Annotated in this window: 30 protein-coding genes and 1 pseudogene; 17 read left to right on the plus strand and 14 right to left on the minus strand. The window is 62.5% G+C overall.

All coding sequences use genetic code 11. The annotated features are described in order from the left end of the window. Nucleotides 1–321 precede the first annotated feature (321 nt). From B7Y49_RS12275 to B7Y49_RS12285, 3 genes are all read right to left on the minus strand, one after another. Nucleotides 322–1272, minus strand: coding sequence for an SEL1-like repeat protein (locus B7Y49_RS12275; RefSeq protein ID WP_374127886.1), 951 nt, complete (start codon nt 1270–1272; stop codon nt 322–324). A 119-nt stretch (nt 1273–1391) separates the two neighbouring features. Next, nucleotides 1392–3317, minus strand: a complete 1926-nt coding sequence (locus tag B7Y49_RS12280) for a beta-galactosidase (RefSeq protein WP_374127887.1) — start codon at nt 3315–3317, stop codon at nt 1392–1394. Next, a complete protein-coding gene (locus B7Y49_RS12285) occupies nt 3314–5389 on the minus strand; it encodes an alpha-galactosidase (RefSeq protein ID WP_374127888.1) in 2076 nt (691 codons plus the stop codon). Before B7Y49_RS12285 ends, B7Y49_RS12280 begins: the two co-directional genes overlap by 4 nt. 83 nt (nt 5390–5472) lie before the next feature. On the opposite strand from B7Y49_RS12285, the gene B7Y49_RS12290 reads away from it, so the two are divergent. The 5 genes from B7Y49_RS12290 to B7Y49_RS12310 all read left to right on the plus strand — a co-directional run bounded on the left by B7Y49_RS12290 (nt 5473) and on the right by B7Y49_RS12310 (nt 10791). Then, nucleotides 5473–6930 carry an SLC5 family protein gene (locus tag B7Y49_RS12290; protein WP_374127889.1) on the plus strand — a complete coding sequence of 486 codons (1458 nt, stop codon included), beginning with the start codon at nt 5473–5475 and terminating at the stop codon, nt 6928–6930. Beyond that, on the plus strand, nt 6927–7943 hold the full coding sequence (locus B7Y49_RS12295) for a galactose-1-phosphate uridylyltransferase (RefSeq protein WP_374127890.1): 1017 nt from the start codon (nt 6927–6929) through the stop codon (nt 7941–7943). The genes B7Y49_RS12290 and B7Y49_RS12295 overlap by 4 nt, the downstream gene beginning before the upstream one ends. Beyond that, nucleotides 7940–9082 (plus strand): galactokinase, encoded by a 1143-nt coding sequence (galK, locus tag B7Y49_RS12300; protein ID WP_374127891.1) that lies wholly within the window; start codon nt 7940–7942, stop codon nt 9080–9082. The genes B7Y49_RS12295 and galK overlap by 4 nt, the downstream gene beginning before the upstream one ends. Before the next feature lie 85 nt (nt 9083–9167). Beyond that, nucleotides 9168–9992, plus strand: coding sequence for a sterol desaturase family protein (locus B7Y49_RS12305; RefSeq protein WP_374127892.1), 825 nt, complete (start codon nt 9168–9170; stop codon nt 9990–9992). Beyond that, on the plus strand, nt 9985–10791 hold the full coding sequence (locus B7Y49_RS12310; protein WP_374127893.1) for a DUF1499 domain-containing protein: 807 nt from the start codon (nt 9985–9987) through the stop codon (nt 10789–10791). Before B7Y49_RS12305 ends, B7Y49_RS12310 begins: the two co-directional genes overlap by 8 nt. A 1-nt stretch (nt 10792) precedes the next feature. On the opposite strand, the gene B7Y49_RS12315 is transcribed toward B7Y49_RS12310, so the two are convergent. The 6 genes from B7Y49_RS12315 to B7Y49_RS12340 are packed head-to-tail and all read right to left on the minus strand — an operon-like array spanning nt 10793 to nt 20015. Beyond that, a complete protein-coding gene (locus tag B7Y49_RS12315; protein WP_374127894.1) occupies nt 10793–11404 on the minus strand; it encodes a CDP-alcohol phosphatidyltransferase family protein in 612 nt (203 codons plus the stop codon). 4 nt (nt 11405–11408) lie between these two features. Continuing rightward, nucleotides 11409–12677 carry a NupC/NupG family nucleoside CNT transporter gene (locus B7Y49_RS12320; protein WP_374127895.1) on the minus strand — a complete coding sequence of 423 codons (1269 nt, stop codon included), beginning with the start codon at nt 12675–12677 and terminating at the stop codon, nt 11409–11411. A 12-nt stretch (nt 12678–12689) separates the two neighbouring features. Beyond that, the gene (locus B7Y49_RS12325) at nt 12690–15698 is read right to left on the minus strand and encodes a TonB-dependent receptor domain-containing protein (RefSeq protein WP_374127896.1); all 3009 of its coding nucleotides are present in this window, start codon (nt 15696–15698) and stop codon (nt 12690–12692) included. Between the two features lie 36 nt (nt 15699–15734). Beyond that, nucleotides 15735–17030 (minus strand): DUF3047 domain-containing protein, encoded by a 1296-nt coding sequence (locus B7Y49_RS12330; protein WP_374127897.1) that lies wholly within the window; start codon nt 17028–17030, stop codon nt 15735–15737. A 36-nt stretch (nt 17031–17066) separates the two neighbouring features. Further along, on the minus strand, nt 17067–17858 hold the full coding sequence (locus B7Y49_RS12335; protein WP_374127898.1) for a DUF547 domain-containing protein: 792 nt from the start codon (nt 17856–17858) through the stop codon (nt 17067–17069). Between the two features lie 6 nt (nt 17859–17864). Then, nucleotides 17865–20015 carry an FAD-dependent oxidoreductase gene (locus B7Y49_RS12340; RefSeq protein WP_374127899.1) on the minus strand — a complete coding sequence of 717 codons (2151 nt, stop codon included), beginning with the start codon at nt 20013–20015 and terminating at the stop codon, nt 17865–17867. Between the two features lie 260 nt (nt 20016–20275). Here B7Y49_RS12340 and B7Y49_RS12345 point away from each other — a divergent pair. From B7Y49_RS12345 to leuA, 8 genes and pseudogenes are all read left to right on the plus strand, one after another. Further along, a pseudogene (locus B7Y49_RS12345) lies at nt 20276–20746 on the plus strand (TetR/AcrR family transcriptional regulator C-terminal domain-containing protein); the annotation flags it as partial. Between the two features lie 202 nt (nt 20747–20948). After that, complete coding sequence (locus B7Y49_RS12350) at nt 20949–22445, plus strand: CoA-acylating methylmalonate-semialdehyde dehydrogenase (protein WP_374127900.1); 1497 nt, start codon at nt 20949–20951, stop codon at nt 22443–22445. Nucleotides 22446–22624: 179 nt separating this feature from the next. Continuing rightward, nucleotides 22625–24385, plus strand: a complete 1761-nt coding sequence (locus B7Y49_RS12355) for an acetolactate synthase 3 large subunit (protein ID WP_374127901.1) — start codon at nt 22625–22627, stop codon at nt 24383–24385. Continuing rightward, on the plus strand, nt 24385–24900 hold the full coding sequence (gene ilvN / locus B7Y49_RS12360) for an acetolactate synthase small subunit (RefSeq protein ID WP_374127902.1): 516 nt from the start codon (nt 24385–24387) through the stop codon (nt 24898–24900). The genes B7Y49_RS12355 and ilvN overlap by 1 nt, the downstream gene beginning before the upstream one ends. Further along, on the plus strand, nt 24897–25265 hold the full coding sequence (locus B7Y49_RS12365) for a hypothetical protein (RefSeq protein ID WP_374127903.1): 369 nt from the start codon (nt 24897–24899) through the stop codon (nt 25263–25265). The genes ilvN and B7Y49_RS12365 overlap by 4 nt, the downstream gene beginning before the upstream one ends. Nucleotides 25266–25286: 21 nt before the next feature. Then, entirely contained in the window at nt 25287–26321 is a 1035-nt protein-coding gene (gene ilvC / locus B7Y49_RS12370; protein ID WP_374127904.1) for an NADP-dependent ketol-acid reductoisomerase, read from the plus strand. 97 nt (nt 26322–26418) lie between these two features. Continuing rightward, entirely contained in the window at nt 26419–27048 is a 630-nt protein-coding gene (locus B7Y49_RS12375; RefSeq protein WP_374127905.1) for a YceI family protein, read from the plus strand. 177 nt (nt 27049–27225) lie between these two features. Further along, nucleotides 27226–28884: a 2-isopropylmalate synthase gene (gene leuA, locus B7Y49_RS12380; RefSeq protein WP_374127906.1), complete on the plus strand. Its 1659-nt coding sequence runs from the start codon at nt 27226–27228 to the stop codon at nt 28882–28884. Between the two features lie 195 nt (nt 28885–29079). On the opposite strand, the gene maiA is transcribed toward leuA, so the two are convergent. The 3 genes from maiA to B7Y49_RS12395 are packed head-to-tail and all read right to left on the minus strand — an operon-like array spanning nt 29080 to nt 33250. Then, nucleotides 29080–29694, minus strand: a complete 615-nt coding sequence (gene maiA, locus B7Y49_RS12385) for a maleylacetoacetate isomerase (RefSeq protein WP_374127907.1) — start codon at nt 29692–29694, stop codon at nt 29080–29082. A 55-nt stretch (nt 29695–29749) separates the two neighbouring features. Further along, nucleotides 29750–30859, minus strand: a complete 1110-nt coding sequence (locus B7Y49_RS12390) for an S-(hydroxymethyl)glutathione dehydrogenase/class III alcohol dehydrogenase (RefSeq protein ID WP_374127908.1) — start codon at nt 30857–30859, stop codon at nt 29750–29752. A gap of 39 nt (nt 30860–30898) precedes the next feature. Continuing rightward, on the minus strand, nt 30899–33250 hold the full coding sequence (locus B7Y49_RS12395) for a transketolase (RefSeq protein ID WP_374127909.1): 2352 nt from the start codon (nt 33248–33250) through the stop codon (nt 30899–30901). 248 nt (nt 33251–33498) lie between these two features. Between B7Y49_RS12395 and B7Y49_RS12400 the strand changes: the two genes are divergently transcribed. Beyond that, entirely contained in the window at nt 33499–34764 is a 1266-nt protein-coding gene (locus B7Y49_RS12400) for a hypothetical protein (RefSeq protein WP_374127910.1), read from the plus strand. 11 nt (nt 34765–34775) lie between these two features. Then, on the plus strand, nt 34776–35609 hold the full coding sequence (locus B7Y49_RS12405) for a FecR domain-containing protein (protein WP_374127911.1): 834 nt from the start codon (nt 34776–34778) through the stop codon (nt 35607–35609). Between the two features lie 235 nt (nt 35610–35844). Here B7Y49_RS12405 and B7Y49_RS12410 read toward each other — a convergent pair whose 3' ends face one another. Together B7Y49_RS12410 and B7Y49_RS12415 are read right to left on the minus strand one after the other, a co-directional pair. Further along, nucleotides 35845–38091 (minus strand): CHASE2 domain-containing protein, encoded by a 2247-nt coding sequence (locus B7Y49_RS12410; RefSeq protein WP_374127912.1) that lies wholly within the window; start codon nt 38089–38091, stop codon nt 35845–35847. Between the two features lie 109 nt (nt 38092–38200). Continuing rightward, nucleotides 38201–40303, minus strand: coding sequence for an acylase (locus tag B7Y49_RS12415; protein WP_374127913.1), 2103 nt, complete (start codon nt 40301–40303; stop codon nt 38201–38203). A 125-nt stretch (nt 40304–40428) separates the two neighbouring features. Here B7Y49_RS12415 and B7Y49_RS12420 point away from each other — a divergent pair, with 125 nt between their 5' ends. After that, complete coding sequence (locus B7Y49_RS12420) at nt 40429–42063, plus strand: alpha-glucosidase (protein ID WP_374127914.1); 1635 nt, start codon at nt 40429–40431, stop codon at nt 42061–42063. A gap of 11 nt (nt 42064–42074) precedes the next feature. Further along, the coding region (locus B7Y49_RS12425) for an alpha/beta hydrolase (protein ID WP_374127915.1) at nt 42075–42754 on the plus strand (680 nt) is incomplete at its 3' end.

Here is a 42754-nt window from a genome sequence, read left to right on the forward strand (position 1 = left end):
GATTGTCAGGGATTTGCCGTTCGAGCGCGGCATCGACCTATGTCATGAAACCGTGCGGATGTGGTGGAACAGGTTTGGGCGAATGTTCGCTGGCGACATTCGGTGGCAGCGTGTCAGCCGAATGCGGGGGCGTCGCCATTGGCACCTGGATGAGATGAACGTGACCCGACGGGCGGCGGAGCCAACCTGAACGGAGAGATGGTTTACCTCTGGCGGACCAACGATCAGAAAGGTGAGGTCCTCGAGAGCTACGTTACGAAAAAGCAATGCGAATCAGCAGCGCTCGGCTTCAAATTGCTTGGCCTGACAGGATCATTGGCTTCACTTTTTGCGCCACAAGCTGGCCCGCCGCTGTGCCTCGGCGATTTGCATGCGCGACATTTTGGATGCCACAAAATCGCGTGCCTTGGTCGCTTCACTTTTCAGCGTAGCATCCGTCGCCCGCGCCTGACTTAAAGTGAACCAAGTATAGGCCTGAGTATAATCTTTGGTCAGGCCTTTGCCATTCAACAACATGATACCCAAATTATATTGTGCATTGGCGTTGCCGCCATCCGACGCCTTAAGGTACCAAGCTGCAGCAGCGGCATCATCATTCGGCAGACCTTTACCTTCGGCATATAAAACGCCGAGATTATACTGAGCGTCGCCATCTCCTTGACCTGCCGCTTTGCGGAACCACTCTGCTGCAATCGAATAATCTTGGTTGACGCCTTTGCCGTTGGTGTAGATTAAGCCGAGGTTATATTGGGCGTTAACATAACCCTGTTCTGCAGCCTTGCCAAACCACATGGCTGCCGCAACATCATCCTTCGCCACACCCTGACCACCAACATACATCACGCCGAGGCTATACTGGGCAGCCGCGCTTCCTTGCTCGGCTGCCTTTCGAAACCAGCCCGCCGCTGCGGTTTGATCGCTGCGAACGCCGATGCCGTTGCTGTACGCAACGCCAAGATTATACTGTGCCGTAGCGTGCCCTTGATCGGCAGCCTGGCGGTACCAGCGAAGCGCTGCCGGGTAATCCTGTGCGACGCCCTGGCCTTTGGCGTACATCCTGCCGAGCTGATATTGCGCCTCAGCGTCACCTTGAGTTGCCATCAGCGTTAGCCGTGCGACGTCCTTTCGGGCGAAGGCGCTGGCCGGGTCCTCGGATGACGTCCCGGCTAGCGTCGGGCGCTTCTGCTGAACCGGCAAAGCCATTGCCAAGCCCGGATCAAAGCTTGTTACCAGAAGCGTACACGCCACCATGGATCGGTAAATCATGCGCATGATTTATGGCCTTTGCAGAAGCGAAGATCGCGGTCGATATTGATGGCGCTGGAGGGAGCGTGGCCTTGAACCGGCAGTGCCATCTTGATCGGGTGATCGCCCATAGGCTTTTGTTCTGCTCATCGCCACGCCACTACGCCGGCTGGTGGCAGATGCCGTTCGCCGATCAACACTTCGCCAACCGCGATGTCCGCCAGATCGATCGTATCGAGCCCATAGTTGAACGCAAAAGTCGCGCGCGCCGTGCGTCGCAGCCGAAGATCGTCGGGTAAATCGATCGTTTCCAGCCCGGCCTCTTTAGTCATTCGGCGGAACACCCGCGCAAGCAACGCCGCATCGGGCCAGGCCGCCAGATAGCGCAGCATGTCGCTGGCATAAACCACGCCACGCCCGTCGAGCAGCCTTTCCTCCGGCACCAACGCCGTTTCCACATGCTCGAACCAGCGGGCAATTTCGAAACCATCGCCCCGCTCGATCAGCCCCTCTCGCAGCGATTCGACGCGCGGGATGGTGACGGGGATCGCAGCGCGTAAATTGCCCGGCGGCAACCCCTCGGGAATCTGGAAATCCTCGGTGCGGCTGCCGCTGCGGGGGCCGAACAGGACGGGCATGCCGAGCGCCGCGAGCCGTGCGACAAAATCAGGCTCGAGGATCGGTAGCGACGGCGCGACGACCATTTTGTAGCCATCGAGCGGGGCATCGACGGGCAGGATATCGACGTCGAGCCCCAACCGCCGGAGCGCCGAGTACATCGCGAAGACGAGCTCCATGTAGCGAAAACTTCGGCCTTGCGGTTGCGCCTCGAACAGCCACGCCGCCTCATAGGAAAACAGCAACGCAACCGATTTGGGCGGTCGACCTAGCCCACCGATCACCGTCAGATCGCTTGCCGCCGCTCGCGCTTCATGCGCGCCCGCATCACCGACACTATCGGGGCGGAGCAGCCCGGCATGGTGCATTTCTTGCCCGAACGGTGCCTGCCGCCAGCGGAAATAGCTGACCAGTTCGGCCCCGTGCGCGGCCGCCTCCAGCGTCCAGAGCCGAACCATGCCGGGCAGCGGCGCGGGGTTGTGGGCGGCCCAATTTACCGGGCCGGGCTGCTGTTCCATCACCCACCAGCGCCCTTTCGCGCAGCCGCGATAGAGATCATGGTGGAAGGCGGCGATGTCAGGGTGGCCCTGCCGCGCGTAACGCAGCTTTTCCTCGCGGCTGAACCAGAATTGCTCGAGAAAGCCGATCGGATAGCTATCCCATGTCGCCACATCGAGATCGCGCGAGACGGCGTGGTGATCGAACTCGGTGAAGAAACCCATGTAATTGTGCACCACATCGCGCCCCGGCGATCCTGCGCGAATGATGTCGACCTGCGCGCGGTTGAAGCTGACGACCTCGTCCGAGGCGAAACGGCGGTAATCGAGGACGTGTGCCGGGTTAGGTTCGGTCACCGTCAGGTGCGGCGGATCGATTTCGGCGAAGGAGCGATATTCCTGACTCCAGAACACATTGCCCCAGGCAATGTTAAGCGCGGTTACATCAGGGTAGCGTCGCTCGAGCCAGCGGCGGAACCCTTGCGCCGCGCTGTTCGAATAGCTGACGATGGTATCGTGACAGCCATATTCGTTATCGGTCTGCCAAGCGACGATGCCGGGGTGGTCGCCATAGCGTTCGGCCAGCGCAGCCACGATGCGGCTGCACTCGCCGCGATAGCCGGGGTGCGAAAAGCAATAATGCCGCCGCGATCCGAAGCACCGCTCACGTCCCTGCGCATCGATCGCCAGCATGTCGGGCATCTTGTCGACCAGCCATTTCGGCGGGGTGGCGGTGGGGGTGCCAAGGATGATGCCGAGCCCGGCCCCGTGCAGCGTCTCGATCGCGCGGTCGAGCCAAGCCCAGTCGTACCGCCAAGGCTGCGGCTCGATCCGGCTCCACGCGAATTCGCCGATCCGCACGCGCGTGAGGCCCATCTCGACCATGCGGCGCGCATCTTCGGCCCAGATGTCCTCGGGCCAATGTTCGGGATAATAGCAGCAACCGAGGCGCATCATTGTCCAATGTCCAAGCGTTCGAGATAGACGAGATGGGCCGTCGCCGGGCGCGACAGCGGCAGGACCAACCCTGCCTCATCCAGCATCCGCCCGCTGAGCACCGTATCCGCGACATCGGTGAGCAGGAAGCGCAAATGGTAGCGCCGGTCAGGATCCAGCCCCGCAAAGCGCACCGGCGGCGTGTTGTAATCGCTGGCCATATCAGTGCGCGCAACCAGCGCGAGGATGCGACCTTCGTGTTCGACCATTGTGCCGAACAAGCCGGGATCGTCGAATGCGAGTTCGTTCAACGCGCCGTTGGTCAGTATGTCACGATACTGTTTATAGCAGGCGATGTGCGCGGCGAGCGTATCACGGTCGGCGTCGCTCATTGCCGCCGGATCGGCCTCTACCCCCATATGGCCGAACATCGCGACCTTGGCGCGAAACGCCATCGGCAGCATGCGACCGGTGATTGGATTAGGACTGGGGCCGACATGATTGCCCATCACTTCGGGCGGCAGGAACAGGCTCCACGCGCGGTTGATCCGCAGCCGATCGATTGCATCGTTATTGTCGCTCGGCCAGACGCGGTGGCAGCGGCTGAGTATAGCGTAATCGATCCGCCCGCCGCCGCTCGCGCAGCTCTCGATCTCGACCGTCGGATGCGCGGCGCGGAGCCGATCAATCAGCGCATACAGCGCCAATGTCTGCCGATGGCCCACACCGTCATTGGGGAAGAGATCGCGGTTATGATCCCATTTCAGGTACGCAATGCGGTGCGCCGACAGCAGGTTATCGAGAACACCGAACAAATATGCGTTCACTTCGGGTCGGGCGATATCAAGAACCAGCTGACGCCGCTGGGTCGGGCGATCCATGCCCGGTCGGTGGAGGCACCAATCGGGGTGTGCACGATAGAGATCGCTGTCGGGGCTGATCATTTCTGGCTCTACCCAAAGGCCAAAATCCATGCCGCGCGCCTCGACCTGCGCGATCAGTGGCGACAGCCCGTTCGGGAAACGCTGAGGATCGGGCGTCCAGTCGCCAAGGCTGGTCGTGTCGTTGCGGCGGCCGGTGAACCAGCCATCATCGACAACGAAGCGCTCGGCACCGATGGCATTGCCCGCTTCGGCCAATCGGACCAAGCGGGCTTCGTCCATGTCGAACGCCACCGCTTCCCAGCTGTTCAGATGGACCCGGCGTACCGGCCAGTCGGCGCGACCGGGGAGCACGTCGCCGCGCAGATGCGCGTGCATGGCTTGCCGCACCGCGTTGCGACCGCCGTTGATGACCGCGAATACCGCTTCGGGCGTGGTAAAGCTCGCGCCGGGTGCCAGCACGATCTCACCCGGATCAAGCCGCGCGGCCATCTGAACAATCGCCTTATCTGCATCGCGTTCGATCACCGTTTCGTGATCCCCGCTCCACGCCAGGTGCATCGCAATGCCGTGCCCGTGATTGGCGCCAAACCCAGCTTCATGTGCGATAAGCCAGTTCGCCCCGCCAAAGCCGGGCCGCCCCCCGCGCGATTCACCCCCGCTGCGGCCATACGGCATGGCCGCGGTCGCCTCCTGCGTTTCCGCCGCCCAGCGCCCGTGAAACCGGGTTGCATGCGTTGCCCAGCCCGGCAGCGGCAGTGCCAGGCTGGCTATCCGATCAACAGCCAGCGGCGTATCACCAAGATTGACGATGGTCGCAGACGCGCGGACGACGTCGCCCGCAGCGATCCGCCACTCGATCGCAAGGCGGACGCCAGCCACCACATCTTCCAGCACGAAATGCGCCGATCGATCGGCAGCCAGTGACCCAGAGCCGCTCACCAGATCGAGCACCAGCGCTTCATTCCTCCGGCGAAGCGCCATTGCGGGCAGTCCCAGATATCCGCGCCCCGCCTGCGGCCAGATCGTTGCGAGCCGGGGCACATCGGGCTGCGATCCGTGTCGTCGTGGGCGGACCGCCCGTTGTAACGAACCGAGATCTTCGTCGTCAGGAAGCTTGCCGCCAATGTACAGCAGCGACGGCGGCTCACCGGCCTCTGCACCGAACACAAGGGTGATTGCGGTACCGTCGATGCGGTGCGGACTCTCCATGCGGCAACCCTTGCCATGCTCGCGCTTGCACGCAAGGTGCGACCGCCTATGGTCGTCGGAAAATTCGGGGGAGAGCAAGCAACATGGCGTTGAACAGCGGCATCCAGATGGGTGTGGCAATCCTTTTGCTCGCCGCCATTGGTCTTGCGACCTGGCTGAAAGTGCGCCGCGCGCGGCATGATGGCAGTGAGAAGGACGTCTATCTGGCGGGCGGGGGCCTCAGCTGGGTGTTCGTCGCGGGGTCGATCACGCTCACCAACCTCTCGACCGATCAGCTGGTCGGCATGAACGGCAACCAGATGCTGCTGCTGGCGTGGTGGGAGATTTCGGGCTTTATCGGGCTGCTGATCCTCGCCTGCGTGTTCGTGCCGATTTACTATCGCAACGAATGCACCACGGTGACCGAGCTGCTCGATCGCCGCTATCAGGGCGACACGCGCAACGTCCGCACGCTGATTTCGGCGCTGTTCCTGTTCGGCAATATCCTGATCTACCTGCCTGCTGGGCTCTATAGCGGCGCGCTGTTTCTTGAGTCTCTGTTCGGGGGCGGCATTCCGCTGATCCTGTTTGCCATCATCCTCGCCGTGATCAGCGCTGCCTATACGATGATGGGCGGGCTTCGCGCGGTTGCGGTAATGGACACCTATTCGGGTTTTGGCGTGCTCGCGATTGCCGTGCTGATCGTCGTGCTGGCGCTGGCGGCGGTGCAATATGATCTGTTCGGCGGTGTGCCCGCCGAGCGGACATCGATGATCGGCGGTGCGGATTCGCCGATCCCGTTCCACACATTGTTCACGGGCATGATCTTCATCCAAATCTTTTACTGGTCGACGAACCAGAACATCACGCAAAAAGCGATGACCGCGCCGACCGTGCGCGAGGCGCAGAAGGGTGTGCTCGCGGCGGCGGCGATCCGCATCATGATCATCCCGATCATTGTAACGGTGCCGGGCGTCGTTGCGTTCAAACTGATCGGCGATGTCGGCGATAAGGCATACGGCCTGCTGGTGGCGCAAGTGTTGCCTGGCTGGCTCTCGGGCGCGTTCGCCGCGATGATCGCCGCTGCCGTGATCGCGCATACCAGCGCGGTGTTGAATTCCACCGTCGCGCTCTATGCGGTCGATTTCCACAAGCCGTTCATCGGCGCGGTGCGCGATAACTGGCGGTTGAGCAGCATCACTACGGTGATCGTCACCATTTCCTCGATCGCGTTGGTGCCAATGTACCAGAATGCGCAGAGCATCATCAATTTGCTGCAGCAATTGAACGGCCTGTCATCGATGCCGATCCTGTCGGCATTCATCGTTGGGCTGATGTTCCGCGGCGTGGGGGCGAGTGCGGCGACCGCGGGCGTGGTGTGGGGCGTGGCGCTCTACGCGCTCTATTCGTTCGGGCTGCAACCGGCGGGGATCGTGACGATGCATTACATCGATTTTATGGTCGTCACGCTGGTGAGTTCGGTGCTGTTCGCGCTGGCCTATAACCGGGTCGTTCTGGGCCGGACGGCACAGTTCATCAGCTGGCGGCGCGCGGCGGCGTGAGCACGCCGCCCGATCAACCCCATCGGCGGCGCAATCCGCTAAACGGGCGCTGGGTGCTGGTGTCGCCGCACCGGTTGGCGCGACCGTGGCAGGGGCAGGAGGATACAGCTGACCCGCCGGCACCGTCCTATGATCCGGACTGTTACCTGTGCCCCGGCAATGCGCGCGCAGGTGGGCAGCGGAACCCCGATTATGTCGGCACCTTTGCGTTCGACAATGATTTCGCCGCCGTGCTGCCTGATACGCCTGACAGCGCCAGCGATGACCCGCTGTTCGCCGCCGCCAGCACGCGCGGCATGGCGCGCGTGATATGCTATTCGCCCGATCATGCGCTGACGATGCCGCAATTGAGCCACGCAGCGGTGCGCGGGATCGTCGATTGCTGGGCGGACGAGAGCGCGCGGCTGGGGGCCACCTATCGATCAGTACAGGTCTTCGAGAACAAGGGCGCGATGATGGGCTGTTCGAACCCGCACCCGCACGGGCAGATATGGGCGACGGCGCATCTGCCGGACGAGGCGGCCACCGAGGACGGCACCCAGCGCACCTATCGGGCGCAGCACGGCCGCCCGATGCTGCTCGATCTCGCGATGCGCGAGGCCGGCGGCGAGCGGAAGGTCGCCGGTAACGCCGATTGGCTGTCGATCGTGCCCTGGTGGGCAAGCTGGCCGTTCGAAACGCTGCTACTGCCGCGCTTTGCGGTGGCGCGGATGCCCGACCTTTCGCCAGACCAACGCGATAGCCTAGCCGATATCCTGCGGCGACTTACCGCACGCTATGACAACTTGTTCGCCACGCGCTTTCCCTATTCGATGGGCTGGCACGGCGCGCCCTTTGGCGATGCCGATATCGGCCATTGGCAGCTCCACGCGCATTTTTATCCGCCGCTGCTGCGCTCCGCGAGCGTCCGCAAGTTCATGGTCGGCTATGAAATGATGGCCGAACCGCAGCGCGACCTGACGCCCGAAGCCGCCGCCGCGATGCTGCGCGCGGCGCCGGATGTGCTGGCATGACGGGGCCGGTTGAGCGCGCGACCGCCGCCTATCAGGCGGCTTATGGCGAGGCGCCTGCGCGCATCGCCTACGCCCCCGGCCGGGTGAACCTGATCGGCGAACATACCGATTATAATGACGGCTTCGTGCTCCCTTGCGCTATTGACCGAGGCACGGCGGTAGCGATCGGGGACGCGGCGGATGCGATGGTCAGCGTCACCAGCGCTGATTATAGCGAGGCGGACCGTTTCGATCCCAACGCCCCGTTCGAGGCCGCCCCGGGCTGGCGCACGCATGTTCGCTCAATCGCCGCCGTATTTCGGGTGCGGGGGCTTGCCATCGGCGGCGCAAAGATCGCGATTGCGGGCGATGTGCCACAGGGGGCCGGACTGTCATCGTCAGCGTCGCTTGGCGTCGCTCTGGCAGCGGCGTTTGATCGCGAACAGCGGCTCGACCCAACCGCACTCGCGCTGATCGCGCAGGCGGCGGAGAATGATTTCGTCGGCTGCGCCTGCGGCAATATGGATCAGCTGATTGCCGCGCACGGCCAGGCGGGGGCCGCGCTGTTGATCGATTGCCGCTCGCTCGCCACCCGTCCGGTGTCGCTGCCCGAGGATATGGCGGTCTTGATCGTGCATTCGGGGATCACACGCGGATTGGTCGATAGCGCGTACAACGAACGCCGCTCCGCGTGCGAAGCAGTGGCCGCGCATCTGGGCGTCGCGGCGCTACGCGATATCGATTTGGCGATACTCGAAGCCGCTAAGACAGCCCTTGATCCGGTTGCCTATCGTCGCGCGCGGCATGTGGTGACCGAGAATGCCAGAACGCTCGTCATGGCGAATGCGATGCCAGCCAGCGATTGGGCGAAGATCGGCAGGCTGATGGCCGACTCCCAAGCGTCAATGCGCGATGATTTCGAGATTACGACGCCGGAAATCGATGCGCTGGTCGCAAGACTTGCCGCAGCGACTAGCGGCCTTGGCGGTGCGCGGATGACCGGCGGCGGCTTTGGCGGCTGCGTTGTCGCGCTGGCGCGGCGAGACCGGATAGCGCCGCTTCAAGCAGCAGCGCTCGACCATTTTTCCGCTGTTGGCCGCACACCCGGCCTGATTCACGCCTGCCGTCCGAGTGCAGGGCTCAAGGTCATCGGCGCCTAACCCAAAACTTGTCGCCTGAACGGCATTTCCCTATCGTTCGGCCGGTGATCCATCCCCTTCCCTTTTGGCCAGGAGCGCGTCGGCAATGATCGCCCCCGGTGCTGTCTATCTTGCCATTCGGCTAGGATGTTTCGCCGGCGTGCTGGTGCTGATGGCCACGCTCGAGCGATTGCGACCGCGTCGGACCCAAATCATCGCGCGAGTCCAGCGCTGGCCGGGCAATCTGGCGCTGATCGTCATCGACAGTATCGCAGCGCGGCTGGTGCTGGCGGCAGCGGCGATCGCGGTAGCGGCGCTCTCACAGACGCAAGGCTGGGGGGTACTGGGGTTGCTGGCGCTGCCGGACTGGGTCGAAATAGGGCTGGCGATCATGCTGCTCGATCTGGTGATCTATGGCCAGCATGTCGCATTTCATGCAGTGCCGTGGCTGTGGCGAATTCACCGGATGCACCATAGCGACCCCGAGATCGACGTCACGACGGCGCTGCGCTTTCATCCTGTGGAGATCATCCTGTCCTTGGCAATCAAGGGGGCGGCGATTGCGGCGATCGGCGCATCGCCGCTGGCGGTGCTGATCTTCGAAGTGTTGCTGAACGCAACCGCCATGTTCAACCACAGCAATATCGCCCTGCCGCTATGGCTCGATGCATTGCTGCGGCGGGTGCTGGTGACGCCCGATATGCACCGAGTGCATCATTCGGTGGAGCGCGCCGAGACCAACAGCAATTTCGGGTTCAACCTACCCTGGTGGGACTGGCTTTTCGACACCTACCGCGCGCAGCCCGCCGCGGGGCACCAAGGCATGACGATCGGTCTGGAAGAATTTCGCGGCGAGCGTGATCAACGGATCGACCAATTGCTGGTTCAACCGTTAAGGGGGACCAGCATCAAAGGAGCAGATCATGGATGAAGCCCTCTCCCCCTCCTCGGCACCCGCCGCGTCCGCCAGCAAAGCTAGTGGCCTTGCACGTTTGGCGTTGGGGTTGAGCGCGGGGGGTTTCGTCGCGGCGATCATCGGCGCGGCGGGCACGGGATCGGGCAGTTTCAGCTTCAAGATCGGCTTACTGCTCCTCGTCATCGGCTTTTTGATGAGCGCGGTGGGCGGTCTGATCGCCATCATCGCGTTCGTTCTCGGGTGGCGCAAGGGTGCCGCAAACGGGCGGACCGTGGCGATCGCGCTGGCGATTTCGGTGCTGTTCGGCGGCTATTTCGCCATGCAGTTGTCTGCCGCCACATCGGTGCCGCCGATTCACGACGTCTCGACCGATCTGGCGGATGTACCTCAGTTTACAACCCTGCCGGTACGTCAAGATAACTTCTCAAACGTGCCCGGCGAGGGCGATGCGGCCTATGCGGGGATGGACCCGGTGAACCGCTGGAAGGCGATTCATGCCAAGGGCTATGGCGATATCGCCACACTCCATCTGCCGCTCGACACCGCCAAGGCGATGGATCGCGCGACCCGGCTGGTGCAGCAGCGCGGCTGGGCGATCGCCAAGGTCGATGCCGCCAGCGGCACAATCGAGGCGACCGATACCTCGCTTTTCTTCCGCTTCAAGGATGACGTGGTCGTCCGCGTGCGGCCCGATCGTTCCGCCGCCGGCGGCGCGATTGTCGACATGCGCTCGATCAGCCGGGTGGGTGAGAGCGATATCGGGGTGAATGCCAAGCGCATCCGCGCCTTTCTGGCCGATATGAAGAAGGAGTAGCTTAGCCGCGCGGGCGCAGCACCTGCCGAGCAGCTAAGGTCCGCTGCACCACGGTCAACAGGCACATGGCGGAAAAGATGCTCGCCAGCAGCGGAAAGGCGCTGGGCCAGAGGCACATGGCGAGGAAAAAGGCGATCGTTTCGCCCCCTTCGGCGACGCCGGTGTTGTAGAAGAAGCTTTTCTCGCCATGCGCTGTCGTCTCCAGCCCGCGCTGTGCGGCGAGCACCGCAAAGGCGAGGAAGCTGATGCCGGTTACGGTAAAACACGCGACCAAAATCAGCGCGAAGGGCAGGTTCACCGGATCGGCCAGCCCAAATCCCACGGGGACGGCGGCGTAAAAGGCAAAATCGCAGACGATGTCGAGATAGCCGCCGAAATCGGTCTTGGCGGTGGCGCGCGCCACGGCCCCGTCCAGTCCATCGAGCAACCGGCTGGCGATCACCAGCAACAGCCCCGTCCAGAATTGTTGCCCCGCAATCGCGATCGCGCCGCCGATCCCGATGGCAGCACCCGACAGCGTGATCTGGTTGGCCGAGATCCCGGCGCGCGCGATTCCCCGCCCCATCGCATTAAGGGGTGGATCGATGAACGGGCGAACGCGGGCGTCGAACATCGCTCTAGCTAAAGGTGACCAGGCCGATCACGGCCCCGGTCATCGCCGATGCGGCATTGCCCGCAATCCAGGATTTGAACCCCAATGCTGACACTTCCGCTCGCCGCGCCGGGCACAAGGTGCCGATCGTCGATACCAGCAAGCCGATGCTGGCCAGATTGGCAACGCCGCACAGTGCATAGGTCATGATCACTTTGCTGCGCGGATCGAAGGTATCGGGCGGCAGTGCGGCGAGATCGAGATAGGCGACATATTCGTTCAGGATCGTCTTGGTGCCCATCAACCCACCCGCCGCACCTGCCTGATCCCACGGAATGCCAAGCGTCCACATCAGCGGCGCAAACAGCCAGCCAAAGGTCCGCCGCAGGGTGACCGGCGCACCATCCACCAGCGGGATCACGCTCAACATCTGATCGACCAGCGATACCAGCGCGAACACCACGATGATCACCGCGATCACCGCCAGAAACAGCTGGAGCCCCTCCATCGTACCACGGATGATGGCATCGATGCTGCTGTCGTAATGGAGTTCGGGCTCGTCCGACGTTCTGGGCGTTTCGTCCCCGCCCGGCACCATCATCCGGGCGATCAAAAGGGCAGCGGGCAGCGCAATCAACGATGCAGCGATCATGTGGCTGGCGGCGTTGGGGACCGATTTGGACAGCGTCTGCGCATAGAGGATCAGGATCGCGCCCGAGATCGTCGCCATCGTCAGCACCATGATGGCGAACAGTTCGGAACGGGTCATCCGTTCGAACTGCCCGCGCAGCACCAGCGGCGCTTCGACCACACCAAGAAAGATGTTCGCGCCCGCCCCGAAGCCGACAACACCGCTGACGCCTAGCGTGCGCTGCAACGCCCAGGACAAGCCTTTCACGATCAGGCTCAATATCCGCCAGTGCCACAGCAACGCCGAAAGTGCCGAAAACACGATCACCAACGGCAAGATCTGAAAGGCGATAACCACCGGTGGTGCCGCGCCGGGGGCCAGCGCGAACGGCAAGGGTGCGCCACCAAGATAGCCGAACATATAGCTCGATCCGACTTTGGTGGCGGTCTCGACCGCTGTCACGGCGTTATTGACGAGGCCGATCGCATCCCAGATCACCGGAACGCGCACCACCACGACGGCGATACCGATCTGCATCGCCAGCGCGCCCGCGATCCAGCGCCAGCCGGGCACCGCGCGGCGATCCTCTGACAATGCCCAGGCGAGCCCCAGCAACAGGGCGATCCCGATCAGCCCCTGAAAATGCGCCAGCCCGTCAATCACACGCTAATCCGATCAGAACTTCCATGAGGCGCCGAACTGGAACTGCCGCGGCGGGCCGGCGTTGCGCTGCACGAACGGTGCGCCGCCACCGAACTGCACCTGATTGGAGGTGCTGGCGGCGTTGGCGAAGCCCGACAGGTTATTGGCATTGAACAGGTTGAACACATCGGCGCTGAATTCGATCGCACCGATCGGCAGCCCCAAAGCATAACGCACGCCGAGATCGACCTGAGTCGACCAGGGCAGCCGCCCGGTATTGCGGCCGACGCCGGGATAACGATCCGAATTACCGACAAAGGCTTCGCCGAAAGACTGGCCATCGCCGTTTAGGTCCTGCGTCCCGAAGATGCTGGCATCCGGAATGAAGTTGATCGGCTGCCCCGACTGGAACAGCCCCGCCGCCGTGACCGTCAGCCCCTTGGCAGGGAACAGCGACCCGACCGCCGAGATCACGTGCCGCCGGTCATTCGCCGAGGCCCCGAAGTCAGCCGCAAAGTTGTTCGAGTTGGACGCGCGAAAGTTCAGATCGTCGGTATCGTTGCGGAGCCGCGACAGTGTGTAGGACAGCCGGAACGCATAGATATCGTCTCCCGGCAGCTTGTTGAGCTGAACGTTCAGCGCGGCATAGGTCGATCGACCGGCGGTTTCGGAAACCGTGATCTGCCGACCGCCGCCGGGTACCAGCGCCACCGGCCGGGTCGCGTCCGCCGCAGCCTGGGTCCGCACGAGCCCCAGCTGCGATGCCCGCGTGATTCGCGATGCATTGTCCGGCAAGGCGCGCAGCATCGCGATGTTCGCTGCCGTCAGATTGGCGAGGTTAGGGGTAAACGGTGCTGGCGCGTTCAGGTCGCGCAGCCGCAGCAGATTGTACGACCGGTTGTAGATCAGATCGACCGCGATCGAGAAGCTGCTGCTCGCCTGATATTGATAGCCTCCGCTGAATTGCAAGCTGTACGGGTTGTCATAGCCGTTCGGATTCAGGATGCGGACCTCGTTAATCGTCGCGGTGTTGCGGAGCGCCTGGACGGCGGCAGCCGATGGGCACGCACTGACCGTGGCGCACACTGGCGAAACGGTAAGGTTGCCGTCAAATGTCAACGGGGCCAGCGATACCCCCGCCGGGATGATGCCGCGCGCCTGCAACTGCCCCAGCTGCCCGACAAGTGCTGCCGACGTGGTGTTGCGCTGCAGCGCGTCCGAAATCACCGTGTAGGGGATCTTGCCATAGAACAGGCCCGCGCCGAACCGGATCGCCGATCGCGCATTGGGTTTGTAGTTCAGCGACAGGCGGGGCGCGATATTGTCAGCGTCGCCACCGCCGCCGCCCTGCTCGGTCAGCGAATCATAATCCCAACGCACGCCGAGCGTTGCCGTCAGCTTCTGGCCGATCTGCCATTCATCTTCGACATAAAGCGCCCCGAGCGTCTGCCCGGTGCCAAAGCTTTGCGGGCGCAGCTCGACCGAGTAATCGAGGACACGCGGGTTCAGGCTAAGCACATCGGCAGCGCCGAGCGTCGTGCCGAGATTGCGGGCACGCAGCGCTGTGATCTGCGCTGGGGTCAGCTCTACCGTGAAATTGCCATCGACATTGCCGCCGCCCAGCAGGGCAAAATCGGAATGGATCAAATCGCCACCCACTGAAACGCGGTGATCGCCAAAGCGCCGCTGGAGCTTCTGGCGGGTCTGCCACGTCTCCTCCAGATCATCGAAGACAAAGCCGGGATGGCCAACGACGCCCACCGTCAGCCCGGTCTGATCACGGATCGCCACCTGCGGGCTTGGGCCATTCTTCGCGGTGCCATAATTCCAACGAAAGCGGCTGTACTGGAGTGCGCCTTCATAGGTCCAGACATCGCCCGAATAGGTGGTCGACAGTGCGAGCAGCGTTGATTTGCGATCCTGGGTCGAACCTGCCGACGGAAAGCCGACATTGCCGCCGCCCAGCCCGCCGCCGGGCCGATCGATCGAGATATCACCAAAATTGCCACGCAGCGCGACGCTCCAGTCGTCAGTGAGTCGGTGATCAATCCGGATCGAGCCCAAGTAAAATAGGTTCGTTCCAGTAACATTACCCACCGCGCCCAGCACCGGCGCGTCAATGACATTGGTGTTGATGTCGCGCGTATATTCGAAATTGGCGGCGAAGAAGGTCTTGTCCTTTACCAGCGCACCACTGATCGATCCGCCGCCCTGATAGCGTTCGAAGCTTTCGCCGACCGGATTGCCGCTCAAATCACGACGCGGAAAGGGTGAGGACGCATCGATCGGGCGACCGGGCCGGATCAGGGTATAGGCTTCGCCGTGCAGGTCGTTGGTACCCGACGGGGTGGTATAATTGACGATGCCGTTGGCAGTGCGCCCGAACGCGACCGAATAATTGTTGGTCAGCACCGTCACTTCGCGGGTAAAGCCCAACGGCACTGTGAACTTCAGCCCGCCCAGGAAATTCTCGTTATTGTCGAGCCCGTCGATCAGATAGTTGGTGAACAGGCCATTCGCGCCGTTGATCGACACCACCGGCGCTTCGGGGAAGAACCCGGTCGAAGGAACAACGTTCGGCAACCGGATCAGCGCGGTCACCACATCGCGCGCCTCGATTGGCAAAGCGCGGAGCGTTTCGGCGGGCAACGATGCAGAAATCTCGGCGTTGACCGTATTGATTCCCGTCACGGTGCGGCGACCGGTAACAACCAGATCCTTGCTGGCCGCGCCGCCGACCGCCAGCGTGATCCCGCGGACGAAATCGGTGCGCAGTACGACGCCGTCGGTGGCTTGCGCTTCATAATCGCTGCCCGCGGCGACCGCGATCCGGTACCGCCCGCCCGTCGTGAGCCCGTCGATACGAACCTTACCATTATCATCGGTTGTCAGCACGCGGGACAGGCCGACATCGGGGTTCTCGATCGTCACCTGGGCCGAGCTGACCGGCGCGCCGCCATCGGCGCGCACGATCGTGATCTGCAACCCGGCCTGTTGCGCCATCACGGGCGCGGGTGCCGCCAGCACGGTCACTGCAGCCATGCCCAGCCAATGGTGTCGATTCAACGTCATAAAACCTCAGCTGCCGGACTGATCTGAAGGAAATCGGCATGGCGCCCCCCGGCGGACCATGTGGAGATCGGCATAGCTTGCTTGCGCCGTCCCGCCAGTGTTATCGGTATCGGTGGCGAGCGCGATCAGTGTCATCCGCCCAGCGGTCGTGCCGAACTGGCTCTGCATATCGGCCAGCACATCGCGGCGCTCGTTCACCCAATTGCCCGCCTGAGCGTTGCCCGACTGGACGACCACCATCCGGGCGCGATCGGTATAAGCGTTGGGCGCGATCGTGCCGATAGCGGCCTTGTTGTCCCACACGTAATTGAGCGCACCATCTGGCAGCAACTTGCCGAATTTTGCGCGGCCAAGCGCGAGCTTCATCCGCGTGCCGAACGACAGGCTGGATCGCGGCAATGTGAGCCCCACCAACACGCGGGCAGCCTGATCATCGCCATTCTTGGTGCGGATGTCGCCCTTGTCGATCACCCCGGCGACCCGCCAGCGCCAGCACAGCACCGGCGTCTGTGCCAGCGCGACATCAACGTCGCGCACGAACAACGCCTGGCTGCGATCGGCGCGTGCCTCAATCGCGGCAATGCCCCCGCTGCGGACCAGCCGGTACCGGGTCATCGGTACCTTTTTGTCGATCGCCATGGTCGTCCAGCCATCCGTGCCCGAGCCGAACAGGCCAATCGGCACGCTCTCCGGATCAGCAGGCGCAGGTTCAGCACGGGCGGGCGCAAACGCCATCGGCAGCATCGCAAGATACGGCAACGCCACCACCGCGATCAGCCCGCGCGACCAGCGCCGCTTTGCCATTTTGAACAATTGCCAGGCCAGAAACAGGCCAAGTGCGGCTTCAACCACCATCACCTGGCCACCAAAATTGGCGCGATCATAATAGGATATGGGCGAAACGAACTTCCAGCTTGATAGCGGCCAAAACTGCATATGGGCGTCTTCACGGTGGCAGAGAAAATCGATAATCGCATGCGTCAATCCGGCGGCGGCCATGGCAACAGAGATTTCGGGCCAGCGGACGGTTGGCCAATGCCGCCGCGCTGCGACAGCAAATACGAGCGCCAGCGGCCAAAGGATGAGGCTGTGGCTCAACCCATTGATATGTTGCCACCAGGGCTGAAAATAATCGTAGTTGAAGATCTGCTGTCCCGGGCGGCCTGCCAGCATCAATATCGCAACGATGGCAATCATCGGCAGATCGGGCAGCATCCCGGCGACCGCACCCGCCGTCATCAGCCCGGAATCGCGCTTACCGAAGAAATAGGCGCCGATCAGCGCATGGGTTTGAGTCTGCACGTTATGCTGCTGGCCGATGGAACGAAACGAACGTGATCATGCGGCCTTGTTGAGCTGCCAATCATAGTCGAGATAGCTGATGGTGAGTTTCCCACTGCGGGCGCCCTCCGCCGCCGCTGGGCTGAGGCCGATGCTGTCGGCATACAAGGCAAAGAACGCGGGCAACGTCTTTGCGCCGCGCCAGCCCTTTTCGAAATCGCCGCGATACCATTTGAAGATCATCGACACGGCAACCCCGCTTCCCTGCACGCGGTTGCGGGTGCGGTCGCTCAGGAATCCGCGTGCGGCCGCATCGAGCTGCGGATCGAGCGTCGTTCCGCGAAATGCCGCGCGGCTAAGTGCTGGGCAGCCAATGCTCGCGCAATTGACGGCAAAATGGATGCGCGGATCATTATAGCGCCCGCTGCCCCGGATCAGCCCGTGTTCGATATCGTCGAGCGACACCGTCTTACCGAGGAGGGTGACAAATGGTTTGGCCCAGGGCCCCTGGAAGAGCGTGCCCAGTTCACGGATCGACTTGACCTTAGGGTAGCCGGTCAGGATCAGTTCCACCGTCGCGGCGTTATAAACGTTGATCAAAAAGGCGAGCTGCTCGGGCTTGGCCCAGCCGTCAAACGTCGCGCGGCTCACCTTGCCGGTGCTCGCCAGATAAGCGGTCAGCGCCGCCCGGTCGCGCGCCATGCCATCATAGCGCACCTGCGACGCCGCCCCGCCGCGCACCATCACAACGTGGCGCTTCAGCAGCGCATCCCATTGGCCGTGATCAAAGGTCTGCGCCTTCGCCGCCAGGGGCGCGAACAACATCAGCAATGCGAGCACCAATTTCATCACAGGCTACCCCCTCATCCAGGCGTGATACCGCCCCAACCAGCGCAAGATGCCTTGCGGCGCGTTTGCGCGTTTCCATTCTCCTGCCGCATATTTGTTGGCTTCGGCAAGCGTTGGATAGGTGTGAATCGTCCCGAGCAGCTTGTTCAGCCCCAGCCCGTGCTTCATCGCCAGCACATATTCGGCCAGCAAATCCCCGGCATGTTCGCCCACAATCGTCACGCCCAGGATCTTGTCCTTGCCCGGCGGCGTCAGCACCTTGACGAAGCCGGTGGTGGCGCTATCGGCGATGGCGCGGTCGAGTTCGTGGAGCGGATAGGTGGTGACTTCAACCGCGATCTTTTGTTCCTTCGCCTCGGCCTCGCTCAGGCCGACGCGCGCTACTTCAGGATCGGTGAAGGTCGTCCAGGGGATCACCCGGTAATCCGCCTTGAACTTGCGGAAGCGGCCGAACAGCGCGTTGACGGCAGCGAACCATGCCTGATGCGCAGCGACATGGGTGAACTGGTACGGCCCGGCAACGTCACCCGCTGCATAAATATTAGGGTAGATCGTTTGCAGATACTCGTTGGTGATCACCGTCTTGCCCGTCTCGATCCCCAGCGCCTCCAGCCCATAGCCGGTGAGCCGCGCGACACGCCCAACCGCGACGATCAGGAAGTCGAAGCCGATCTCCGCCTCCGCTCCCTCGGCCTCGACCATCAGAAACTGGCCCGCCTCGCGCCGTTCGCAGCGCACCGCGCGCGTGCCCGTCCGCAAATCGATCCCCTCGTCGCGGAACCGCGCCGCGATGAGCGTGGACACGTCTTCATCTTCGCGCGCCATGATCCTTGCCGATTGCTCGACCTGGGTGACATGCGATCCCAACCGCGCAAAGCTCTGCGCCAATTCGCAGCCGATCGGCCCGCCGCCGAGCACCACGATCCGCTTGGGCAAGGCATCAAGCGTGGAAAACCGATCCCACATCGTATCGCTGGTCACGTAGTCCACGCTGTCGAGCCCCGGAATCGGCGGCACGAAGGGCGATCCGCCTGCGGCAATCACGATTGACCGGGTGGTGAGCGTTTGATCGATGCCGTGATTGCCCTTGATCGCCACCGTCCAAGGATCGACGATCGTCGCATAGCCTTGCACCACTTCCACCCCGAGCCCGGTATAGCGCTCAACGCTGTCATGCGGCTCGATATCGGTGATCACTTGCCGGATGCGCGCCATAACGGCGGGGAAAGGCACCACAGGCTCGGAATCGGCCAAGCCGTAATGGCTCGCATGGCGGGTCTGGTGCGCGAGCTTGGCGCTGCGGATCAGCGCCTTGCTGGGCACGCACCCGAAATTCAGGCAATCGCCGCCCATCTTATGCGCTTCGACCAGCGTCACCTTGGCCTTCACCGTCGCGGCGATATAGGCGGACACCAGTCCACCCGCGCCTGCACCGATCACCACCATATTGCGATCGAACTGCTTGGGTTTGGTCCATTTCGCGTAGAGCCGCCGCGTCTTCACCCAGCCGACCACGGCGCGTGCGATCCAGGGGAAAATGCCGAGCGCCACGAACGAACCGAGCAGCGCGGGCGAGGCAATGCCCGCGAGCGACTCAATCTGGGCCAGCTGCGTGCCGGCATTCACGAACACCACTGTTCCAGCCAACATGCCGATCTGGCTGACCAGATAGAATGTGCCCGAGCGGATCGCCGTCAGCCCCATCAGCAGGTTGATCAGGAAAAACGGAAAGGCGGGCACCAGTCGCAAGGTGAACAGATAGAAGGCCCCATCGCGCGCCACCCCGCTATCAATCGCGCGCAACCGATCGCCAAAGCGCGCGCGCACGACATCACGGAACAGATAGCGTGAGGCAAAAAACGCCAGGGTCGCGCCGATCGACGACGCGAACGAAACGATCACGGTGCCTGCCACCAGCCCGAACATCGCGCCTGCCGCAAGCGTCAATATCGCCGCGCCGGGCAACGACGCGCCGGTAACGACGACATAGATCAGGAAGAACGTGGCAATCACTTCGACCGGCGACTGACAGTAGAATGCGGCAAAGTCGCTCTGGCGCGCCTTCAGCGCATCAAGCGTCAGATATTGGCCCAGGTCGAAATAGAAAAAAGCGAAGGCGATCGCGGCAAGCGGAATCAGAATCAGCAATCGCTTCATGAACCGCCCCCATGCGTGGTCGGTGTCAGGCGTTAGTGCATTGTCGCTCCGGTTGCCATTCCTGTCTGAAGGCCGCACGTAGATAAGACGATATCATCTTATTTGGCAGCCCGCGCCCGCATTCAGCTGGTGGCACCTAGCTTTGCCTCACTCCTCGCCACCGACCGAGAAGGTCGCTGACCTGCTCCCCAGAATTCATGCCATTGCTAAGTTAGCTCGTCAGATGAAGACGAGAGATGCGGTGAGGCCGATTTACCGAGGATCAGATTATTGGGGCACTGCGCGAGCATGAGCCTCGTGTGACGACGCCGGACCTGTGCCGCAAGCACGGGATCAACGATGCGACCTTTTACAACTGGAAGTCGAATTACGGCGGGCTGACGGTGTCCGAGGCTGCACGGTTGCATGCGCTCAGCTCGGCACCGAGCGCGACATTGGATCGCATGCTGCCGCAGGAGATTGCGCATATACCCGATCTGACGGAACGGTTTTTCGATGCCGGGCCCGCGCAATGCCGCCGCCGCCTTGCCGGGCTACTTGAAGAAATGCGTGCTGCGGGCAACGTGGCATTCGAGGATTGCGGCCTCGCCGCCGATAACCTCGTCGCCTTGTGGAAGGGATTTTTCGATGTTGAACTGAAATTCGGCGTTCGCCATTCGATGTCCAGCAATGACATCGAACAGCGCGTATCCCGCGGCACAGCGGTGTTCCGCAGCGCCTATCGTCCCTAAACTGAAGCGCTAATCGAACACCAGCCACGCTCCCGGATCGACCACGCCACCCAGCAGCAGGTTGCCGCGCCGCGCAACCGCGATAAAGAGGCGAACATCACAATCCATTGCTGCGTTCATGGCGGTAGCGGATGCACATCAAGCGAATGGCTTGCGCGATGGGCTACAGCAATGGTGACCGGAAATCGAACGAGGACTATTCATGCGCATCATCGATCATCATATCGCCGGACCCGCCGGTGCCACAGCCACCCGTTTTGGCGATGTGTTCGATCCCAATAGCGGCGACGTGCAGGCACAGGTGCCGCTTGGCACGCAGGCCGATCTTGATCGCGCGATCGCGGCAGCACAGGCGGCACAGCCCGGCTGGGCGGCGACCAACCCCCAGCGCCGGGCGCGGGTGATGTTCGAATTCAAGCGGCTCGTAGAAGCCAATATCGATGAACTCGCCCGCCTGCTCTCGGCCGAACACGGCAAGGTGGTGGCCGATGCGCGCGGCGATGTGCAGCGCGGGCTCGACGTGATCGAATTCGCGTGCGGCGTGCCGCATCTGCTGAAGGGCGAGTACACCCAAGGAGCCGGGCCGGGCATCGACGTCTATTCGATGCGGCTGCCGCTGGGCATCGGCGCGGGCATTACCCCGTTCAACTTCCCCGCGATGATCCCGATGTGGATGTTCGGCGTCGCGATTGCATGCGGCAATGCCTTTATCCTGAAGCCATCGGAGCGCGACCCGTCGGTGCCGGTGCGGCTGGCCCAATTGATGGAAGAAGCGGGCGCGCCGGCAGGCATCCTGCAGGTCGTGCACGGCGACAAGGAAATGGTCGACGCGATCCTCGATCATCCCGCGATCAGCGCGGTCAGCTTCGTCGGATCGTCGGACATCGCGCATTATGTTTACCGCCAGGGCGTCGCAGCGGGCAAGCGCGTGCAGGCGATGGGCGGGGCCAAGAACCACGGCGTGGTGATGCCCGATGCCGATCTCGATCAGGTGGTTGCCGAGCTTTCGGGCGCAGCCTTCGGGTCGGCAGGCGAACGCTGCATGGCGCTGCCTGTGGTGGTGCCGGTGGGCGACAAGACCGCTGCGGCTTTGCGCGAAAAGCTGCTGCCCGCGATTGCCAAGCTGCGGATCGGCGTGTCGAGCGACAAGGATGCTGATTACGGCCCAGTGGTGAATGCTGCCCACCGCACACGGGTCGAAAACTGGATTCAAACGGGCGTCGACGAAGGTGCTGAACTTGTCGTCGACGGGCGTGGTTTCGTGCTGCAGGGACATGAAAAGGGCTTCTTCATCGGCCCGTCGCTATTCGATCACGTCAAGCCGACGATGGAAAGCTACAAGGAGGAAATCTTCGGCCCCGTGCTCCAGATCGTCCGCGCAGCGGATTTCGAGGAAGCCGTTTCGCTCCCCAGCCAGCACCAGTACGGCAACGGCGTCGCGATCTTCACCCGTAACGGCCACGCCGCCCGCGAATTTGCGGCACGGGTGAATGTCGGGATGGTCGGCATCAACGTGCCGATCCCGGTACCGGTCGCCTACCACACCTTCGGCGGGTGGAAGCGCAGTGCGTTCGGCGACACTAACCAGCACGGCCCCGAAGGCATCAAATTCTGGACCAAGATCAAGACGATCACCCAGCGCTGGCCCGATGGATCGCCTGATGGCGGAAACGCCTTTGTCATCCCGACCATGGGGTGAAGCGACGCCCGATTTCACCCGCTTCAGCGCCAACGTACGTAGCAATAGATCGCTATTATTTATAAAATCGCAATTAAATTACAATATCTGCGTTGACAGGAGAATTTTACATCTTTAGCAGCCGCCCTCGCACAAACTGATTGGGCGCTGTATGGCGCTGGTAACCGCAAGGACGTGTGATGGGCGAAAAATCGGGCGCAGATATCCTGGTCGAGGCGCTGGGCGATCTCGGCGTGGAAGTCGTGTTCGGTTACCCCGGCGGCGCCGTTCTGCCGATTTATGACGCACTGTTCCGCCACAACGCGAATGGTGGGCGCATCAAGCACATCCTGGTGCGCCACGAACAGGCGGCGACTCATGCGGCGGAAGGCTATGCCCGCTCGAAGGGAAAGCCCGGTGTGGTGCTCGTCACCTCGGGCCCCGGCGCAACCAATGCGGTGACGGGCATCACCGATGCGTTGATGGATTCGATCCCGATGGTGGTGATCACCGGGCAGGTGCCGACCGCGCTGATCGGCACCGATGCCTTTCAGGAGGCGGATACCGTCGGCATCACCCGCCACTGCACCAAACATAATTATCTGGTGAAGGACCCGGCCAAGCTCGGCGCGGTGATTCATGAAGCCTTCCATATCGCGACCTCGGGTCGGCCGGGGCCAGTCGTGGTCGATATTCCAAAGGACGTTCAGGTCGCGCTGGCCCGCTACACCAAGCCCGGTCCGATCAAGCACAAGACCTATCGCCCGCAGATCAAGCCCGATCTCGCCGCGATCGAGCAATTGGTCGATATGCTCGCCGCGGCCGAACGGCCGATCCTCTACACCGGCGGCGGCATCATCAATTCGGGGCCAGCGGCGAGCCAGTTGCTGCGCGAACTCGCGGCGATCACCGGCGCCCCCGTGACGTCGACCTTGATGGGGCTTGGCGCATTTCCCGCATCCAGCCCGCAATGGCTCGGCATGCTCGGCATGCACGGCACCTATGAAGCCAATTGGGCGATGAACCAAGCCGATCTGATAGTGGCACTCGGTGCGCGCTTCGATGATCGCGTGACCGGCAGGCTCGATGCGTTCGCGCCCAACGCGCGCAAGGTGCATGTCGATATCGATCGATCGAGCATCAACAAGACGGTGCGGATCGACTTGCCCATCGTGGCGGATGTCGGCCATGCGCTCGAAGCGATGCTGCGGGTGTGGAAAGCGCGCCAGCATCCCCGGCCCGACACCGCCGACTGGTGGCAGCGAATCGCCGAATGGCGCGCGGTGAAATGCCTCGATTTTCCCGAGACCGACCCGAACGCCATCATGCCGCAACGTGCCGTCCGCGCGCTGTGGGAGGCAACGCACAAGCGCGCGCCGATCATCACGACTGAGGTTGGCCAGCACCAGATGTGGGCGGCACAGCATTTCGATTTCGATGCGCCTAATAAATGGCTCACGAGCGGCGGGCTCGGCACGATGGGCTATGGGCTGCCTGCCGCGATCGGCGCGCAGCTCGGCAATCCGAACGCACTGGTCATCGATATTGCCGGAGAAGCCTCGATCCAGATGAACATCCAGGAACTGGCGACCGCGACGCAATACCGCCTGCCGGTCAAGATTTTCATCCTGAACAACCAGTATATGGGCATGGTCCGCCAGTGGCAGGAGCTGACTTATGAAAGCCGCTATGCCGAAAGCTACAGCGATTCACTGCCGGATTTCGTCAAGCTGGCCGAAGCCTATGGCTGGAAGGGCATCCTGATCGAAAAGCCGGGCGAGCTCGATTCCGGTATCGCCGACATGCTCGCTTATGACGGGCCGGTGCTGGTCGATTGCCGGGTGTCTCAACTCGCCAATTGCTTCCCGATGATCCCGTCGGGCGCCGCGCATACCGACATGATCCTCCAGGCGAGCCAGGTGTCGGGCACGATGGATGACGAAGCCAAGGCACTCGTCTGATGCGGATCGCGCAGGAAAAGGTCGAACGCCATACCTTGGCGGTGATCGTCGATAACGAACCGGGCATTTTGGCACGGATCGCGGGGCTGTTCACCGCGCGCGGCTATAATATCGAAAGCCTGACGGTCAGTGAGATCAACGCCGACAAGGCGGTCAGCCGGATCACGATCGTTACCTCGGCAAGCCCGCCGGTGCTCGAGCAGATCGTGGCTCAGCTCGATCGGTTGGTGCCCGTCCACAAGGTGACCGATCTGACGGCGGCTGGCGCGCATGTCGAGCGGGAGCTCGCGCTGATCAAGGTCGCGGGCACTGGCGATCACCGGATCGAGGCGCTTCGCCTGGCCGATGTGTATCGGGCTCGCGTGGTCGACGCGACGACGTCGAGTTTCGTATTCGAGGTGACCGGCGGGACGGACAAGATCGACAAGTTCATTGAGCTGATGCGCGAAGTCGGCCTGATCGAGATCGCGCGGACGGGGATCGTCGCCATTTCGCGAGGCAAAGAGGCAGCGTGAACGGGGTGCTTCTTCAGGCAGCTGCGGGTGTCGTGGTGCTGACGTTGGCAGCGCACAGCTATTTCGGCGAACGACGGCTGATCGGCCCCGTTTTGGCCGTCGAGGCGTCGATTACGCAAAAGCCGTTGGCCCGTGCCGTCCTTCGGTTCGCCTGGCATTTCATGTCGGCGCTCGGGCTGGTCGTGGCGCTGCTCTTGTGGCGCGCGGGAATGTTGCCCGACTCGGCTGATCCGATCGTGGTTGGCTTTGCCGGCATCGTCCTGCTCGCGTCGGGATTGATCGATGCAGTCTGGAGCCGCTTCCAACATATGGGATGGCCCATGCTTACGCTCGCTGGAATCCTAACGCTTTCCTCATTCGCTTAATTCAACACAGGAAACCAAATCATGCGCGTTTATTATGACGGCGATGCCGATCTAAACCTGATCAAAGCCAAGAAGGTCGCCGTCGTCGGCTATGGCAGCCAGGGCCATGCCCATGCCCAGAATCTGCGCGACAGCGGCGTCAAGGAGGTCGCGATCGCGCTCCGCCCCGGTTCTGCGACCGCGAAGAAGGCCGAAGCCGCTGGCTTTATGGTGATGTCGAATGCCGAAGCCGCCGCCTGGGCCGATGTGACGATGATCCTCGCCCCCGACGAGCATCAGGCCGCGATCTACGCCGATGATCTCCATGCCAATTTGAAGCCCGGCGCGACGATTGCCTTCGCGCATGGGCTGAACGTCCATTTCGGGCTGATCGAGGCCCGCCCCGATCTCGACGTGATCATGATCGCCCCCAAGGGCCCTGGCCATACCGTGCGCAGCGAGTATCAGAAGGGCGGCGGCGTCCCCTGCCTGATCGCCGTCGCGCAGGAAGCGGAAGGCGGCGCAGGCAACGGTTATGCCAAGGCGCTCGCGCTTTCCTACGCCAGCGCGGTCGGCGGCGGGCGGAGCGGCATCATCGAAACGACCTTTCGCGAGGAATGCGAGACCGATCTGTTCGGCGAGCAGGCCGTGCTGTGCGGCGGCATCACCCATCTGATCCAGGCGGGTTTCGAAACATTGGTAGAGGCGGGCTATGCGCCCGAAATGGCCTATTTCGAATGCCTCCATGAAACCAAGCTGATCGTTGACCTGCTGTATGAAGGCGGCATCGCCAATATGCGCTATTCGATCAGCAACACGGCCGAATATGGCGACATCAAAACCGGCCCCCGGATCATTACCGCCGAGACCAAGGCCGAGATGAAGCGCGTGTTGGCGGACATACAGGCCGGGCGCTTCGTCAAGGATTTCGTGCTCGACAATCGCGCCGGCCAGCCCGAGCTCAAGGCATCGCGCAAGGCCGCCGCCGCGCACCCGATCGAAAAGGTCGGGGCCGAATTGCGCGCCATGATGCCGTGGATCGGCGCCAACAAACTGGTCGACAAAGCGAAGAACTGAACCCAGCGGAAACTTTGCGTTTCGACATTGGTTTTTGACATGGACGGGGCGCTCGCCGAAACAGGAGCGCCCCCTTTCTTCATGTGGAGACCCTATCATGCGCAAGACCCTGATCCTCGCTGGACTGTTCGCCACGGCGCCCCTGATCGCGCAATCGACCCCGCAGGTCCCGGGCGCTGCTGATCCGGCCCGTATCACCGGTGGCACCTATGCCACCGACCCCAGCCACACGCTGATCGAGTTCGAAGTCGATCATTTCGGCTTCAGCGACTATTTCGGCATCTTCGGCGATGCGACCGGCACGCTCATGCTCGATCCCAAAAAGCCGGCCAACGCCAAGGTCGACATCACCATTCCGGTAGCCAAGGTCACCACCGCGAGCGCCCGGCTGACCGATCATTTGTTGCGTGCGGGCAAGGACGGCGGCAAGCCCGACTTTTTCGGTCCAAACCCGGCCGATGCTCATTTCGTCTCCACCAGCGTTGTCGTAAAAGGCACCACCGCCAAGATTACCGGCAACCTGACGCTGAACGGCATTACCGCGCCCGTTGTGCTCGACACCGAGTTCAAAGGTGCGGGGATCAATCCTTATAGCAAGAAGGAAACCGTCGGCTTTGAAGCGGAGACGACAATCAAGCGCAGCACCTTTGGCATCAAAACAGGTATCCCGTTCGTCTCGGACGAGGTTGAGCTCGAAATCTCGGTGCCGTTCGAAAAGGTCGGCTGATCGCCCTTTACTGTCACGGGATGCTGGGCCATTGGAGGTGCATGATCGCTTCCAATGGCCTGCTCCTGCCGCTTCGACTTACGCGCCCTTAGGCGTGTAAGGGTGTCGCATGATGCCGCCCGCATGACCTGAGGACCAACCTCCCGTCATCCATCCGAAGCCGAAAAGCGACTGACCATGCTGCGTGATCCCGCCACCAAATATCGCCCTTTCCCGCCAATCAACTTGCCCGACCGGCAATGGCCGTCGCGCACCATCACCACCGCGCCGCGCTGGCTCTCCACCGATTTGCGGGACGGCAATCAGGCGCTGATCGATCCGATGGATGCGGAAAAGAAGACGCGGATGTTCGATTTGCTCTGCAAAATCGGCATCAAGGAAATCGAGGTTGGTTTCCCCAGCGCGGGCGCGACGGAATATAACTTCATTTCTGGGCTCGTCGCTAACGGTCGCGTGCCCGATGATGTGATGATCCAGGTGCTGACCCAGTCACGCCGCGACCTGATCGAGACGAGCTTCGCCTCGCTAAGGGGCGCTCCCCGCGCGATTGTTCATCTCTACAATGCGGTCAGCCCCGCCTGGCGCAAGATTGTGTTCGGCATGACGCGCGACGAGGTGCGCGGCATCGCGGTGGAGGGCGCGAAGATCCTGCGCGATTGCGCCGCTGCCCAGCCCGACACCGACTGGCATTTCGAATATAGCCCCGAAACCTTCTCGACCGCCGAGCTCGATTTCTCGGTCCAAGTGTGCGCGGCGGTGATGGAAGTGCTGCGCCCGACGCCCGATCACCCGATTATCTTCAACCTGCCTGCTACGGTCGAGTGCGCAACCCCCAATGTCTATGCCGACCAGATCGAATGGTTCGGGCGCAACATCCCCAACCGCGACAGCGTGGTGATCTCGCTCCACACCCATAATGACCGTGGCACCGGGGTGGCGGCAGCCGAACTCGGCATCATGGCCGGCGCCGACCGCGTCGAAGGCTGCCTGCTCGGCAATGGCGAGCGCACCGGCAATTGCGATCTGGTGACGGTTGCGCTCAACATGTACACCCAAGGCGTCGATCCCGGCCTCGACCTGTCGGACATCGACGAGGTCGTGCGCACCGTTGAATATTGCACCCATATCCCGATCCATCCCCGCACGCCCTATGCCGGCGATCTGGTCTTCACCGCTTTTTCCGGATCGCATCAAGACGCGATCAAGAAGGGATTCGCTGCGCAGGAAGCACGCAACGATTCTTTCTGGGAAGTGCCCTATCTACCGATCGACCCCGCCGATCTTGGCCGCAGTTATGAAGCCGTCATCCGCGTCAATTCGCAAAGCGGCAAGGGTGGCGTGGCCTGGGTGATCGAGCAGGACAAGGGGTTGAAACTGCCCAAGCGGCTCCAGGCCGATTTCAGCCGCCACGTCCAGGCGCTTGCCGACAGTGCGGGCCGCGAACTGAACGCCGCCGATATCTGGCAATTATTTGAGGCGACCTATCTGCCCGGTCCGACCGATCGTTTCGTGCTGCGCGATTATGAGGAAAGCGGCACGGCGGGGCAACGCGTTTTCATTGGCCATGTTGCGATCGATGGCGAGGAGCGCTCGATATCGGGGCGCGGCAACGGCCTCATCTCCGGCGTCATCGCCGCGCTCAGCGACAGCACCGGACCGACGCTCGATGTGGTCGATTACAGCGAACACGCGATCGGTCACGGTGCCGATGCGCAAGCGGTTGCCTATGTCGAATGCCGCACGGCGGCGGGACGCACCGTGTTCGGGGTCGGCATTGATACCGATATCGCCACCGCCAGCGTCCGCGCCGTGCTGAGCGCTGCCAATCGAGGGTAGCAAGTATGGCGCCTGCTGCCCTCAAGATGATTGGTAATGTACGCCTGATGCACAATAGCTGATACCAGGATGAAATGGGGTGACTGCCCCCCGTTCGCCCTGAGCGAAGTCGAACGGCACACGCCGCGCCTGCCCTTCGACTTCGCTCAGGGCGAACGGCGGGTGGAAGTCGATTCAACCCAAAGTCATCTCGCCTTACAGCGGCGGCGGCGCGGCCGCGCTGAAGGCAGGAAGCGCCAGCGCGCGATCGGCCATTGCGGTGACACGCGGAAAGGCTGTCAGATCGGTCTTGAAACGCCGCGCATTGTACATTTGTGGCACCAGGCAGACATCGACGATGTTCGGCGCATCGCCCCCCGCAAATCGCGTATCGGGTAGGAGTTGCTCTAGCGTCGCAAACCCCTGCGCAACCCAATGGCGATACCAGGTATCTATCGCCGCCTTATCCTGCCCCAGCTCGTGCTCGAGATATTGCAGGATGCGCAGATTGTTGATGGGGTGGATATCGCACGCGATCGTCAGCACCATTTCCATTGCCCGCGCCCGCTCGATCGGATCGGCGGCGATCAACCGCGGTTCGGGATGAAAAGCATCGAGATACTCGATAATCGCCAGACTCTGGCCTAGCCGCAGCCCATCGACTTCCAGCGCGGGCACCAGTCCGGCGGGATTGATGGCGAGATAATCGGGCGCGCGCTGCTCCCCGGCCCGAAGCGCATAGTTGCGCTTTTCATAGGCCAGCCCCTTCAGGTTCAGCGCGATCCGCACCCGGTAGCTCGCCGACGACATCGGAAAATCATGAAGGATCATGCGAAATCGTTCCTACTTGCGAGGGTCACCGGGCGCGGGGATAGCGCCAATGCGCTCAATAGACGACGACCGATCGAATGCTCTCGCCGGCGTGCATCAGATCAAAGCCCTTGTTGATCTCCTCAAGGCTCAGCACGTGCGTGATCATCGAGTCGATTTCGATCTTGCCGTTCATGTACCAGTCGACGATCTTCGGCACATCGGTGCGCCCCTTCGCGCCGCCGAATGCGGTACCGCGCCAGTTGCGGCCAGTGACGAGCTGGAACGGGCGGGTGGCGATTTCCTTGCCCGCCTCTGCCACGCCGATGATGATGCTGGTGCCCCAGCCGCGGTGGCACGCCTCGAGCGCCTGACGCATCACGGTGGTGTTGCCGGTGCAGTCGAAGGTGTAGTCGGCCCCGCCATCCGTCAGCGCGACGAGATGCGCGACCAGATCACCGTCGATGGACTTCGGGTTGACGAAATGGGTCATGCCGAAGCGGGTGCCCCATTCCTCACGCGCGGGGTTGATGTCCACACCGACAATCATCCCCGCCCCCGCCAGGCGCGCGCCCTGAAGCACATTCAGCCCGATCCCGCCGAGCCCGAACACAATCACCGTATCACCCACCTGCACCTTGGCGGTGTTGACCACTGCGCCAACCCCAGTGGTGACCCCGCAGCCGACATAGCAGCTCGTTTTGAACGGTGCGTCCTCGCGGATCTTGGCCACCGCAATTTCGGGCAGAACGGTAAAGTTCGAAAAGGTCGAGCAGCCCATATAATGGAAGATCGGTTTGCCCTGATAACTGAACCGCGTCGTACCATCAGGCATCAGCCCCTTGCCCTGCGTCGCGCGGATTGCGGTGCAGAGATTGGTCTTCCCGCTGAGGCATGACTTACACTGGCGGCATTCGGGGGTGTAGAGCGGGATGACGTGATCACCGGGCTTTACGCTTGTGACGCCCGCGCCCACCTCACGAAGGATACCGGCGCCTTCATGGCCCAGTATGCTGGGGAACAACCCCTCACTGTCGAGCCCGTCGAGCGTATAGGCATCGGTATGGCAAATGCCCGTCGCCATGATCTCCATGAGCACCTCGCCCGCCTTTGGCCCCTCAAGGTCGAGCTCGACGATTTCGAGTGGCTTTTTGGCTTCGAACGCAACGGCAGCACGGGTCTTCATGGGGTATTCCTTCGGCTCGGTCTTCGGAGTGGTTATTGCTTACAAGAAAAGCTCGGCCGCAGCATCGATGATCGCATGCGCGTCGATCCGGTATTCGCGGTAGAGATCGGGCAGGTCGCCGGTCTGCCCGAACCGATCTAGTCCGAGCGGCGAGACGCGGTTGCCGCGCACGCCGCCAATCCAGCTGAGCGTGCCCGGGCTGCCATCAATCACGGTGATGAGGCCCGCGGTGGGCGAAAGGGCGCCGAGCAAGGTCGCGATATGCGCAGCCTCCCCGCCCCCGCTCCAGCGCGCGGCCCGGGCCGCCGACCAACCGCGATGCAGCAGATCGGGTGAGGTGACCGCCATCAGGCCGATGCCGGGAACGTCGTCCTGCAGCTGTTCCCATGCCTCGATCGCTTCCGGCAGGATCGCGCCAGTGGCGATGATCGCGGCTTCGGCACCGGGCGCGGGGCGCTTGAGCCAATAACCACCCTTGATTGCACCGTCCTCCCACCGATCATCTTCGCGGCTCACTTGCGCGATGCTGCGGGTGGAAAGGCGCAGATACACCGCGCCGCCATCGGTCGCCTGCATATGCCGGAACGCATGGCCCATCAGCAGCGCGACTTCATCGGCGAAGGCGGGTTCGTAATAGGTGAGCCCGGGTTGCCCCATCCCGATCAGCGGTGAATTGATCGACTGATGCGCGCCGCCTTCTGGACCCAGCGTCAACCCGGACGGCGTTGCCACCAGCAAGAACCGCGCATTCATATAACAGCCGTAGTTGAGCGCATCGAGCCCGCGCGCAATGAACGGATCATAGACGGTGCCCACCGGCATCAGCCGCGCGCCGAACAGCGGTGCCGCAATCCCCGCTGCGGCCAACATCAGGAACAGGTTATTCTCGGCAATGCCCAATTCGATATGTTGCCCCGCTGGCCGCCCTGCCCATTTCTGCGCCGAAGGGATGCGGGCTGCCGCGAACACATCGTCCATGTCCTTGCGGCGGAACAGCCCGCGCTGGTTCACCCAGGCGCCTAGATTCGTCGAGACCGTGACGTCGGGCGAGGTGGTGACAATATGATCGGCGAGTGCCTGCGCCTTGGGGTCGCTCGATTTCGCCAGATCGAGCAAGACCTTGCCGAACGCGGTCTGCGTTGCCTGTTCATCGCCATCGGGCACCGGCAGTCGATCGGGTACGGGCACATCGGCAAAGCTGCGATCGGCGATCTTGGCGTGGAGGGGTGATGACTCAACAAACGCGCTGATGGTTGCCCGCGCATTGTCGCCCAGTCCCGACCAAGGCTGCCATTCCTCGCCTGCGGCAATCCCCATCTGGTCGCGCAACGCGGCAATCTGGCCGGGGTTCATCAATCCGGCATGATTGTCCTTATGCCCCGCAAAGGGCAGCCCATAGCCCTTGACGGTATAGGCGATAAAACAGGTTGGCGTGTCGTCAGCTGCCTTGGCAAAAGCGTCCAGGATCGTTTCGATGCAATGGCCGCCAAGATTGGTCATCAGCCGCGCGAGCGACGCGTCATCATGCCGCGCCAGCAACGCCGAAACGCCGCTTCGATCGCCAATGTCGCTGGTCAATCGCGCCCGCCATGCAGCACCGCCCTGATAGGTGAGTGCGGCGAAGTCAGCATTGGGGCACTGATCGATCCATTCTTCCAAATGCTTGCCACCGGGCGTCTTGAACGCCGCACGCTGCAGCTTGCCGTGCTTCAGCGTCAGCACGCGCCAGCCACAGGTTTCGAAGATATCATCGAACCGGTCGAACATCCGGTCCGCCGTCGTCGCATCGAGCGACTGGCGGTTGTAATCGACGATCCACCAGCAATTGCGGACATCGTGCTTGTACGCCTCGATCAGGCATTCATAGATATTGCCCTCATCCAGTTCGGCATCGCCCATCAGCGCGATCATCCGGCCGGTATCGGCGGGCGCGAGCTTGCCATGTGCAACGAGATAATCCTGGACAAGGCTGGCAAAGGCGGTGATCGCGACGCCTAAGCCCACCGAACCGGTTGAAAAATCGACCGGAATCGCGTCCTTGGTCCGGCTCGGATAGCTTTGCATGCCACCAAAGCCACGAAACGCCTGAAGTTGCGCGAGGCTCTGGCTCCCCAGCAGATAATGGATCGCGTGCAGAATCGGCCCGGCATGGGGCTTTACCGCGACCCGATCATTCGGCCCGAGCGCCGCAAAATAAAGCGCCGTCATGATCGTCGAGATCGAGGCGCAACTCGCCTGGTGCCCGCCCACCTTCAACCCATCCCGGTTTTCGCGCAGATGGTTCGCGTTATGGATTGTCCATGACGACAACCAGCGCAGCCGCGCATCGATCGTCTCCAGCGTCTCCACAAGATCGCGCGGTCGGTCAGTCAGGGCCGGGGATATGATCATCAACGTCTGCTTATGGCTGCGGCAGGAGCAATATGCCCTCGATCACGATCTTCGCGCACGAATACAAGTCCCGATCTTTCGGCTGGAGCGGACATGCGCGCATCGCCTATCATCGGGACAGTCCCGGGCAACCCCGCATCGTTTATAGCCGACAAAGATTGTTGTTTAGGCTATAAGGAACCGTTGGTCGGACACAAAGCAGTCGGACGCACGGGGACTGAAACGCTTCGGTTTCGAGGGGGGGAATGATGAAGGGCGCGCAGCATCGGCGGTCAATCGGATTGGCAGCGGCGGCATTGATGGCGGGATTTGCTTCCCCCGCATTGGCGCAGCAGGATCAGCAGGCGTCCGAGCTTGATGCCATCATCGACACCGCCAATGATCCCGAAGCCGCCCTGCGCCTGGCGCGTGAGCAGAGCGACTCGGGCGATCTGGTAGCGGCCGCCGCGACCCTGGAACGCGCGTTGATTACGCGGCCCAGCACGGCAGTTCGGCTCTATTATGTGGCAACCCTGTGCCGGCTTGATGATCGCGCCCGCGCCCAAATCGAACTCGGCCAGGTCAATGGTGGGCGGATCGCCGATGCGGAATGGGCCGGTGTGGTGCAAGCATGCGGCACGATCGAACGGCCGATTGCTAAAGGGCCTTCCAATCGCGGCATTTTCGGCCAGCTCGCGCTTGGCTTGGCCTATGATACCGACGCGCTCGGTGCCCTTTCCGTCTCGTTCGACTTCCCCGGGATTACCGGTGTTTCCGATGACGATGCCGCGTTCATCGCCGGTGGCCAGATCGAAGGCCGGGCGCCGGTCGGGCAGGGTTATGTTTATGCCGGACTGGCGGGCGAGACGAAGAATGCGTTTGGCAGCTCAGGGCTTGATTACCAGATCGGCACGGCGCGGTTGGGGTTTGGCCAGCAGGGCAGCCGAATCGGTTTTGCGGCGGGGGGCCTTGTTACCCATGCCCGGCTGCAGGGCGACCCCTTCGTCACCGAATATGGCGGCCAGGCCGACCTGTTCGTGTCGACGGGACGCACGGGGCGCATCGCACTTCGCGGCGTGGCGGTGGATCAGGATTATACCGGCTCTTTCCCGTTCTTTTCACGCGACGGCGAACGCTATGATCTGGCGCTTGATTACAGCGCCACCACCCGGCGCGGGGCGAACTGGGTGATCGGTGCCGCCTTTGAGGAGAAAACCGCCGTCACCACATCCCTCGGCTATCGCGGCGTGCGAGCGTACAGCGCGTTTCGAGAGCCGATCGGGCAGGCGGGCAGCTATGGCCTGCTTTCATCGACGATCCGTTTCGTCGACTTCCGCGATGCGATGTTCGTGACCGATCGACAGGAAATCCGGACCTTTACTCGCGGAGCACTCGGCACGCCTTTGTTCGGCAGCGGCTTCGATATCGAGGCGGGCCTTAGCCACACACGGCGTGACTATAACCGATCGAGCTTCCTTCGGGATTACGACAGTTTTGGCCTCGACCTTCAGATCGTCTGGAACTTTGGCAAATGAGGAATGATCGCATGATCCGCCGCATGATCCCGATCGTCGCCGGCCTGATGGCGGCAACCGCCTTTTCCCCTGCCGCCGCGCAGACTGTGGGCGTCAACGCTGCCGTGCTGAACGACGTGACGATGACCACCCAGGCCAATCCAAAGCGTCACCGCGCGGTGGTGAAAGAGCGCGTTTCGCTGGGCAATGACATCAATACCGGGCGCGCCAGCCGGTTGCAGGTGCTGCTGCTCGATCGGACGATCTTTGCGCTGGGCAGCAATTCCCGGATCAAGGTCGATCGCTTCGTCTATGATCCGAATCGCAAGGCGAGCGCTGTCGGGCTGTCGGTTGCACGTGGCACTTTCCGTTTCATGTCGAGCAAGGCGCTCCACGCCAATCCCGGCCAGTCGGCGATCAGTACGCCGGTCGCTACGATCGGCGTCCGCGGCACGATCGTCGACGGCGCGATCGGAGCTGATGCCGTTCGGATCGCGGCACGTGAAGCGGGCCTCGGCAATTACACCGCCGATCCCACCACCGCTTCGCTCATTCTGCTGCGTGGCCCTGGCGCCGCCGCACAGGGTGGCGAGACCCCCGGCGCGATCGACGTGATTGCTGGCGGCGTAACCGTTCCCGTGGAGCGTCCCGGCTATGCCGTATTCGTTCCCGGCCCCAATCAGCCGCCGATCGGGCCGTTTCTGCTCTCGGCCCGCGGATCGGCCGAGCTGAACGAGTTGCTCGGCATCAGGGGGCGAGGCGGCCTGTTCGACGAGAACGGCATCCTGCGTCGTAACCCAATCACTGACCAGTATTTTGAGAATGGCCGCCAGTCGCAGTCGTTCGATCGTTCCCCGGGGGGCTAGAGCGCGATCGCCTTATGTTGATCCGCCACCCGTCCCGTTCGTGTCGAGCGAAGTCGAAACACCCTGCGCAGCGTTTGCGGCATGCCCCCCGACGATGCTCGGGACGAACGGATCACTGTAAAGTGATTATGCTCTAGAGCGCGATGAATTCAGGCGCGGTCAAACGTTTCACCCCTGTTCGATCAACCGAACGGCATCCTGCCCAAGCGCCTGTCGATCCGGTCTGGGCCGGTCCCTATTTCTCGGCAGCGGCGAAAACGCCGTCCCAGCCTTCACCCGGCGGTTGCGCTTCGAAGCGCGTAATCCGTTCGGCGTAGAGCGTGTGCAGCGGACCAAGGCCGAACTGCGCAACATGGGGCGCTGCGGCCGCAATCCACGCTCGAGCGAGGGTCCAATCCTGCGCTGCATAAGCGGCGAGCATGTCACGGTGCATCGCCTCGATCCGCCGAAAAGCAGGGGCCAGCGCCAGATCCTCGCTGCCCATCAGCGCATAAACCTGCTCGGGCGCCTCGCGCCCCACCACACGCACGCGATCAAGCGGGAGGATCGCGAATTCGGGCAGATGCTGTTGCAATGCTGCACCAATCACGATCGACACGCCGTAATATTTGGTCAGCCCCTCCAGCCGTGAAGCCAGGTTCACCGTGTCGCCGATCAGCGAATAGGACAGCCGCTGCGCTGACCCCATGTTACCGACGCAGCATGGCCCGGCATTCAGGCCAATGCCGATTCGCACATCGCCGGGCCAGGGCGTTGCGCTTTGCGCGGTCATCACATCGTTCATCTGTTCGAGCCGGGCGACCATTTCCAGCGCACCGCGCGCGGCATTGGCGTGCTGATCGGGATCGTCGAGCGGGGCGTTCCAAAAGGCCAGAATGGCATCGCCGATGAACTTGTCGATCGTCGCTTTGCGCGCGAGCAGAATGTCACACATCGGCGTCAGAAACGCGATCAGAAAGCGGATGATTTCCTGTGGGCCCATCAACTCCGAAATGGCCGAGAAGCGCCGGATATCGCAGAACAGCACGGTCATCTCGCGCACTTCGCCGCCGAGTTCGAGCTGGCCTGGATCATCGACGATCCGCTTGACGAGCTCTGGCGACAGATACCGGTCAAACGCGCGGTGGATATAGGCGCGCTGCCGCTCTTCGCGGTAGAACGTTACTCCCGTCCCGACGACATAGACCGCGAGCAGCCCGAGCACCGGATAGGTCGGATCGAGCAGATACTGGTACTGCAGAAACGCTCCCCAGCTACCGGCCATGATGCCCCCAACGGCAATCGCGCCAAGCACTGCACCGCGCATTGCCCCCAGCCGGGGCAACACCAGCGCGAGGATCAGCCCGAGCGCCAGCAACAGACTGCGTTCGAGCCCGCTCGCCCAATCAGGGCGCACCAGATAGCGACCAAGGATCATCTGCTCGACCGCCTGGGTATGGACCATCACCCCCACTTCGCGGTCGCGCAGCGGCGTGGCGATCAAGTCGCGCAGGCCCGCAGCACCGCTACCGATGAAAACGATCCGCCCGTCAAACGCCGCGCGCATTTCGGCAGGGCTCATCGCCCCGGTCAGCACTTTCCAGGCCGGGATCGTGCGCGCCGGGTGCGGCGCAGTAAAGTATAGCCATAGCTCGCCCGCTGGTGTGGTCGGCACTTCAAACCCGCCGACCTTGAGCGAGACGACTTGCGCCGCCCCGCCGCCAAATTCACCGCTGGCGCTGGTCGATTTGACGATGACCGATCCGGCTTCCTGCGCTGTACGCAGCGCATCCAGCGACAGTGAGGGCAGCAGCCGCCCGTTTTGTGACGCGATCAGGGGGGCTTTGCGAATAATCCCATCACGGTCGCCCAGCAGGCTGACAAAGCCTGATCCGGAGGCGCTGTCGCGAAACGCGGGCAGCGGCTCAATCGCGCTCGAAAACGCCTGCACCGCGCCCGCCGGGGACGTGCCCGCCATTGCCAGCCCAGCCTTGGGTTCAACCACTGGCCCCTGCCCCTCACGCCCCAGGAAATAGCCAAGCGTTACTGGCGCTGCCGCAATCGCCGCCGCCAGGGTCGCGTCATTATCGGGTAGCGCGCGCAACGCCGACAGCGCGGGCGAATTGCCGTTGCTGCGCTGCAGCCTTGCGGCGATCCGCGCCGGCGATGTCCGGTCGGGTTCCGAAAACACGATATCATAAGCGATCGAGGCTGCCCCGGCATCACCGAGCCGCCGGGTCAGATCGGCAATGTCGGTACGCGGCCACGGCCATTGGCCCAGACGGCGGATCGATTCGTCATCGATATCGACGATGCGGACCGGCACATCCTCATAAGGACGCGGCACTGCGCGTTGGTACCCGTCGAACAGCAACAACCCGAGCCGCTCGAGCTGGGGCACCCCGGCCAGCTGCAGCAAAGCGACGATCAGAAGCGCACCAAGCGCGGGCAACACCGCGCCGCCCTTGCTTTTCCAAAAATACCGTCCCGCCCAATTGGCCATCGACCGTGCCCCCGCCGTCAGCGACGATATAGCAGCAAATCAGCAACGATGCGCGAGTCTATCAGCCGCGATTTCCGGACGATTGTCCCACACCTGGTGTCACATACCGCTATCGGCCGGGGTGATAGCTGCGCTCAATCTGCCCCTTCAGATCGGCCCGGTTGAAGAGCACGGGCTTGGTCTTCAACTGGACGAACAGCTTTGCCTGATCGGCATAATGCGGCGATTTGGCGTCCATCGTCGCCGATCCGAACTGGTGAATGCTGCGCGACGAGAGCTTGCCCGCCTTGTCCCAGGTTACGAACATCACGAAGGTGTCCCCGCCATTGGCGGTTAGCGTGCCGTCATCCTGCTTCTTGCCGTAGACTGCCCGGTAAACATCGGGCCCACCCGAAATCGGCAGATCGACGGTGCCGCGCCGCAAGCGGTTGACCTGACCCCATTCGGGATCGAGCCGACCGAAGTGCTTTTTCAGATGCGCAATTGCTGAATCGAGCGCCGGGCGAAGGGGCGGGGTCGGCTCACCCATTTCGAGCGCCCGGCCGATCGGCTCGCCCATCAACACCGCCAGCGCCGCGCCGCGATTGGCGGTATCGGTCCGCCGGTCCCAGCTTTTCAGGATCGTCTGCGCAGCCGCAAGATCGGCATTGCCCTTCGCATCATAGGCGAGCGCCTGTTTGATTAGCCCGGCGAGCACGCTTTGGTCGCTATAGGCCAGATCATATTTGTAGGTGTCGAACTCCTCGGGTGTGATCGACGTATCGAGGGCATAGGTTTCGAGCACCCGGTGCGCGCGGTTGGTCATGTTGGTCTGCAGGCCGAAGTTCCGGCCTAGATTCTCGGGCTTGATGTTATCGGCCGGGTCGGTCGCGATCAGCGGGTTGTTGTTCGAATTGAACACATAGCCAGCCTTCGGATTCCAGAGCTGCGGCAATTGTGCAAAGGGCACGCGCTGCGTCCACAGCAGATCGGGCCGATCGCCGGGCAACGTGCCCTGCCAGTCGACGCCGTCCTTGCGCACCGGGAACTGGCCGTTCGACAGATAACCGATATTGCCGCGATCATCGGCATAGATGAAATTGATGCTCGGCAGCGCCTGCATCGCCATGGCGGCGCGCCATTCCTCGAGCGAGCGTGCCTTGTTCATCGCCATATACTGGTTGGGCTGGCGCACTTCATGTTCGCCTGCATAGCTGAGGGCATAGGTGCCGTGATCGGTTTCGAACACCGGACCATGCACTGACCAGAGCACATCGCGGTTCACCGTCCACAGAATCGGGCCAAAAATCTTGACGCGGAACGTCGCGACCGACTTTTCGAACGCGCGCCATTTACCGTCGAAGAAATATTGCCCCGGCTTGGCGGGATCGGTCTTCAGCCGATAAACGTCCGACAGATCGGCCTTGTTGACGGTGCTCGCCCAGCCAAGATTGGCGTTATGGCCGTGCAGCATGAACGGCGATCCGGGGAAGAAGCCGCCCGCGACGTGCCAGCCTTCACCACTGTCGAGCACGGCTTCGTACCAGGCGACCGGCCCCTCATAAGGCTGGTGCGAATTAACGAGCAGCCGGGTGGCGCCGTCCGATGATCGCGACGGGGCGACGGCGATACCGTTCGATCCCTTGGGTGGGGATGTGTCACGTTCGGGCTTCTTCTCGGTGATGGACTTCAATACCTTGTCGAGCCCATAGAAAAACGGCCCGCGAAAAATCGTTCCTGCGGCAACGTCCCGACCCGAAAGCGGGATCACACCAGCTGGAACTAGGCCTGGATGCTGCGCAGCATATAGGTTCACGCCATCTGCATAGCCCTGCATCACGGCGCGCGCTTCAGGGGTAACCTGGGTTTCGTAGCCCGCTGCCACTTTTTCCCAGACGCGAAACAGCCGGACGAGATAATCGCCGATTGCTGCATCCTTGCCCTTGGTCTCCGCAGCGCGGCCGCGCGTCGTGAGTACGGCATCGACGATGGTCGCGAAATCATCCTCGCTATGCGCATAGCCCATGCCGAAGGCGACATCGGCATCGCGCTTGCCCGAGATGTGCGGCACGCCAAACCGGTCGCGTTCGATTAGTGGATCATATTGCCGGGCCTTGGCAATCAGTGGTGCGGGATCGAAATCACGGCCGGGCAAAGCAACGCGCACCCCGGCTGCATAGGCCACCACCCCGGCCAGCACCAACACTAGCAAGCCCCAATATCGTTTCTTCACAGCGGCGCTCCCCTATTGGCCTTCTGCTCTAGCGAACTCCCGCTGAAATCCAATCCATCGCTGGCCAGCGCGGTGGTAACATGCCGATGGCTCGACTATGTCATTCGGGTGAGCAGAATGACGCGATGACCCATCAGCCGACCCCAGGCCCGCCCGCACGGCTGGCGCGCGAATGGTGGCGCGGCGCGATTATCTATCAGATCTATCCCCGCAGCTTTGCCGATTCGAACGGCGACGGGATCGGCGATCTGCCCGGCATCACGGCACGGCTCGATCATGTCGCGTCACTCGGTGTGGACGCGATCTGGATGTCACCGTTCTTCACGTCGCCGATGAAAGACTTCGGCTATGATGTCGCCGATTACCGCGGCGTCGACCCGATTTTCGGCACGCTCGACGATTTCGACGCCCTAGTCGCCCGCGCCCACGCGCTTGGGCTGAAGGTTATCATCGACCAGGTCTATGCGCACACATCGGACGCGCATGACTGGTTCCGGCAAAGTCGCGCCGATCGCACCGACGAGCGCGCAGACTGGTATGTCTGGGCCGATGCCAAAGCCGATGGATCGCCACCCAACAACTGGCAATCCGTGTTCGGCGGCCCCGCCTGGACCTGGGATGCACGGCGCGGCCAATATTACCTGCACAATTTTTTGAGCAGTCAGCCGCAACTGAACCTGCACCTGCCCGCCGTCCAGGACGCGCTGATCGATACCGCGTGTTTCTGGCTTGATCGCGGAGTTGATGGCTTTCGGATGGATGCTATCAATTTTGCGATGCACGATCCGGCGCTCACCGACAATCCACCTGCCCCGCCCGGCAAGGCACCGCGCAGCCGCCCCTTCGATTTTCAGCGCCACCTGCACAACCAGTCCCATCCCGATATCCCCCGGTTCGTTGCCCGGTTGCGGGAATTGCTGGATCGCTATGGCGATCGTTTCACCGTCGCTGAAGTCGTCGGCGCGGATAGCGATCGTGAGATGAAGGCGGTCACCGCCGATGGCCGCCATTTCGACAGCGCCTATGGCTTTGATTTTCTCTACGCTCGCAATCTTACCCCCGCTCGAGTGCGCGCAGCGGTGGAACGATGGCCCGATCTGCCGGGGCTTGGTTGGCCGAGCTGGGCATTTTCCAATCATGATGCGCCACGTGTGGCCTCGCGCTGGGCCGTCCCCGAACACCGCGATGCCCTTGCCCGGCTCGCTATGTTGCTCCTGTTATGCCTGCGCGGCGATGTGTTCATCTATCAGGGCGAGGAGCTTGGCCTGGATCAGGTCGAGATCGGTTTCAACGATCTGCAAGACCCTGAGGCGATTGCCAACTGGCCGCTCACGCTCAACCGGGACGGTGCCCGCACGCCAATGCCATGGGATCACGGTGCGCCAATGCTTGGCTTTTCGACGGCAAAGCCCTGGCTACCGATCGGCCCGAACCATGCAGCGCTAGCCGTGTCGCGACAGGAAGGCGACGCCGCGTCGATGCTATCGCTGACCAGGCGGTTGATTGCCCTGCGCAAGCAAAGCGATGCGTTGTTGCTTGGCGAGCTGCGCGTGATCGAGGAGTCTGAAGCAGTGCTGGCATTCGAACGAACGATCGATGGTGCGCAACTGTTGTGCGTATTCAATCTGGGTGACGGCGATCCTGTATGGCAACCCGCACCGCCCGACGCCTGGCGGATCATCGAGCGCGTTGGCACCGGCAGTGGCTGGGCACTCGGCCCCTTTGGCGGCTTGATCGCAGAACGAAACACCATCGCATGAAGGATCGTCGGATGACGATATGGATGCTGCGCTTGCGTGGGCTATTGCTGTCATTCGCGCTGCTGTTCGCGGCGACGGGCGCGATAGCGGCCAAGCGCGCGCCCGAAGGCCGGTTCGTCGATTTGCCGGCGGTAGCATCGGCCCATATCCCCGCGCAGCATGTCACGATCTGGCTGCCGCCCGGCTATGATCGCGGGCGCAAGCGATACGGCGTCATTTACATGCATGACGGGCAGAACGTCTTCTTTCCCGCCAAATCGGGCTATGGAAAGGCGTGGGAGGCGGACAAATCGCTGCTGCGGCTGATCGCGGCAAAGCAGGTCGAGCCCGTCATCATCGTCGCGATCTGGAACCCCGGCGCTGCACGTGCGCGCCAATATTACCCGCAGGCCTTGTATGCAGCGGGCCCCAGCTGGGCGCGCGAGGAGGTCGATCGCCTGTTCAAGGGGCCGGTCTATTCCGACGCCTATCTGACGTTCCTGACGAGCGAATTGAAGCCGATGATCGATCGGCAATATCGTACGCTTGCCGATCGCGATCACACATCGATCGTCGGATCGAGCATGGGCGGGCTGATCTCGCTTTATGCGATTGCCGAGTATCCCCAGGTCTTCGGTTCGGCTGGGTGCGTCTCCACGCATTGGCCGTTGTCGAACCCGGTCATCACCCCGGCGCAGCGCGATGAATTGCT

It is taken from the genome of Sphingomonas sp. 28-62-11 (assembly GCF_002278865.1).
Lineage (GTDB): Bacteria > Pseudomonadota > Alphaproteobacteria > Sphingomonadales > Sphingomonadaceae > Sphingomonas.

Coding starts and splice junctions, on each gene's coding strand:
- B7Y49_RS12275 (WP_374127886.1), bottom strand. CDS start 1,272: ATGCGCATGATTTACCGATCCATGGTGGCGTGTACGCTTCTGGTAACA.
- B7Y49_RS12280 (WP_374127887.1), bottom strand. CDS start 3,317: ATGATGCGCCTCGGTTGCTGCTATTATCCCGAACATTGGCCCGAGGAC.
- B7Y49_RS12285 (WP_374127888.1), bottom strand. CDS start 5,389: ATGGAGAGTCCGCACCGCATCGACGGTACCGCAATCACCCTTGTGTTC.
- B7Y49_RS12290 (WP_374127889.1), top strand. CDS start 5,473: ATGGCGTTGAACAGCGGCATCCAGATGGGTGTGGCAATCCTTTTGCTC.
- galK (WP_374127891.1), top strand. CDS start 7,940: ATGACGGGGCCGGTTGAGCGCGCGACCGCCGCCTATCAGGCGGCTTAT.
- B7Y49_RS12305 (WP_374127892.1), top strand. CDS start 9,168: ATGATCGCCCCCGGTGCTGTCTATCTTGCCATTCGGCTAGGATGTTTC.
- B7Y49_RS12310 (WP_374127893.1), top strand. CDS start 9,985: ATGGATGAAGCCCTCTCCCCCTCCTCGGCACCCGCCGCGTCCGCCAGC.
- B7Y49_RS12315 (WP_374127894.1), bottom strand. CDS start 11,404: ATGTTCGACGCCCGCGTTCGCCCGTTCATCGATCCACCCCTTAATGCG.
- B7Y49_RS12325 (WP_374127896.1), bottom strand. CDS start 15,698: ATGGCTGCAGTGACCGTGCTGGCGGCACCCGCGCCCGTGATGGCGCAA.
- B7Y49_RS12335 (WP_374127898.1), bottom strand. CDS start 17,858: ATGAAATTGGTGCTCGCATTGCTGATGTTGTTCGCGCCCCTGGCGGCG.
- B7Y49_RS12340 (WP_374127899.1), bottom strand. CDS start 20,015: ATGAAGCGATTGCTGATTCTGATTCCGCTTGCCGCGATCGCCTTCGCT.
- B7Y49_RS12350 (WP_374127900.1), top strand. CDS start 20,949: ATGCGCATCATCGATCATCATATCGCCGGACCCGCCGGTGCCACAGCC.
- B7Y49_RS12355 (WP_374127901.1), top strand. CDS start 22,625: ATGGGCGAAAAATCGGGCGCAGATATCCTGGTCGAGGCGCTGGGCGAT.
- ilvN (WP_374127902.1), top strand. CDS start 24,385: ATGCGGATCGCGCAGGAAAAGGTCGAACGCCATACCTTGGCGGTGATC.
- ilvC (WP_374127904.1), top strand. CDS start 25,287: ATGCGCGTTTATTATGACGGCGATGCCGATCTAAACCTGATCAAAGCC.
- B7Y49_RS12375 (WP_374127905.1), top strand. CDS start 26,419: ATGCGCAAGACCCTGATCCTCGCTGGACTGTTCGCCACGGCGCCCCTG.
- leuA (WP_374127906.1), top strand. CDS start 27,226: ATGCTGCGTGATCCCGCCACCAAATATCGCCCTTTCCCGCCAATCAAC.
- maiA (WP_374127907.1), bottom strand. CDS start 29,694: ATGATCCTTCATGATTTTCCGATGTCGTCGGCGAGCTACCGGGTGCGG.
- B7Y49_RS12390 (WP_374127908.1), bottom strand. CDS start 30,859: ATGAAGACCCGTGCTGCCGTTGCGTTCGAAGCCAAAAAGCCACTCGAA.
- B7Y49_RS12395 (WP_374127909.1), bottom strand. CDS start 33,250: ATGATCATATCCCCGGCCCTGACTGACCGACCGCGCGATCTTGTGGAG.
- B7Y49_RS12400 (WP_374127910.1), top strand. CDS start 33,499: ATGAAGGGCGCGCAGCATCGGCGGTCAATCGGATTGGCAGCGGCGGCA.
- B7Y49_RS12405 (WP_374127911.1), top strand. CDS start 34,776: ATGATCCGCCGCATGATCCCGATCGTCGCCGGCCTGATGGCGGCAACC.
- B7Y49_RS12410 (WP_374127912.1), bottom strand. CDS start 38,091: ATGGCCAATTGGGCGGGACGGTATTTTTGGAAAAGCAAGGGCGGCGCG.
- B7Y49_RS12420 (WP_374127914.1), top strand. CDS start 40,429: ATGACCCATCAGCCGACCCCAGGCCCGCCCGCACGGCTGGCGCGCGAA.